Source organism: Nocardia jejuensis NBRC 103114, from assembly GCF_001613145.1.
GTDB lineage: Bacteria > Actinomycetota > Actinomycetes > Mycobacteriales > Mycobacteriaceae > Nocardia > Nocardia jejuensis.
The window spans coordinates 1-45,620 of sequence record NZ_BDBU01000058.1; the positions used below are offsets into that span (position 1 = coordinate 1).

Annotated in this window: 41 protein-coding genes; 16 read left to right on the forward strand and 25 right to left on the reverse strand. The window is 68.0% G+C overall.

From position 1 onward, the window contains the following. The coding region (locus NJ1_RS39535) for a hypothetical protein (RefSeq protein WP_157574506.1) at positions 1-363 on the reverse strand (363 nt) is incomplete at its 3' end. Between the two features lie 183 nt (positions 364-546). On the opposite strand from NJ1_RS39535, the gene NJ1_RS34385 reads away from it, so the two are divergent. Next, on the forward strand, positions 547-1,059 hold the full coding sequence (locus tag NJ1_RS34385; protein WP_067703391.1) for an Rv0361 family membrane protein: 513 nt from the start codon (positions 547-549) through the stop codon (positions 1,057-1,059). Positions 1,060-1,725: 666 nt separating this feature from the next. Further along, complete coding sequence (locus NJ1_RS34390; RefSeq protein WP_067703394.1) at positions 1,726-2,775, forward strand: fused (3R)-hydroxyacyl-ACP dehydratase subunits HadA/HadB; 1,050 nt, start codon at positions 1,726-1,728, stop codon at positions 2,773-2,775. A 106-nt stretch (positions 2,776-2,881) separates the two neighbouring features. Here NJ1_RS34390 and NJ1_RS34395 read toward each other — a convergent pair whose 3' ends face one another. From NJ1_RS34395 to fbaA, 3 genes are all read right to left on the reverse strand, one after another. Further along, positions 2,882-4,342 (reverse strand): glycoside hydrolase family 183 protein, encoded by a 1,461-nt coding sequence (locus NJ1_RS34395; protein WP_067703397.1) that lies wholly within the window; start codon positions 4,340-4,342, stop codon positions 2,882-2,884. Positions 4,343-4,536: 194 nt separating this feature from the next. Continuing rightward, positions 4,537-5,655, reverse strand: coding sequence for a BTAD domain-containing putative transcriptional regulator (locus tag NJ1_RS34400; protein WP_067703400.1), 1,119 nt, complete (start codon positions 5,653-5,655; stop codon positions 4,537-4,539). A gap of 90 nt (positions 5,656-5,745) precedes the next feature. Continuing rightward, positions 5,746-6,783 (reverse strand): class II fructose-bisphosphate aldolase, encoded by a 1,038-nt coding sequence (gene fbaA, locus NJ1_RS34405; protein ID WP_067703403.1) that lies wholly within the window; start codon positions 6,781-6,783, stop codon positions 5,746-5,748. 176 nt (positions 6,784-6,959) lie between these two features. On the opposite strand from fbaA, the gene NJ1_RS34410 reads away from it, so the two are divergent. Next, positions 6,960-7,658 (forward strand): DedA family protein, encoded by a 699-nt coding sequence (locus NJ1_RS34410; RefSeq protein ID WP_067703486.1) that lies wholly within the window; start codon positions 6,960-6,962, stop codon positions 7,656-7,658. Between the two features lie 34 nt (positions 7,659-7,692). Then, positions 7,693-8,376, forward strand: a complete 684-nt coding sequence (locus tag NJ1_RS34415; protein ID WP_067703405.1) for a DedA family protein — start codon at positions 7,693-7,695, stop codon at positions 8,374-8,376. 18 nt (positions 8,377-8,394) lie between these two features. Here the strand turns inward: NJ1_RS34415 and NJ1_RS34420 are convergent, their stop codons facing one another. From NJ1_RS34420 to NJ1_RS34430, 3 genes are read right to left on the reverse strand one after another with little or no spacing between them, the layout of a single operon-like run. Beyond that, on the reverse strand, positions 8,395-9,543 hold the full coding sequence (locus NJ1_RS34420) for a glycoside hydrolase family 76 protein (protein WP_067703408.1): 1,149 nt from the start codon (positions 9,541-9,543) through the stop codon (positions 8,395-8,397). A gap of 52 nt (positions 9,544-9,595) precedes the next feature. After that, positions 9,596-10,279: a TrmH family RNA methyltransferase gene (locus NJ1_RS34425; protein ID WP_245717708.1), complete on the reverse strand. Its 684-nt coding sequence runs from the start codon at positions 10,277-10,279 to the stop codon at positions 9,596-9,598. 51 nt (positions 10,280-10,330) lie between these two features. Then, entirely contained in the window at positions 10,331-10,657 is a 327-nt protein-coding gene (locus NJ1_RS34430) for a DUF4190 domain-containing protein (protein ID WP_067703413.1), read from the reverse strand. Positions 10,658-10,773: 116 nt separating this feature from the next. Here NJ1_RS34430 and NJ1_RS34435 point away from each other — a divergent pair, with 116 nt between their 5' ends. The 6 genes from NJ1_RS34435 to NJ1_RS34460 all read left to right on the forward strand — a co-directional run bounded on the left by NJ1_RS34435 (position 10,774) and on the right by NJ1_RS34460 (position 16,865). Continuing rightward, entirely contained in the window at positions 10,774-12,429 is a 1,656-nt protein-coding gene (locus NJ1_RS34435) for a sensor histidine kinase (protein ID WP_067703416.1), read from the forward strand. Between the two features lie 8 nt (positions 12,430-12,437). Beyond that, positions 12,438-13,100 (forward strand): response regulator transcription factor, encoded by a 663-nt coding sequence (locus tag NJ1_RS34440; protein ID WP_067703489.1) that lies wholly within the window; start codon positions 12,438-12,440, stop codon positions 13,098-13,100. A 56-nt stretch (positions 13,101-13,156) separates the two neighbouring features. Further along, a complete protein-coding gene (locus tag NJ1_RS34445; RefSeq protein WP_067703419.1) occupies positions 13,157-13,771 on the forward strand; it encodes a Uma2 family endonuclease in 615 nt (204 codons plus the stop codon). A gap of 74 nt (positions 13,772-13,845) precedes the next feature. Beyond that, on the forward strand, positions 13,846-14,292 hold the full coding sequence (locus NJ1_RS34450; protein ID WP_067703422.1) for a hypothetical protein: 447 nt from the start codon (positions 13,846-13,848) through the stop codon (positions 14,290-14,292). 105 nt (positions 14,293-14,397) lie between these two features. Then, positions 14,398-15,765: a purine-cytosine permease family protein gene (locus NJ1_RS34455; RefSeq protein ID WP_067703424.1), complete on the forward strand. Its 1,368-nt coding sequence runs from the start codon at positions 14,398-14,400 to the stop codon at positions 15,763-15,765. A 26-nt stretch (positions 15,766-15,791) separates the two neighbouring features. Beyond that, a complete protein-coding gene (locus NJ1_RS34460) occupies positions 15,792-16,865 on the forward strand; it encodes a phosphotransferase enzyme family protein (protein WP_157574510.1) in 1,074 nt (357 codons plus the stop codon). A gap of 55 nt (positions 16,866-16,920) precedes the next feature. Here NJ1_RS34460 and NJ1_RS34465 read toward each other — a convergent pair whose 3' ends face one another. The 8 genes from NJ1_RS34465 to clpB form a co-directional block, all read right to left on the reverse strand. Then, entirely contained in the window at positions 16,921-17,979 is a 1,059-nt protein-coding gene (locus NJ1_RS34465; protein WP_067703430.1) for a beta-ketoacyl-ACP synthase III, read from the reverse strand. A 312-nt stretch (positions 17,980-18,291) separates the two neighbouring features. Next, on the reverse strand, positions 18,292-18,978 hold the full coding sequence (locus tag NJ1_RS34470) for a lysoplasmalogenase family protein (protein ID WP_067703433.1): 687 nt from the start codon (positions 18,976-18,978) through the stop codon (positions 18,292-18,294). Continuing rightward, entirely contained in the window at positions 18,978-20,036 is a 1,059-nt protein-coding gene (locus tag NJ1_RS34475) for a beta-ketoacyl-ACP synthase 3 (RefSeq protein ID WP_067703436.1), read from the reverse strand. Before NJ1_RS34475 ends, NJ1_RS34470 begins: the two co-directional genes overlap by 1 nt. Before the next feature lie 108 nt (positions 20,037-20,144). Then, positions 20,145-20,690: an orotate phosphoribosyltransferase gene (pyrE, locus tag NJ1_RS34480; protein ID WP_067703439.1), complete on the reverse strand. Its 546-nt coding sequence runs from the start codon at positions 20,688-20,690 to the stop codon at positions 20,145-20,147. A gap of 8 nt (positions 20,691-20,698) precedes the next feature. Continuing rightward, positions 20,699-21,523 carry an SDR family NAD(P)-dependent oxidoreductase gene (locus NJ1_RS34485; protein WP_067703442.1) on the reverse strand — a complete coding sequence of 275 codons (825 nt, stop codon included), beginning with the start codon at positions 21,521-21,523 and terminating at the stop codon, positions 20,699-20,701. A gap of 116 nt (positions 21,524-21,639) precedes the next feature. Beyond that, positions 21,640-22,794, reverse strand: coding sequence for a TtfA family protein (locus NJ1_RS34490; protein WP_174557154.1), 1,155 nt, complete (start codon positions 22,792-22,794; stop codon positions 21,640-21,642). Positions 22,795-22,853: 59 nt separating this feature from the next. Beyond that, entirely contained in the window at positions 22,854-23,783 is a 930-nt protein-coding gene (locus tag NJ1_RS39540) for a DUF5666 domain-containing protein (RefSeq protein ID WP_067703445.1), read from the reverse strand. A 487-nt stretch (positions 23,784-24,270) separates the two neighbouring features. Next, on the reverse strand, positions 24,271-26,826 hold the full coding sequence (clpB, locus tag NJ1_RS34505; RefSeq protein ID WP_067703493.1) for an ATP-dependent chaperone ClpB: 2,556 nt from the start codon (positions 26,824-26,826) through the stop codon (positions 24,271-24,273). A gap of 291 nt (positions 26,827-27,117) precedes the next feature. Here clpB and NJ1_RS34510 point away from each other — a divergent pair, with 291 nt between their 5' ends. From NJ1_RS34510 to NJ1_RS34520, 3 genes are all read left to right on the forward strand, one after another. Further along, the gene (locus tag NJ1_RS34510) at positions 27,118-28,092 is read left to right on the forward strand and encodes an NADP-dependent oxidoreductase (RefSeq protein ID WP_067703496.1); all 975 of its coding nucleotides are present in this window, start codon (positions 27,118-27,120) and stop codon (positions 28,090-28,092) included. A 148-nt stretch (positions 28,093-28,240) separates the two neighbouring features. After that, a complete protein-coding gene (locus NJ1_RS34515; RefSeq protein WP_067703451.1) occupies positions 28,241-29,401 on the forward strand; it encodes an FAD-binding oxidoreductase in 1,161 nt (386 codons plus the stop codon). Positions 29,402-29,495: 94 nt separating this feature from the next. Beyond that, positions 29,496-30,281 carry an FAD-binding oxidoreductase gene (locus tag NJ1_RS34520; RefSeq protein ID WP_084479156.1) on the forward strand — a complete coding sequence of 262 codons (786 nt, stop codon included), beginning with the start codon at positions 29,496-29,498 and terminating at the stop codon, positions 30,279-30,281. Positions 30,282-30,326: 45 nt separating this feature from the next. On the opposite strand, the gene NJ1_RS34525 is transcribed toward NJ1_RS34520, so the two are convergent. The 7 genes from NJ1_RS34525 to NJ1_RS34555 all read right to left on the reverse strand — a co-directional run bounded on the left by NJ1_RS34525 (position 30,327) and on the right by NJ1_RS34555 (position 38,472). Further along, complete coding sequence (locus tag NJ1_RS34525; protein WP_067703454.1) at positions 30,327-31,499, reverse strand: globin domain-containing protein; 1,173 nt, start codon at positions 31,497-31,499, stop codon at positions 30,327-30,329. A 589-nt stretch (positions 31,500-32,088) separates the two neighbouring features. Then, positions 32,089-32,499 (reverse strand): heat shock protein transcriptional repressor HspR, encoded by a 411-nt coding sequence (locus NJ1_RS34530; protein WP_067703457.1) that lies wholly within the window; start codon positions 32,497-32,499, stop codon positions 32,089-32,091. Continuing rightward, positions 32,499-33,674, reverse strand: a complete 1,176-nt coding sequence (gene dnaJ / locus NJ1_RS34535) for a molecular chaperone DnaJ (protein ID WP_067703459.1) — start codon at positions 33,672-33,674, stop codon at positions 32,499-32,501. Before dnaJ ends, NJ1_RS34530 begins: the two co-directional genes overlap by 1 nt. Positions 33,675-33,737: 63 nt before the next feature. Then, positions 33,738-34,367: a nucleotide exchange factor GrpE gene (gene grpE / locus NJ1_RS34540; protein WP_067703462.1), complete on the reverse strand. Its 630-nt coding sequence runs from the start codon at positions 34,365-34,367 to the stop codon at positions 33,738-33,740. Then, positions 34,364-36,202: a molecular chaperone DnaK gene (gene dnaK, locus NJ1_RS34545; RefSeq protein WP_067703465.1), complete on the reverse strand. Its 1,839-nt coding sequence runs from the start codon at positions 36,200-36,202 to the stop codon at positions 34,364-34,366. The genes grpE and dnaK overlap by 4 nt, the downstream gene beginning before the upstream one ends. 392 nt (positions 36,203-36,594) lie before the next feature. Beyond that, entirely contained in the window at positions 36,595-37,389 is a 795-nt protein-coding gene (locus NJ1_RS34550; protein WP_067703468.1) for a DUF1707 SHOCT-like domain-containing protein, read from the reverse strand. A gap of 9 nt (positions 37,390-37,398) precedes the next feature. After that, positions 37,399-38,472: a DUF1707 SHOCT-like domain-containing protein gene (locus NJ1_RS34555; protein WP_245717709.1), complete on the reverse strand. Its 1,074-nt coding sequence runs from the start codon at positions 38,470-38,472 to the stop codon at positions 37,399-37,401. A 475-nt stretch (positions 38,473-38,947) separates the two neighbouring features. Here NJ1_RS34555 and NJ1_RS34560 point away from each other — a divergent pair, with 475 nt between their 5' ends. Further along, positions 38,948-39,841, forward strand: coding sequence for an LLM class flavin-dependent oxidoreductase (locus NJ1_RS34560; protein WP_245717710.1), 894 nt, complete (start codon positions 38,948-38,950; stop codon positions 39,839-39,841). Between the two features lie 41 nt (positions 39,842-39,882). On the opposite strand, the gene NJ1_RS34565 is transcribed toward NJ1_RS34560, so the two are convergent. From NJ1_RS34565 to NJ1_RS34575, 3 genes are all read right to left on the reverse strand, one after another. After that, positions 39,883-40,737, reverse strand: coding sequence for an RNA polymerase sigma factor (locus NJ1_RS34565; protein WP_067703505.1), 855 nt, complete (start codon positions 40,735-40,737; stop codon positions 39,883-39,885). A 290-nt stretch (positions 40,738-41,027) separates the two neighbouring features. Next, positions 41,028-41,900, reverse strand: coding sequence for a haloalkane dehalogenase (locus tag NJ1_RS34570; RefSeq protein WP_067703474.1), 873 nt, complete (start codon positions 41,898-41,900; stop codon positions 41,028-41,030). Positions 41,901-41,966: 66 nt separating this feature from the next. Further along, the gene (locus NJ1_RS34575; RefSeq protein WP_084479159.1) at positions 41,967-42,482 is read right to left on the reverse strand and encodes a MarR family winged helix-turn-helix transcriptional regulator; all 516 of its coding nucleotides are present in this window, start codon (positions 42,480-42,482) and stop codon (positions 41,967-41,969) included. A 112-nt stretch (positions 42,483-42,594) separates the two neighbouring features. Here NJ1_RS34575 and NJ1_RS34580 point away from each other — a divergent pair, with 112 nt between their 5' ends. Beyond that, positions 42,595-44,283: an MFS transporter gene (locus NJ1_RS34580; RefSeq protein WP_245717711.1), complete on the forward strand. Its 1,689-nt coding sequence runs from the start codon at positions 42,595-42,597 to the stop codon at positions 44,281-44,283. 172 nt (positions 44,284-44,455) lie between these two features. Then, positions 44,456-45,616: a zinc-binding dehydrogenase gene (locus tag NJ1_RS34585; protein ID WP_067703483.1), complete on the forward strand. Its 1,161-nt coding sequence runs from the start codon at positions 44,456-44,458 to the stop codon at positions 45,614-45,616. Positions 45,617-45,620 lie beyond the last annotated feature (4 nt).

The following is a 45,620-nucleotide window of genomic DNA, read 5'->3' on the forward strand; positions in this document are numbered from 1 at the left end:
CCGCAAGGGCCCGGGCAGGGTGGTCCGCAGGGACCCGGGAACGCCGGCCCGCAGGGACCGGGTGGCCGGGGACCTGTTGGCGCGCAAGGAGTGAACGGTCCCGGACAGGGCGCACCGCAGGGTCCGGGCGGACCTCGCCAGGGTGGTCCGCAGGGTCCCGGTGGTCCAGGCCAGCAAGGTCCGGGCGGACCAGGCCACGGCGGTCCACAGGGTTCCGGTCAGGGCGGTCCTCGAGTTCTCGGCGGTCAGGGTCAGGGCGGCCCGCAGGGCCAAGGTGGTCCCGGTCAGGGCGGCCCGCAGGGCCCTGTCGGCCTCGGCAAGAGCGGACCTCAGGGTCCGGGCGGGCCAGGTCAGGGCGGTCAAGGCCCAGGTGGTCCCGGGCAGGGTGCACCGCAGGGGTCCGGTGGGCCGCAGGCGCCCGGTCTGCTGAGCAAGGGCGGCCCGCAAGGTCCGGCCGGACCACAGGATCAGGGCGACGCCGGTCAGCGCGGGCCCGGTCAGGGCGGCGCGCAGGACGCCGGTGGTCTGGGTCTGGGTGCTCGGACCGTGGCTGCGCCGCAGCGGGTTCCGGCGTCCGGCGAGCAGGCGGCCGACGGCGCGGGCTCGACGACCGACGGCGCCCGCAAGAAGAAGCTGCTGCTGATCGCGGGCGCGGCGCTGGTGGCGCTGATCGTGGTCATCGGCGGCGTCGTCGCGCTGCTGGGCAACTCGTCGGACAGTTCGCCCGAGGCGCAGGTCAAGAAGGCGATCACGACCTACACCGATGGGTTGAGCACCGGCAATCTGGAGGCGCTGCGCGGCGTGACCTGCGGGGCGCAGCACGACTTCTACCAGAATATTTCGGCTGATCAGTTCGCCGGCGTGTACCGAACCTCCAAGGAGCAGAAGAGCATTCCGGTGGTGCAGAGCATCGACGCCATCCAGATCAAGGGCGATGCGGCGCTGGCGTCGGCGACCGTCTACACCGAGGCCGATCCGTCGAAGCAGTCCGCCCGCACCTTCGATCTGAAGAACACCGACGGCGGCTGGAAGGTGTGCGACCCGCCGGCCGCTCAATAACCCTCCGCAGCAATCGATCACGGCCCCGGCGCTCCCTCGCCGGGGCCGTGCTCGTCCGGAGACCGCCTCGGCCGCAACGTCGTTCCCGCACGACCGCGAGTGCGGCACCCGCACGGTGATTCGACCCTGCCGACGAGGTTTCACTTGCCCTCTGCGCCCGCGCGTTCCGAAAGATTTCGAATGCCGTCGCGACAGGCCCGCCACCGGCCCATTCCCGGATGCTCGGGGCGACACCTCTCCCCCGCCTCGCTTCGAGTCCCGCCCGGCGCGCTCCGAACCGGGCAGCAGGACAGGAAGTCCCGCACTCAGCGGTGCGGCCGGAACGGGTGCGGCCGGAACGGGGACTCCGAAAGCCGGGGTACTCCGTCCGGGAACTCAGCCCCGAGGGAAGCGGGGTCGACTGTTTCGGGGGTCGTTCGGGTGGCATTCCAGGGGTGGAGTGGGTGGTGCCGGGGACCGAGTTGGCCGGGTGTCGCATTCGGGCCGACATCGCGACAAACGTCACAAACACCTGGTCAATGGTCCGACTGATCGGTAATATTCGCCGGATTGTCTGGGCCAGCCTTGTCGGCGTCTCGGCGCCGCGGCTGTTCACCGCCGCCGTGCGTATGTGTACGCCGATGTGGCGGGAGCCCACCAGGTTTCGAATACAGGGAGCTGAGCACCATGCCGGAAACGGCAGAGGCGGTAGCCGCCACCGCCACCGATTTGGTCGGCCGGCACTTTCGTGTCCGTGACCACTACGACGTGGGCCGCGAGAAAGTCCGTGAATTCGCCCGCGCCGTGCGTGGCGATCATCCGGCGCACCATCACGAGGCCGACGCCCGCAAGCTGGGCTACGAGGGTCTGATCGCGTCCCCGACTTTCGCGTCGGTGATCGGCGCCGCCACCACCCGCGCCCTGATCGGCACCGTGCTCACCGAGTACGACGTCTCGCAGATCCTGCAGACCGATCAGGTCTTCGAGTACTACCGGCCGATCCTGGCCGGGGATCGGCTGTCGGTGGACGTGGCGGTGGAGAACATCCGCGCGTACGGCGACAACGACTTCCTCACCATCAAGGTGACCCTCGCCGATGCGGCGCAGCTGCCGGTCCTGGTGTCCACCACCACGATCGTGGCCCGCAAGGGCGTCGAGATCGATCCCGCCGCCGTGCAGACCATGACCGGCGTGGTGATGAACGACCACGTGTCGAGCGCCGACTCCGAGATCGCGGACCCGAGCGGGCTGATCCTGCTGGCCCCCGAGGAGGTGGCCGAGCCCACCGCTCCCGCGCCCCCGCTTCCGGTGTTCACCGTCCCCACCGCCGCCACGCTCGCGGCCGGCAGCGATCTGCCCGCCGCGAAGGTGCCCGTCACCCGTGGCGACCTGGTCAATTACGCGGGCGTCTCGGGCGACCCGAACCCGATCCACTTCAGCGACACCGCCGCGACGCTGGTCGGCCTGCCGACCGTGGTCGCGCACGGCATGCTCACCATGGGCCTGACCGCCGGTTACCTGACCTCCTGGCTGGGCGATCCGGCCGCGCTGAGCAAGTTCAGCGTGCGCTTCGCGGGCTTCGTCCCGGTCGAGCCGACCGCCCCGACCAACGTCGACTTCACCGGCAAGGTCAAGTCGGTGGATGCCGATCGAGGCGTCGCCACCGTCGTGCTGGGCGCGACGTCCGAGGGCAAGAAGCTGTTCGGCCGCGCCGTCGCCGAGGTCCGGCTGTCCTGATCGACGCATGAAAAAGGGCGGGCCGCGTAATGCCTACGCGGCCCGCCCTTTTCATGCTGAGCCCGGGCCCAGGCTCGGTTCGACGCCGGCTCCGTTCGACACCGGCTCAGTTCAACGCCACGTGCATGAGATACACGTTGTAGTCACTCCAGGTCGACATGGTGAAGTACAGATCCTCGCCCGTGGACCACGGGTGGATGAACCCGCCGTACAGCTCCGGGAATTGCGTGGCGCTCACCGTGGTGGCGCTCTCGGACCACACGCCCTGCGGTGAATCCGATTCGCGCACAACGAGTGCGGCCTTGCCCGTGTCCAGGTAGCTCATCTGCCACACCTTGCGGGCGGCGTCGTAGCGGACCGACAGCTCACCGGCCGGGGCGCTCACTATCGGTGTGGCGGCGGCGGATCCGCCGACCGGCGTCCACGCGCCGTCCCGCCAGTACTGATAGGCGGTGGTGTTGAGGATCTGCGCCTTGGGCACACGTGCCAGCGCTATGGATCCGAGCCGGGTATTGGGCGTTCCGAACATGTAGACGAACTCACCTTCGGGCACCATCGCCGACACCTGAAAATTGGAGACGCCGAAGATGTTGTCCCACTTGGCGTGCGGATCCTTGGTCCAGTGCTCGCCGTGGTCGTCGGAGTAGGCGAGCCCGCCGTAGTTGGTGTACCAGGTCCCGGGCAGGCTGTTCCAGGTGCGAATCGACATGTAGCTCATGTACTGCCGGTCCCCGATGGCGAAGCCGGAGGTCGGGATCGTGGTGATCTCGACATTGTCCATCTTCTTGCTGCTGAGCAGTTCCGCTGCGTGACAACGACTGTCGGAGACCATGTGGTCGAACTGGATCCCGTCCGCCAGCGTGGTGTCGGTGCTGAAGGCGAGCAGGTTGCTGCGCCAGTCCAGCCCCATCCCGCCCGGCGGATGGAAATCGCTGCCCACGGTGTCGCCGAACGCGAGGGCGACCTCCCCCGGCTTGCTCTCCCACATGATGCCCAGATCGGTGCCCTGGACCTGCCACCGTTTGTCGGTGCGGTTGACGGAGCTCGCGCCGGTCAGTTTGGCGACCTCTCGGACCGCGGAGACCTGGGGCACGGCACGGGCCGGAACCTGCGGGGCCGGTTCGGTATCCGGATTCACCGGCTCCGGCCCCGGCGGCACCGCGGGCGGGTTCGGGTCCGGGAAGGCGAAATTGAACGGCTGTGGACGCACGATGAGCCGCGGAAGGCCGAGCTGCTCGGCGAGACCGGGCGGCGCGGCCGGGGAATCGGTGAGATCCGGGCACGGATTCACGCACGGATCGGTCGGCAGTTCGGTCTTCACCCGTTCCCGGTTCTCCACCGGCGGACCGGGATCCACGGTCACGACCGGGTACGCGATCGGCACCTCGAGCGTCTTGGGCACCAGGGATTCGTGCTGTGGCGCGGGATCGGTCCCGCACGCCCCGACACCGGTGCTGATCGCCTCGCCGATGTCGTTCTCGGCCTCGGCGATCGCGCCGTTCGAGGACACCAGCGCGCCCGCACCGACGACGACAGCTCCCACCACCGCCAGCAGCCGCTTGGCCATGCGTTGACCCTCTCCAGATTCGGGCTGTTCCGGACACATCCGGCCAGGACCCTACCGGTGGGACGCACTCGGCCACCGGCACTCGCGCAAGATCGATCGAACGGATTTTCCGAGGACGCCCACCCGCTCGCCGACCGGCCCGGACGGCAGGCGAAACCGCGAAACGACCTGGGCGGCAGAGCGATCCGTTCGAGCTAGCGAACGGCCTGGAAGACGAGCACGGTCCCGCCGATCCGGATGGCGTCCCCGTCCGCCAGCACCGCGGCGCTGTCCACGGGTTCCTCGTTGATGTAGACCCCGTTGGCCGAATGCAGGTCCTTGATCAGCAGTCCGGCCCGGCTCGGGGTGATGTGCGCGTGGTAGCGGCTGGCCTTGGGGTCGTCGAGCACCAGATCGTTGTCGGTCATCCGGCCGATCTTCATGCCGGTCGCCGCGATCGGGATGTCCCGGCCGTCGGCCAGGCGGAGCCGTCCGGCACGCACGGCGCGGGGCAGCTCGGTGACGGTTTCGGTCATCGCCTTGGCCATCCGCTCGACCTCGGCGATCTGCCCGGTGATCAGCGGTTCCTGCCGCAGCACCCGCTGCTCCAGGGCGATCAGCGCCGCGCCCGGATCGATCCCGAGTTCGTCGTTGAGCACCGCGCGCACGCGGCGGCACGCCTCGAGCGCGTCGGCTTGGCGGCCGGACAGGTACAGCGCGGTGATCAGCTGCGCCCACAACGGTTCTCGCAGCGGATGCGCGTTGGTCATGCTCACCAGTTCGCCCACCACGGACGAGGCTCGCCCACAGGCGATTTCGGCGTCGACCCGCGCGGAGGCGACCAGCAGCCGTTCCTCGTCCATCGCGGTGGCGAAACTTTCGGCGAACGAGAGGCCGGACAGATCGTCCAGGGCTCGCCCGCTCCACTCGGCCAGCGCGTCGCCGAACAGGCGGGCGGCATTGGCGTGATCCCCGGCCGTGGCGGCCTCGGCCCCGGTCCGGCGAATGGATTCGAATCGCCCGAGATCGCAATGGTCGTCATCGATTTCGAGCCGGTACCCGGAGGCCTCCGTGCGCAGCAGCGCCGTCGGATCGGCCCCGGCCTGGCGCAGCGTCTTGCGGATGTTCGATACGAACACCTGAAGACTGGCCTGATAGGAGTCCGGCGGATCGTCGTTCCAGACGATATCGGCCAGTGCCTGTGAGGACACCGCTCGCCGCCGATTCACGGTGAGCGCCGCCAGCAGCGCACGCGGCTTGGGGCCGCCGACCGGCACAGGCCGACCGGCAACCAAAAGCTGCACGGGACCCAGCACCCGTACATCGACAGTCATGCCACCTGCCTCGATAGAGACCGCGGCGCGCCCGCCGCTCGAAACTTGCCCGGGATTCCGGAAAGTGCTGCGGAATCCCGGTGCACGAGCTTACTTGGCGCTGATCGAGCGGCCCGCGGACTTCAGGTCGTTGCAGGCCTCCACGATGCGAGCGGCCATCGAGGACTCGGCCTTCTTGAGGTAGCTGCGCGGGTCGTAGACCTTCTTGTTGCCGACCTCCCCGTCCACCTTCAGCACACCGTCGTAGTTGCCGAACATGTGCCCGGCGATCGGGCGGGTGAAGGCGTACTGGGTGTCGGTGTCGACGTTCATCTTCACCACGCCGAAACGCAGCGAGTCCTCGATCTCCGACTTCAGCGAGCCCGAACCACCGTGGAACACGAAGTCGAACGGCTGCGCGTCCGAGCCCAGGCCCAGCTTGGCGGCCGCGACGCGCTGACCCTCGGCCAGCACCTCGGGCTTGAGCTTCACGTTGCCCGGCTTGTAGACGCCGTGCACGTTGCCGAAGGTGGCGGCCAGCAGGTACTTGCCGTTCTCGCCGGCGCCCAGGGCGTCGACGGTCTTCTCGAAGTCCTCGGCGGAGGTGTACAGCTTGTCGTTGATGGCGTTCTCGACGCCGTCCTCTTCACCGCCGACCACGCCGATCTCGACCTCGAGAATGATGTTGGCCGCGTGGCACTGCTTGAGCAGTTCCTTCGCGATCTCCAGGTTCTCGTCGATCGGAATCGCGGAGCCGTCCCACATGTGCGACTGGAACAGCGGATTGCGCCCGGACTTCACGCGCTCGGCCGAGATGGCGATCAGCGGGCGGACGAAGGTGTCCAGCTTGTCCTTCGGGCAGTGATCGGTGTGCAGCGCGATGGTGATGTCGTACTGCGCGGCGACGACGTGCGCGAACTCCGCCAGTGCGGTCGCACCCACGACCATGTCCTTCACACCCTGACCGGAGCCGAATTCGGCACCGCCGGTGGAGAACTGGATGATGCCGTCCGATCCCGCCTCCGCGAAGCCCTTGATGGCCGCGTTGATGGTCTCCGACGAGGTGCAGTTGATCGCGGGGAACGCGAAGGAGTTCTCCTTGGCCCGAGCAATCATCTCGGCGTAGATCTCCGGAGTCGCAATGGGCACAGGAACCTCCGTTGTATGTGTGCTGTGTACAACAAAATTCTGACAGGCCACACCCTAGGGCAGACGCGTTTTCCTGTGGCAATGGCCTCGGTTAGCCGACAAGTTTGTGAGGTTGCTTCGACGTTCGGTGTCACTTGGCAATGACCGGTACTGTGGTGGCCGTGACCTTGCTGGCCGTGTCCGATGCCGTGACGACCAACGCTGCTTTGCCCGCGATTCTCGATCCCATGCACCTCCTCACCGAGACATGGCTATCGAATGCGGTGCTTCCGGCGATCTTGGTCATTGTTTTCATCGAGACGGGCCTACTGTTCCCGATCCTGCCCGGCGACTCGCTGCTGTTCACTGGCGGTCTGCTGTCGGCGTCGGCGACCCCGCCGCCGTGGATGTCGATGTGGCTGCTGGTGCCCGCCGTGGTGATCGTCGCGTTCATCGGCGATCAGTCCGCCTACTGGATCGGGCGCAAGATCGGTCCGGCGATGTTCAACAAGGAAGACACTCGCTTCTTCAAGAAGCGGTACGTCACCGAGACCCACGAGTTCTTCGAGAAGCACGGCCCCAAGACCATCATCCTGGCCCGGTTCGTGCCCATCGTGCGCACCTTCATGCCGGTGCTGGCCGGGGTGTCGAAGATGGACTACCGCAAGTTCGTCATGTTCGACATCATCGGCGCGATCCTGTGGGCGGGCGGCATCACCGTGCTCGGCTACTTCCTCGGCAATGTCGAGTTCATCCGGAAGAACGTCGAGGCGATCTTCCTGCTCATCGTGTTCATCTCGATCCTGCCCGCCATCATCACCGTGGTGAAGAAGCTTCGCAGTGGCGACAATGTCGAGCAGGCGCTGACGTCCGCGTCGAACGAGTCGAGTCACTGAGCCACCGGTGGCCGACACCCCGCTAAACCTCGCAATGGGCGGTTTCGGACCGCTCGAGACGGCCGGGCCGGTGCTGGTCTGGACGGTCGTGCTGACCTTCGTCTTCCTCGAATGCGCACTGATCATCGGGCTGTTCCTGCCCGGTGATTCGATGCTGATCACCGCGGGCGTCGTGCTCGCGTCGCAGGTCAGCGGCGAGGTGCACGTCTGGGCGCTGTCCGTCGGCACCATGATCGCGGCGATAGCCGGCAATCAGGTCGGCTATGTGATCGGACAACGCACGGGCCACCACCTGGTGGCCCGCAAGAACGGCAAATACATCAACACCCGGAATCTGACCCGGGTGGCCGAACTGCTGCACCGGCACGGATTCATGGCGGTGCTCGTCGCACGCTGGATCCCGTGGGTGCGCACGCTGTGCCCGGCGGTCGCCGGTGCGGCGGGCATGGATCATCGCAAGTACACGATCGCCTCGAGCATCGGCGCGATCATCTGGGCTCCGGTGCTGCTGCTGATCGGGTACTACGCGGGCAGCTTCCTGGAGAACGTGTCCTGGCTCATGCCCGCGGTGATCGGCACGCTGATCGTGGGCCTGGTGCTCGGGACCATCGTGGGAGTGCGGCAGTATCGAGCGGAAATGGCGCGCCCGGCCGAGGATTTCGACCTCGACGAGGCCGAGCAGGAGCCCGTCGCGGATTCACCGTGGCGTCGCGCCTGAGCGGTCCGTACCGGCTGTTCAGAGACCGGCGGCGGTGACCGTGTGCGCGGCCTCCATCAGTTTCCAGCCCGAAAGCTGAACCGACAGATCGCGTTCCGGATGTCTGGACGATTTCACCGAACCGCCCGGGGTGAACGACCCCGCCCCCGCCACGCCCGGTAGTCGGGCCGGTTGCCGCCAGTCGGCGCTGAAGAGCGGTTCGCCCTCCACCTCGAGCCGGTTGCCCCAGGCGGCCGTCGCGGATTTGCGCACGATGGCCGCGGCGGTGCGGCGGGCGGCGACCTGCGCGCGCTCCTCACCGGGGAGCATGAGCGCGGCCAGCGCCAGATAGCGGATCAGGATCCCGTTGAAGAGTCCGCCGTCGCCACCGCCGTCACCCGTGACCACGCCGCCGTCGGTCATGTGCTCTTCGATGGCGGCCATCAGCCGCACCGCGCGTTCGACGTGCCTGGGTTCGCCGGTGTGCACGGCGAGTTCGGTTTCGAGGCCGAGCACCACGCCCTGGCAGTAGCTGTAGACGGGCTTCTCCAGCACACCGGACGGTAGGTGGATGCCGTCGAAGACGAGGCCGGTCTCCGGATCGCGGAGGTGCTCGTCGAGCCAGTCCGAGATCTCCGCCGCACGGTGATAGCGGCCAAGCCGGGCCATGGCGATACCGACCGGACCGTTCGCGGGGGCATTGAAGAAGTCCGAATTACGCCGCCACGGGACGCCGCCGCCGACCTCGGGTTCCCAACCGGCGTAGAGATCTTTCTCCAGCACCAGCAGCGCGCCGCGCACCTCCGCGACGCCCTGGGTCCGCTCGGCGCGCTCGAGGGAGATGGTCAGCCAGGCCATGTCGTCGTAGTAGTTGTTCGTCCAGCCACTGAGATTGCGCAGCCGCACGGCCTGTGCGACCGCCCAGATCCGGCGCTTGCGGACCGGCGTCGGCGCGCGATTCGCGGCGTCCACGCAGCAGTCGATGAGATGCGCCTGCCACCAGTAGTGCCAGGACGCGAATGCTCTGTCCCGCTTGGTCGGCGGCCAGCCCACCACGCCGAGCTGCGTGCCCGGCATGCCCCACAGGGTTCTCAGATGCCTCGACACGATCGCGGACTCCGCCAGATCGGCGCGCTCCGACCAGAGCGCGGCGGTCGGCTCGATATTGCGCCCGGTCCGCGAAGTCATAGGACAAATAGTGCCAGCCGGGCGACCGAACTCGAGGCTGATTTGTTATCTGTCACCATGCCGAGGCCAGGTCGGCGTGCTGGGCGATCCAGGCGTGCATGGCGATGCCCGCGGCGACGCCCGCGTTGATGCTCCGCGTCGATCCGAACTGCGCGATCGAAACCGTCAACAGCGCAGCGTCTTTCGCGGCGGCGGTGACACCCGGGCCTTCCTGGCCGAACAGCAGCAGGCATTCGCGGGGCAGCTGCGCGGTCTCCAGCGGGACCGATCCCGGCACATTGTCGACCGCCACCACGGTGAGCCCCTCGGCGGCGGCGAATCGCAGCAGCTCATCGGTATCGGCGTGATGCACGATGTGCTGATAGCGATCGGTCACCATCGCCCCGCGCCGATTCCAGCGCTTGCGTCCCACGATGTGGACGGCCGCGGCGGCGAAGGCGTTCGCGGTCCGCACCACGGTGCCGATATTGGCGTCGTGGCCGAAATTCTCGATCGCCACGTGGAACGGATGCCGCCGCCGATCGATGTCGGCGACCACGGCCTCGCGCGTCCAATAGCGGTAGGCATCGACCACATTGCGCCGGTCCCCCTCGGCCAGCAGCACCGGATCCAGGCGCGGATCCTGCGGCGGCTCGGTCCCGAACTCCTCGCGCCACGGCCCGACCCCGTGCGGATGCTCACCCCACTCGGTCGGACCGGGGGCCGCGGGTTCATCAGCTGTCGGGACGGGTCTCACCCGGGCCATCGTATTGCCGCGCCGGCGCTCCCCGATCAGCGGGCGCGGACCTCAGCCGCCGCTGTGGGAATCCCCGAGCAGCCCGTAGACCAGAAGTCCGCCACCCCACAGCACGATCAAGACGATCATGAGGATGGTCGAGACGATTCCGCAGATGTATCCGAGCGTCACCAGATTCCCGCCACCGATCGCGCCGCCCGAGGCGTCGATCTCCTTCTTCGCGCGGTTGCCCATGATCCAGGCCACCGGCCCCAGGAAGAACGGGCACAGCGACAAGCTCAGCACGCCCAGCACCATGATGGTCACGGCCTGCGGATGGTCCGGCGGCGGTGGCGGCCGGTATATCGGCTGTGGATAACCAGGGGGCGGATGGCTCACAGGCTCATGCTATGACCGATTCCGCCGCGGGACGAGCCCATTCGTGCCAGCACCACCATCGATCCGGTGGCCTGCCCGATCGCGCCCCTCCCCGTCCACAGGCCACGATGAAACCTATGAGCGAGCGGATCGACGACACAGGACGCCTCCCGCACACCCAGGTCCCCTCCGGTGCGCGCACCGACGTCCCCTCCGGTGCGCGCACCCACGTCCCCTCCGGTGCGCGCACCCACGTCCCCTCCGGTGCGCGCGCGGGCGACACGGCCGCGCTGCCCATCGACGACCTCGGAGCGGCCGGAGCGCACGACCGGACCACGGGTTTCGAGTTCGGACCGGCCGCTGATTCCGGATTCGGGACCGATGCCGGGTTCGGAGCGAGCCGGGATCGGTTCGCCCACGAATTCGACTCGGGCGGAACCGGATTCGGCGGCAGTGCACCGGGAGCGCTGTCGCCCGCTCCGGCGGCGGTGTTCGGGGAGTTTCTGCGGACGCCGTTCCGGGCTCGGGTGTGGAAGGAGTTGTGCTATCTCGTCCTGGCCCTCGGTCTGGGGTGCGTGGCGGTCGCGTATCTGTTCCTGGGAATGGGCGCGAGCGCGTACCTGTCGATCTTCCTGATCGGAATTCCGTTGCTGGCCTGCACGATCCTGGGCGGGCGGAGTTGGGGGCGGGTCTATCGGGTGCTGATCTCGAAGCTGCTGGGGACCACGGTCCCCGAGCCGCCGCCGTTCACGTTCCGGCCGGGGTTGCGCGGGTGGTTGCGCGCGGCGTTCACCGATCGGACGTCGTGGCGGGCGCTGCTGTTCCTGCTGTTCCAGGGCGCGCTCGGGGTGGTGGCCGGATATCTGGTGCTGACCACCGTCGCGATGACCGGGTTCCTCGCGGTGTCGCCGATTCCGTGGGCGCTGTTCGATCCGCGGAACGTCGATGCCGACGGCGTCGCGCACCACTCGCTCATGCAGTTCGGGAACCACTACATCGAGACCTGGCCCCGCGTCCTGGGTCTCGCGGCATTGGGCGTGATCGGCTGCTTCCTGCTGCCGTGGCTGATCCGCGCCGTCTGCCGACTGCATCGGATGCTCGCACTCTGGTTGCTCGCCCCGACCGCGCGCGATCAGCGGGTGGCGCAATTGGAGGAGAGCCGCCGGGTCGCGGTCGCGGATTCGGCTGCGACACTGCGCCGTCTGGAGCGGGACCTGCACGACGGCACGCAGGCGCGACTGGTCAGCATCGCCATGATGCTCGGCCGGGCGCAGCAGCGCCTCGCCGACGGGACCGACGCCGGTGAGCTGATCGGCCAGGCGCGCACCGGAACCAAGGAGGCGCTGACCGAATTGCGCGAGCTGGTGCGCGGCATTCATCCGCCGGTGCTGGAACTCGGGCTCGAGGCCGCGCTGGAAACCCTCGCCGCGCGCTGCGCGATCCCGGTCGAGGTGCGGGTGCATCTACCCGTGCGGCCCGGCGCCGCGATCGAGACGATCGCCTATTTCTCGGTGGCCGAACTGCTGACCAATGTGGTCAAACACGCCGCCGCCACCCGCATCTGGGTCGCCGTCCTGCCGTACGGCCCGGATTCGCTCGCGATCACCGTGCGCGACAACGGCCAGGGCGGGGCACTGCAACCGACCGAGGCACATGGTGAAGCCGTTGTGGTGGGCGGACTTTCGGGCTTGGCGGCCCGCGCCCGATCGGTGGACGGCTCGCTCGACGTCGACAGCCCGGTCGGCGGGCCGACCGTGGTCGCCATCGTGCTCCCGATCGCGGGCCCGCGATGATGCGGGACATGCACACCCCGACAAGCGCCCTGCGCGTGGTCATCGCCGAGGACAACGCCATCCTGCGCGACGGGCTGACCGCCCTGCTCGCCGAGCGCGGACACCGGGTGGTGGCGGCGGTCGGCGAGGCGGACGGCCTGCACGAGGCGGTCGCCGCGCACAACCCGGACGTCGCGGTGGTGGATGTGCGAATGCCGCCCAGCTTCACCGACGAAGGCCTGCTCGCGGCCCTCTCGCTGCGCCGCAGTCATCCCGGAACCGGGGTGCTGGTCTTCTCGCAGTGGATCGAAACCCGGTATGCCACCGAGCTTCTCGCCTCCGGCGCGGGTGGCGTCGGATACCTGCTGAAGGATCGAGTGGCGGACGTGGGAGATTTCGTCGACGCACTGCACCGGGTCGCGACCGGTGGCACCGCACTGGACCCGGAGGTGGTGAGCCAGCTCATGGGCGCTGCCCGGCAACAGGATTCGCTGGCCCGGCTCACCCCGCGCGAGCGCGAGGTGCTCGAATCCATGGCGCAGGGCCTGTCCAATGCCGCCATCGGCCACGCGCTGAACGTCACCGAGCGGGCGGTCGAGAAGCACATCGGCAACATTTTCACCAAGCTCGAACTGCCGCCGTCGGATATGCATCATCGCCGGGTGCTGGCGGTTTTGCGACTCAAGGGCTGAGGCGACATTCAAAAGAACGTCGCTGCGCGGTTGCGGGCCGTGGAAGACTGGACCGTATGCGTCGGTCGAGTGCCGCGGAATCGCTGGCGAAAACACTGAATGCTGTTGCGTCCTGGCCTGATCACCTGCTGACGCTCACGGAGTGGTCGGCGCTGCCCGAGGACACCGAGCGCTGCCTCGAATTGGTGGACGGTGTGCTGGTGGTGGCCCCGCAGCCACCGCGGCATCAACTCGCGGTGTGGCGGCTGGCCGCGCAGCTCGAGCGCGCGCTGCCGCGCCGCGTGGCCGCGCTGGCCCGCATCGAATTGATCATCGACGACGCCATGCCGCCGACGGTGCGGGTCCCGGACGTGCTGGTGGTGGGCGGCGAGGCCGGCGCGGCGCACGCCACCCGGGTGAATCCGCCGGATGTGCTGGCAGCCATCGAGATCGTGTCGCCCGGTTCCCGGCGCACCGATCGCGTCATGAAATTCGCGGAGTACGCCGAGGCCGGAATCGGCCACTACTGGCTGCTGGACATCGAGGGTTCGGTGCGGCTCACCGAATATCGCCTGCACGAGAACCGATATCGCGCCGACGGTGAATTCTCCGGCCGGGCCACCCTCGAACTCGACGGCATTTCCCTCCCGCTCGACCTCGATGCCCTGACCGCGCTGCGCACCCCCGCCTGACCTCGCCCGATCCCACGCGGGCACGGGGTTTCCGGACTATCCTGGAGTTCCATAAGCCGTGGTTGGAGGGTGTTATGGACCACGCACGCATTGCTCGCACGGTGCTCGGGGTGACCCTCGCGTACCTCGTCGCACTGATTGTCTGGATCGGCTGGCTGGTGCCGCTGACCCCACCCGGCACGGTGCCCATTCAGGTGCTCACCCTGATCGGATTGTTCGGCAGTTTCCTGGGAATCGGCATGCTGCTCGCGCAGCGACCGTCCCGCTCGGATCGCCGGTTGCGCCGCTACGGCCTGGAAGGCTGGGCCAACATCGAGGCCGTGCACCCGCTGCGCCGCACCGATCGCTACACCGAGCTCACCGAGCTGGATCTGGAGCTGGTGGTGCCTGGTTCCGAAACCTATTACGGCAGTGTCGTATTCGATGTGGAACCGATCGTGCGACCGCGGATCGCGGTCGGCGGCACGCTCTCGATCCGGGTGGATCCCCGCAATCGCGACCGGATCATGCTCTGCATCTGATGCCCGTCCGCGCTGGTCATCGGTATTCACCCGGGCCGTGGCCGGGGTCGCGCCCGTGAACCTGGCTGCCCGATTTGCCCGGCCCGCGCCGTAGCATCACTCAGCATGACGACCGCTTCACAAGATCGACGCGAAGCGCCGCTGGTGCTCGACACCCAGCCGCCGCGCACCCTGGGCTTCACCGACCAGGCGGCGTTCTGGCTCAATCTCGGGGTCAGCCTGATCGGATTCAGCGGCGCCGCCGTCGCCCTGAACCCGACCGGGGACGCACCGCTGCCGATCGCCGGAGCGTTGCTGGCCGTCGTGCTCGGCACCGTCGTCGGCGCGGTCATGGTGGCCGGGCCGGGGGCCATCGGCGCGCGCACCGGCGCACCCGCCATGGCGATGCTGCGCGGGTTGTTCGGCACGCGTTTCTCCTACCTGCCGACCGTCGCCAATATCGTGCAGTGCATCGGCTGGGGCGTCTTCGAGCTCACCGTGATCGCGCTCGGCGTCAAGGCGCTCACCGATGACAAGGTGCCGCACGCGATCGCCATCATCGCGGCGGGCGCGCTGTCCACGGCCATGGCCATCTGGCCGTTGAAGTCGGTGCGATGGTTGCGCAAATACGTATCGGTGGCCGTGGCCATCGCGATGGTCTACTTCACGGTTCAGCTGCTGCGGCAACCGATTCCGGAGCAGACCGGCACCAGCTGGACCGGATTCTGGCCCTCGGTCGATGCCACCCTGGCCGTCTCCATCTCGTTCGTCCCGCTGGCCGCGGACTACACCCGCCATTCCCGTTCGGCGCGCACCGCCGCCGGGGCCACCGTCGTCGGCTATTCGGTGGCGCAGACCTGGTGCTACCTGCTCGGCATCATCGCGATCCTGCAGGCGGGCGGCGATGTCGACAAGATCTTCGACACCTTCCTCGGCGTCACGGCGGGCTGGCTGTTCTTCGCGGTGCTGGTGCTTCGCGAGACTGACCAGTCCTTCGCCAATATCTACTCGACCGCCATGTCGATCCAGAACCTGACGCCGCGCATCGATCGCCGCTTCCTCGCGGCCGGGATCGGCGTGCTCGTCACCGCGCTCGCCCTGCCGGTCCGCGACTTCGACAGCTACGCCAACTTCCTGTACCTGATCGGTTCGGTCTTCGTGCCGCTGAGCGCGGTCCTGATCGTCGACTACTTCTTCGGCCGGGGCCGCACGCGCTGGAACCTCGATCAAAGCTCCCCCGCACGCCCGCTCATGCTGCTCCCGTGGGTCGCCGGATTCGTGATCTACCAGCTGTTCAACCCCGGCTACATCGGCTGGTGGGCGAACTTCTGGATCAAGGTGCAGGACCGGCTCGGCGTCCATCCCGGCTGGTGGTCCTCTGCGTCGTTGTTCTCCTTCCTGCTGGCCGCGGCCATCACCGCCGTCATCGTCGTGATCGAACGACGCTCCGACACCACCGCCCGCCTCTCCACCACCCCGAGCGACGCGGCCTGAGGATGTCGCAGGACCGCGTCTTCGGCATGGGAACCGATCCACTGGTCCCGCCGGACTGGCCGGCCCTGTCCCCACCGGAGATCGTGGAACTCCTCGGCGCGGACGCGCACATCGAATGGCGCAGTCCCCGGCCCCTTTCCGCGACGGCACTGGTCCGTACGGACGCGGGCGACCCCGTGATCGTGAAGCGCCTCCCCCGCGCGCTGCGCGATGCGGCGGCGCTCGACGAAGAGCACGGCTTCATGGATCACCTGCGCGCACAGGGCATTCCGATTCCCCGCGTCCTGCTCACCCGTGAAATGGGTGAATTCACCTACGAGGTACAGGAACTCGGAGTGGGCGGTGACGAGTATCGAGGCAGCTTCTCCTGGTCCCCCTACCACCGCACGATCGAGGCCGAGGCGGCCGGGCGCATGCTGGCCCGCTTGCACACGGCCGCAATCGGATACGACGCACCCGCCCGGCCGCCGCGCCCCCTGCTGGCGAGCTTCGCCCTTTTCTCGAGTCCCGACCCGATCAGCGCGCTCGAGCAGCGCGCCGCGGCCCGCCCGGCCCTGGCGCGATTCCTGCGATCGCGCGACTGGCGCGCCGATATCGAGGTCCACCTGTGTTTCCACGCCCACCTCGCGCCCCGGCTGGACGCCCTCACGCCGCTGTGGACCCACAACGACTGGCACGGGACCAACCTGCTGTGGAAACACGAAAAGCCCTCGTCCGTCATAGATTTCGGCCTCTGCGATCGCACCACCGCGATCCACGATGTGGCGATCGCCATCGAACGCTGTGCCGTCGACTGGATCTCACTGCGTGAGGGCGGCCCCGCGAACATCGGATTCGACCAGGTCGAGGGTCTGTTGCGCGGTTACGAATCGCTGCGCCCGCTCACTCCCGCCGAGGCGCTCGCGCTGCCGGATCTACTGCCCCTGGTGCACGCCGAATACGAACTCTCCGAGATCGATTACTTCCTCGGCGTGCTCCCCTGCGGCAATCCGGTCAACGCCGATATCGCCTACCACCGGTACTTCCTCGGCCACACCCGGTGGTGGGCCGGTGACGGCACGGCGCTGCGGGACCGGTTGCGCGCCCGCGCAACCGGCTGACCACACTGCTCAGAAGCTCGCTTCGGTATACATCAGAAGCTCGCTTCGGTACATATCAGAAGCTCGCTTCGGTAGGCGCCGGCGGCAACACCGCGACCTGCCCGGCGTAGGACAATCCCGCCCCGAAAGCCAGCAGCAGCGCGAGCTGTCCGCCTTTCGCCTTTCCGGTGACCAGCATTTCCTCGATCGCCAGTGGAATCGACGCGGCGGAGGTGTTTCCGGTGTTCTCGATGTCATTGGCCATCGGGATATCGTCGGCCAGACCGAGGTTCTTCTTCATGAGCTCATTGATCCGGGCATTGGCCTGGTGCGGTACGAAAACCTCGATATCGTCCTTGGACACCCCGGCCACGTCCAGCGCCGAGGCCAATGCGCGCGGCAACGTGACCGCCGCCCAGCGGAATACCCGGGGCCCCTCCATACGCAACAGCATTCGCCCGACCGGATCCGTTTCCGGATCCTTGCCCTGATAGGACTCGGCGCGATCCATCATTTCGAGAATATTGAAATTCTGGCCGATCGCCGAGGCGTTCTCACCATCGCTGCCCCACACCGCCGGGGAGATGCCGTTCTCCTGACTCGGCCCGATGACCACCGCGCCCGCGCCGTCACCGAAGATGAACGCGGTGCCGCGATCGTGCGGATCCAGTGAGAACGACATGGTTTCCGCGCCGATGAGCAGCACGTAATCCGCGGAGCCCGAGCGCAGCAGATCCGCCGCCACGGCCAGTCCGTACCCGAACCCGCCGCACCCCGACACCAGGTCGAAGGCCGGAATGCCGTTGATGCCCAGGTCGTGGGCGACGGTCGGGCCACCGTGCGGGGTGATATCGGGCCAGGTGGAACTGGCGAGAATCAGCGCACCGATCTTCGACCGGTCGACGCCGCTGTTCTTGATGGCCCGCTCGCCCGCGGCGACGGCCATCGAACGCAGGGATTCGTCGCCACTCACCCAGCGGCGGTTACGAATTCCGCTGCGGTCGTAGATCCACTCGTCGGTGGAATCGAGTGTCTCGCACACCTCGTCATTGCTGACGATCCGGCGCGGCCGATAGGCGCCGATGCCGAGCATCGCAATATTCTGATGACCCTTGTTGATCGCAATGCTCACCACAGGTAACTCACAACCCCTAACGACACCATTGTCATACACACATCCGTTTCACAATAAGCCACGACGCCGCCGCATTCCACAGCTTCGTGCACGGCGGGCAACTTCATGGAGCCGAATGCCGTACCGCTCGCGGCGAAAGTCATCGCACTCGAACGGAATGCCGAACCGTTCGCACCGAACATCGGTCGGCCGGAGCCGAACTGGGGTCGCACCACCACGCCGGGGCAGAAGAGCGACGGCGGATTCGAGGCCGAGTCAGCGCCGAATCGAACGGTCAGCGCCGGGTCGGACGGTCAGCGCCGAATCGAACGGTCAGCGGTGCGCGCGCGGATCGGCCAGCAGGTACTGGGCCGCGGCATAGGTCCCGAGGATGACGCCCTCGCTCACGCGCCGCGACGTGGGAGTCCGCGCGAATATCCGGCGCAGCACGATCAGCCCGTCGGAGACCGTGAACAGCAGCGCCCCCAACCCGAGTCGACTGCGTGGATCCGAGTTCGGAACATTCAGGCCCGCAACGTTCCTCGCGCCGGGAGCGAGGCCGGGATCGGACGCGAGGGTGGCCGCGGCGCCCAGTGTCGCACCGTAGGCCGTCAGCGGCGCGGCGATGCCGGGCGCCTTGGCCCGCATCAGCGCGGCCGCACCCAGCCAGGCCGCCAGTCGCTGGCCCGCGATCTCGGGGCGGGGCCGGGCCCCGCGCCGCCACCAGAGCCACGAGTACCCGGACTGCATGACGGCGAAAGAGGTTGCGCCCGTGACCAATCGGCCGTCGTTGTCCGGCTCGAGCAGCAGCACGTCGCCGACCGTCGCGGCCGCCAACGCACCGAGCAGCACGGTGCGGTCCACCGGATCCAGGTCGCCGCCGTTGACCACCACGTCCGCCGCGAGCAGCGGCATCAGCAGTGGCTTGGCGACCCGCTGCAGGGCGTCGCGGCCGGTGACGGCGCCGAACACGGTCACCACCGCCGCACCCGCGAACGCCGCGCGGAACGGACGGGGCATCAGAAGCTGGGCTCGGCCGGAGCCGGGGGCAGCACCGCGACCTGACCGGCGTAGGACAGGCCGGCGCCGAAGGCCAGCAGCAGCGCGAGCTGTCCGCCCTTGGCCTTGCCGGTCACCAGCATCTCCTCCATGGCCAGCGGAATCGAGGCGGCCGAGGTGTTGCCGGTGTTCTCGATGTCATTGGCCATCGGGATCTCCTCGGCGAGGCCGAGGTTCTTCTTCATCAGTTCGTTGATGCGCGCGTTGGCCTGGTGCGGGACGAAGATCTCGATGTCCTCCTTGGCCACGCCCGACAGCTCGATGGCGCTGGACAGCGCGCGCGGCAGCGTGACAGCGGCCCAGCGGAAGACCTTGGGGCCCTCCATGTGCAGCGACATCCGGCCCACGGCCTCGACCGCGGGATCGGTGCCCTGCAGGCGCTGGGCCTTGTTCATGAATTCGAGGAAGTCGACGTCCTGGGCGATGGCTTCGGCGTTCTCGCCGTCGCTGCCCCAGACCGTGGGCGAGATGCCGTTCTCCTCGCTCGGGCCTACCACGACGGCGCCCGCGCCGTCACCGAAGATCATGGCGGTGCCGCGATCGGTCGGGTCGAGACCGACGGTCATCGTTTCCGCGCCGATGACCAGGATGTACTCGGCCGAGCCGGAGCGGATCATGTCCGTCGCGACGCCGAGGCCGTAGCCGAAGCCGCCGCAACCGGAGGTCAGGTCGAAGGCGGGAATGCCGTTGATGCCGAGGTCGGCGGCGACCGAGGGCGCGCCGTGCGGGGTCAGCTTGAGCCAGCTCGAGGTGCACAGCAGCAGCGCGCCGATCTTGGACCGGTCGATGCCGGTGTTCTTCAGCGCCCGCTCACCCGCCGCGGCGGCCATGCTGCGCAGCGTTTCGTCGCCGCTGATCCACCGGCGGTTGTTGATGCCGGTGCGATCGAAGATCCATTCGGGCGTGGAGTCCAGCTGCTCGCACACGTCGGCGTTGCTGACCACGCGCTCGGGCCGGTAAGCACCGATGCCGAGCATCGCAACATTCTGATGACCCTTGTTGACTGCAATGCTCACCACAGGTGACTCACACGACCCTTCACACGCAATTGCCCGACCCCATTGTCGGACAGAAGACCAATTCACAGGCTAACTCAGAGGCCGGTTCCAGCCCAGAGCAGATCTTGTTCAGCCGAGTGCGAGATCCTTCAACCCGAGAATCGAGCGATATTCGAGTCCCTCGGCCGCGATCACACCGTCGGCTCCGGTCTCCCGATCCACCACGGTGGCCACTCCCACCACGATCGCGCCGGCGTCCCGCAGCGTGCGCACCGCGGTCAGCGGCGAGTTGCCGGTGGTCGTGGTGTCCTCCACCACGAGCACGCGCTTGCCCACGATGTCCGGGCCCTCGATCTGCCGCTGCATGCCGTGTGCCTTGGCTGCCTTGCGGACCACGAACGCGTCGATGGGACGGCCCGGCGCGTGCATGACGGCCGCGGCGACCGGATCGGCGCCCATGGTCAGCCCGCCGACCGAATCGAAATCCCAGTCCGCGACCAGTTCACGCAGCAGCTTGCCGATCAACGGCGCTGCCTCGTGGTGCAGGGTCGCACGGCGCAGATCCACGTAGTAGTCGGCTTCGTTGCCCGAGGAGAGCGTCACCCGCCCGTGCACGACGGCGAGGCCGCGCACCAGTTCGGCAAGTCTGTCCCGGTCGGTCGTCGTTACCTGCATTGCTGTGTCTATGTCCTTCCGCGTGCGTTGAACATGCGTCGATCGATACGGGTCACCAGTGATCGCGGGACCAATCCGGCGACCGCGGCGATGGCCTTGTACTGCATTCCGGGCACGCTGATCACCCGGTCCTTCTCCAGATCCCGCAGCGAACCCGCCACGACCTTCTCCACGCTCAGCCACAGCCCTCGTGGCAGCGAGGCCGTATCGATCCCGGCTCGCTCATGGAATTCGGTGCGGACGAGCCCCGGGCACAGAGCCTGCACCCGTACGCCGGTTCCGGCGAGACCACCCGCCAGTCCTTGGGAGAAGGATACGACGTACGCCTTGGAGGCCGAATAGGTCGAGCCCCGTCCGGGGATCAGGCCCGCCATGCTCGCCACGTTCACCACGGTCCCGTTGGCGGCGTGCAGCATGGACGGCAGGGCGGCGCGGGTCAACTGCACGACGGCGGTGACGTTCACGTCCAGCTGGCGTTGCAGCGCGGCCGGATCATGGGTCCAGAATTCGCCCGAATTGCCGAATCCCGCGTTGTTGACCAGGAATTCGACGCCCGCGCCCAGCCGCTCGGCGACCCGATCCCGATCCCGCGGGCGGGCCAGATCGACCGGCAGCACCTCCGCGCGCGACCCGTATCTGACCTGAACCTCACGGGCCAGCGATACCAGGCGTTCCTCGGTGCGCGCCGCCAGCACCAGGTCGTATCCGAGTGACGCGAGTCGCATCGCGTACGCCTGGCCGATCCCCGACGTCGGCCCCGTGACCAGGGCCACCGGTCGAATCGCACCGGGCAGGCGCGCGGCGCCCGCGGCGGCGGGGGAACTCTCGGTCATCGACTACCCATCACTCGTACGTGAGAGATCGGTCGCCGATGACCGAGGCTGCGCAACCATTCTGGTCCCTCGCGCGCTCGGGCGAGGGGAATCCGCGTGCACTCATCGCGGCGGCATCACCGCGGTGTCGGCCCCTGGTACGGGCGGAAGCCCGGATGGAAGGGGCCGCCGGGCGGGGCGCTGCGGCCCTGATCCTTGCGCCATCCCTGCTCGGGCTCGGCGTCGTCGTAATCGGCGTCGGGTTCCTCGTCGGTCCACTTCGCGGTGTCCGGGTCGCGCCGCTCGTCCTCGTCGCTCTCGGCGCGCACGCGCGGCGGCCGGCCGGTCTCGTCGTCCTCCGGCTCGTCGACCCATTCGTCCTCGGCGGCGGGCGGCCAGTTGCGGCGCGGGCGATTGCGCGGATCGGGCACGACTTTGAGTGCGGGACGCCAGGATTCGGCCTCGCCGTCCTCGCCCTCGCCGCCGGCCGTGATGTCCGAAACGAGCGGCGAGCCGTAGTCCTCGTCCGAGCGGGCGGACTGCTCGCGACCGGCCGACACCGGGACCCGCTCGACGTCGTCGCCGTAGTCACCGAATTCGTCGTGGCCGTCGTAGTTCTCGTCCTCGGGGGCCGGACGGGAGCGGCCCGGTTCGGGCAACTCGTCGCGACCGCGTTCGGAGTTGATCACCGGCGGCAGCACGTGCAGCAGACCCGAGAGTCGCAGCACCGCGTCGATCGACATCTCCCAGTCCTTGGCGACCGCGCCGACCGGGAGCATGCCGAGGGTCCAGTTGCCCTCGCTCCAGAGCTGCTGCACCTCGTCGGGCAGGGATTCGATGAACGCGACCATCCGCTGATCGACGGCGTGCCGCGCGATATCGGGGTTGGTGGCGAACACGACTCGATCACCGATCGCACCGAGCAGTTCCAGATCGTGGTCCTTGGGCGGCGCCGCCGTCTTCAGGCGTAGATCGATGTCGATGTCCGAACCGATCTGCCGGCGCACCGCGACCAGGGTGGCGGCGTCCTCGAGATCGAACAGAACGAACTTCTCGCCCTTGCGGTTTCCGGACACCACGTCCACGGCCGAGAGGTAGCCGAGCTTGGCCAGCGCGCCGCGCCGCCAGGTCGAGGCCAGTGCCGGTTCCACCGAGACATAGGTGTAGCCCTGGGATTTCGCCCAGACCTGCCGGACGTGTCCGGTGCGCTGCCGTTGCAGCCGATCGAAATAGAGCAGCACGATCGCACCCACGAGCGCGATCGCCGCCAACCCGAACCAAATAGCCGTCATCGCCGCCTACCCTATCCAGCTGTGCGGGTGATCGCCCGCTACATCTGCACCGTTGTTTGTCACCGTGTTCCACCGGGCAGCGAAGTGCTGATGATGACCTCGGCCTTGATCGACCCGTCGGATGCCTTGTCGCCCTGCACCATCACCATCTCACCCACCGCCAGATCCTTGACCGTCATGGTGCCCAGCGAGATCACCTGCGTCTTGTCATCGGTGTGCACGGTCACCGTAGTGCCGGACAGGGTGGTGAGCTTGATGGTGGTCCCGTCATTGCTCGCGATGGTGCCCATGTTCGCGCCGAGATCGTCGATATCGCCCAGGCCCGGAATCTGCGGGATGCCGCTCGGAAGTGGCTGCGAGGACGCCTTTCCCGAGGTCGGAGGGAAGATGCCGATGCTGGTGGTCTTGCCGCCCGAGGAATTGTCCGCGGCGGTGTCGGACGAGTCCCGGTTGGCGATAAGGGTTCCCGCGAGCACGCCGACCACCGCGACGAGGGCGAGCGCCGCGAGCCCCAGCGCGATCCACACGCCGGTCCGGCGCGGCGGCTTGCCCGGGGGCGGCGGGGATCCCGCGGGCTGGTATCCGCCCGGCGGCATTCCCGGTCCGCCCGGTCCCCCGGGTGCGCCCTGGTACCCGGGTCCGCCCGGGCCGTAGCCCGCGCCCGCCTGGTAGGCGGCGGTCGGCTCGTAGCCCGCTCCGGCCGGATAGGTCGTGGTCGGCTCGTAGCCGGCGCCGCCGAGATACGCGGCGGTCGGCTCGTAGCCGCCCCACTGGTTGTCGTACGGCGGCATCACCCGGGTGGCCTCCGGCCCGGGTGGCTGCCCGAAGTAGTCGTTCGGGGCCGCCGGGATGTGCTCGGTGGGCCCGTACGCCGCCCCGAACTCCGAGGTGTGCCCGGCCGGTTGTCCGGTGGCGTCGACCCTCTCGGTCGGACCGTCCACCGATTCCGGTTCCGGTCGCCGCGCCCACGGATCGCTCGGATTCGTCATGGCCTCCAGGGTAGGCGGAGACCTTCGCCGCAGCCGCGAACTCGACCGAGCGGTGTGCAATACACCCGCGATACGCACGCCGAATCCACGCGCCCGAGCACCAGCCGCACCAGCGCGGACGGCGCGATTCCGCGCGCCGGGCGGTTCCGCGACACCTGCGGGCACGCGGTGCGTGTACGCGCGGCCTGCAGGTTGGCATCGACGGCAAGCGATTTCGACGCGGGTGAGTTTCCGGAGACGAAGGCACGCTCGACGGCGGCACCGGCCGCGATCCCCCGCGACACCGGACATGCGGCGCGATCCCGCGACACCGAACGTGCAGCGCAATCCCCCGCGATACCCGGCGTGTGGCGCAATCCCACCGGACGTGCGGCGCGGCACCCACCACACCCGGCGTGCGCCGCAATCCCCCGCGACAGCGCGCGGCCCCACGGACAGAGTGTCCGTGGGGCCGTGCGTTCTGCCGCGGTGTCGCCCGCGCGTCGGATTACCGCCCGACGATCAGCGTGTCGCCGTCCGGGCTGACGTTCACCTTGACGGTGTCGCCGTCCTGAATCTCGCCCGCCAGCAGTTCCTTGGCGAGGGTGTCGCCGATGGCCTGCTGGATCAGGCGACGCAGCGGACGCGCGCCGTAGGCCGGGTCGTAGCCGCGCACCGCCAGCCAGAAGCGGGCCGAGTCGGACACCTCCAGCTTCAGCCGGCGCTGGGACAGCCGCTTCTGGAGCTGGTCGAGCTGGATGTCGACGATGCTCTCGAGCTGCTCCTCGTCCAGGGCGTGGAACATGACCACGTCGTCGAGCCGGTTCAGGAACTCCGGCTTGAAGGCGCGGCGAACCGCGTTCATGACGAAGTCCTTGTCACCGCCCGCACCCAGATTGGAGGTCAGGATGAGGATGGTGTTGCGGAAGTCGACCGCCCGGCCCTGGCTGTCGGTGAGACGGCCTTCGTCGAGCACCTGCAGCAGCACGTCGAACACGTCCGGGTGCGCCTTCTCGACCTCGTCGAACAGCACCACCGTGTACGGACGCCGCCGCACGGCCTCGGTGAGCTGACCACCCTGGTCGTAGCCGACGTAGCCCGGAGGCGCGCCGACCAGGCGAGCCACCGAATGCTTCTCGCTGTACTCGCTCATGTCGATGCGGGTCATGGCGCGCTCGTCGTCGAACAGGAAGTCCGCCAGCGCCTTCGCGAGTTCGGTCTTGCCGACGCCGGTCGGTCCGACGAACATGAACGATCCGGTCGGCCGGTTCGGGTCGGCCACTCCGGCCCGCGCGCGGCGCACCGCGTCAGACACCGCCTGCACGGCCTCCTTCTGACCGATGACCCGGCCGCCCAGTTCCTCCTCCATGCGGAGCAGTTTCTGGGTCTCGCCCTCGAGCATCTTGCCCACGGGGATTCCGGTCCAGGCCGACACCACTTCGGCGATGTCGTCGGGTCGGACCTCCTCCTTGAGCATGACGTCGCCGTCCGCGGAGACCTTGGCCTTCGCCTCGGCCTCGGCGAGCTCCTTCTCCAGCTGCGGGATTCGCCCGTAGCGGAGTTCGGCGGCCTTGCCCAGGTCGCCGTCGCGCTCGGCCCGCTCGGATTCTCCGCGCAGCGCCTCGAGCTGTTCCTTGACCTCGCTGACCGAGTCGATCGCGGATTTCTCGTTCTGCCAGCGGGTCATCAGCTGGTTCAGCTTCTCGCGGTCGTCCGCGAGTTCGGAACGCAGCTTCTCGAGCCGCTGCTTGGACGCGTCGTCGGTCTCCTTGGCGAGCGCGACCTCCTCGATCTCGAGCCGGCGCACGGCCCGCTCGACCTCGTCGATTTCGACCGGGCGCGAATCGATTTCCATGCGCAGCCGGGACGCGGCCTCGTCGACCAGGTCGATGGCCTTGTCCGGCAGGAACCGCGAGGTGATGTAGCGGTCCGACATGGTGGCCGCCGCGACGAGCGCCGAATCGGTGATCCGGACGTGATGATGGCTCTCGTAGCGTTCCTTGAGCCCGCGCAGGATGCCGACGGTGTCCTCGACGGACGGTTCGCCGACCAGGACCTGCTGGAAGCGCCGCTCCAGGGCCGCGTCCTTCTCGATGTGCTGGCGGTATTCGTCGAGCGTGGTCGCACCGACCAGCCGCAGTTCACCACGCGCCAGCATGGGCTTGATCATGTTGCCCGCGTCCATGGCCGACTCGCCGGTCGCGCCCGCGCCGACGATGGTGTGCAGCTCGTCGATGAACGTGACGATCTGTCCCGCACTGGATTTGATCTCCTCCAGCACGGCCTTGAGCCGCTCCTCGAACTCGCCGCGGTACTTGGCGCCCGCGACCATCGCGCCCAGATCGAGCGAGACGAGTCGCTTGCCGCGCAAGGATTCCGGCACGTCGCCGGCGATGATGCGCTGCGCCAGCCCCTCGACGATGGCCGTCTTGCCGACGCCCGGCTCGCCGATCAGCACCGGATTGTTCTTGGTGCGCCGCGAGAGCACCTGCACCACCCGTCGAATCTCGGTGTCGCGCCCGATGACCGGGTCGAGTTTGCCGTCCCGGGCGGCCGCGGTCAGGTCGGTGGAGTACTTCTCCAGCGCCTGGTACGAGCCCTCCGGATCGGCGGTGGTGACCCGGGTGTTGCCGCGCACGGCGGTGAACGCCTCGCGCAGGCCATCGGCGGTGGCGCCGTATTTCAGCAGCAGCTGCGAGACGTCCGAGTCACCGGCGGCCAGGCCGACCATGAGGTGTTCGGTGGAGACGTATTCGTCCCCCATCTCGGTGGCCAGCCGCTGAGCGGCGGTCACCGCGGCGAGGGATTCTCGTCCCAGTTGCGGGGAGGTGGTCGCGCCGGACGCCTGCGGCAGCCGGTCGACGATCGCCTGGGCTTCGCGCCGCACCGTTGCCGGGTCGACTGCGACGGCCTTCAGGAGGGGGGCGGCGATGCCGTCGGTCTGATCCAGCAACGCCACCAGCAAGTGTGCCGGGCGAATCTCCGGATTGCCCGCGGCCGAGGCCGCTTGCAGCGCGGCGGTCAGCGCGGCCTGGGTCTTGGTGGTGGGATTGAACGAGTCCACGTTCACCTTCCTACTAGTCGTATTGCTGAGTTCAACGCGACAAGAGTTGAGTCTGTTCCGCTCAAGTCTGACTAGTTTTCGGCAGTGACACCAGAGCCGAAGGTCCCCGTTAACCGTACGCGCTGGTAACCCGGACGAATTGCCCGGACATACCGGACGAAGTGCCTGCGCAGCCCGATATTCGGGCGCGATGAAGGGACGTATCGGACCGGGAATGCCTACGATGGTCAGGTTCGTTGACGCATCACAGCAGCTCGTCGGTCCCGCAAGCCCGAACGAATGGAGCAGTCAATGCGCGCGATCGTGGCACGTGAGTTCGGAGCCCGCCCAGAACTGGCCGATATGCCGATCCCCGAGGCGGGACCCGGCACGGTGCAGATTCAGCTCGAGGCCGCCGGGGTGAACCCGGTCGATCTGCTCGTCGTCAGGGGAATGCTGAAAGACCAACTGCCGCACGACTTTCCGATGATCATCGGCACCGACGGCGCGGGCACCATCTCGGCGATCGGCCCCGGCGTCGACGATTTCGGATTCGGCGACCGGGTGGTGGGCAAGTTCATGGTCCCGCCGATCGGACACGGCACCTATGCCGAATACATCGTGGTCCCCGAGGCCACCCTGGCCAAGATCCCGGACGAGGTCACCGCGATCCAGGCGGCCGCGTTGCCCACCGCCGGCATCACCGCCCTGGATCTGATGAACGCCGCGCGCGTCACCTCCGGGCAGAGGGTGCTGGTCGTCGGCGCGTCCGGCGGCGTCGGTTCCTTCCTGGTGCAGCTGGCCGCGCTCGCGGGCGCGCACGTGATCGCCACCGCCCGCGCCGACGACACCGATCGGATGATCCGCCTCGGCGCGTCCGAGGTGGTCGACTACGGCCGGATTCAGGTCACCGACTCCCCCACTCGGCCGGAATCGTCGGAATTGTCGGTAGCTGATTCGGTGCGGACGACGACGCCGGGCGGAATCGACGCCCTCTTCGATCTGGTCAGTCCGCCGCCGGTGTTCGCCGAGAACGCGACCCTGGTGAAGGACAGCGGAGCCGCGTACTCGACGATCGGCTCGGCCGACGAGGTCGCGCTGAAATCCCGTCACGTCACCGGCGGCAACTTCCAATCCACCGGTGGCGCAGCCGAATTGCGGCAATTGCTGCGGTACGTCGGCAACGGCGATCTCGTCGTTCCGGTCGCCGCGACACCGCCGCTGGAGGCGGCGCCGGAGGTGCTCGGCGCACCGGGCGCACGGGGAAAGACGGTCCTGTTCATCTGAACCACGGGTTACACAAATCGTTCGCCCTGGGCTATATCCGTGCGACCACCGTTTTTTGAGGGATACTTGACCGGGAGAACGGCCCGGAACCAGGCCGATCGCGGTTGGAGACAACCCGGGTAGCACCAAAGGAAGGAAGCTCGACGTCGTGGATGCGCGTTCGGCAGCGCTGGTCCGCGCAAACTTTCGGACTGTCGTCGAGGCCCCGCACGGGCCCGAACGATTGATCAGCGCGTTCTACGGTCACCTCTTCGCGGAGATACCCGCCCTGCGGGAATTGTTCCCCTCCGCCATGGACATGCAGCCCAAGCGGCTCATGACCGCCATCCAGTTCGTACTGGACAATCTGGAGGACTGGGATCGCGCGCAGCGCTTCCTGGAACAGTTGGCGCGCGATCACCGTAAGTACGGCGTGGAAGCGGCCCACTACGACATGGCCGGACGGGCCCTGTTGTCGGCGTTCCGCAGTTACAACGGGTCCGGACAATGGGACCGGGCGCTGGAGGCGGGATGGGCGGACATCACCATCCTGATCTCGGCGTCCATGGCCATCGGTGCGAACTCCGACAAATCGCAACCCTATTGGGAGGCGACGGTCGTCGGGCATCGGCGCGTGGTGGACGATCTGGCCATCGTGCGCCTGCAGACCGATGCCCCGATCCCGTATCAGGCCGGGCAGTACGTGCCGATCGCGATTCCGCAGCGGCCGAAGATGTGGCGGTACCTGTCCCCCGCCATCCCGACCAATCCCTACGGCGAGATCGAGTTCCACGTCCGCAAGGTGCGCACCGGCTGGGTGAGCCCGGCCATCGTGAACGAGACCCAGGTCGGGGACCGCTGGATGATCGCGGCCCCGCTGGGCGGTCTGCACGTGGATCTGAGCAGCCGCCGCGATGTGCTCATGATCAGCTCCGGCACCGGTATCGCCCCGATGCGCGCGCAGCTGATCGAGATGGGCCGGCGCGGCATCAACCCGCGCGTACACCTGTTCATGGGCGGTCGCTACCCGTGTGATCTGTACGACGTGGAGAACATGTGGCAGCTCTCGCAGAGCAATCCGTGGCTGACCGTCGTCCCGGTGTGCGAGAACGAGACCAACCCGTGGTGGCATCCCTATCCGCCCGCCGAGACGCCGTACGGCATGCACCGGCGGCTGATCGGCAACCTCGGCGCGGTGGTGGCCAGCTTCGGGTCGTGGCAGGACCGCCAGATCCAGATCGCCGGATCGGCGCGCATGATCGCGGACACCAAGCGCGCGCTGCTCGCGGTCGGCACCCCGGAATCGGTGATCGCCTGCGATCCGGTGTGAGTCACCGCGCGGCGCCCGCGGCGAGAATCGGTGCGGTACCGAGAATCAGTGCAGTAGCAGGCTTTTCGACGTTTTCGACGTACAGGAGTTCGTTGTGACCCTCGACCCCGACGAGACCGGCCCGATCTCACTCGGTGAGGCGAAGGAGTGGACGGCGACGGTGGTGGGCGCGCACCGGTTGCGCGAGGACCTCACCGTCATCCGCCTGATCGGCGAGTTCGTGCCGTTCGCCCCGGGTCAGTCAGTGGAGATTCGCACGCCGCAGCATCCGAACATGGTGCGCCGCTTGTATCCGGCGCTGCCGCCGTCATTGGACGGCAAGCTCGAATTCCACGTGCGCACGGTGCCCGGCGGCTGGTGCAGCGGCTCGCTGGTGTCGGACACCCGCAACGGCGACGAGTGGCGGATCAGCGCCCCCGCGGGCTGGCTGGCGGTGGATCCGGACGCCACCGACGTGGTGATGATCGCCGACGGCGTCGGCCTCGCTCCCCTGCGTTCCCTGCTGCTGGACCTGGCGCGCCGCGAAAACCCGCCCGCCACACATCTTTTCGTCGGCGGACGCTACCCGCGCGACCTCTACGCCTCGGACATGCTCTACCTGCTCACCGGCGAACTCCCCTGGCTCACGGTGATTCCCGTCGTCCAGGACGAGCAGGACCCGGACATGACAGACCGCTGGTACGAGGCCTGCCGCGTCGACATCGGCTTCCACCCGGAGGAGATGGTCCCCGGCTCCCTCGCCGATGTCGTCGGCCGCTTCGCGCCCCTGGACCACCACCACATCCTGGTGGCGGGCCGGGCGGCGGTGGTCGAATCCACCGTGTCGCGCCTGATCGAGACCGGCACCCACCCCGACGCCATCCGCTACGAGGGCTTCTGACCCCCGGGCGGATTCCGCCGCCCCGTGGAACAGCCGATTCCGCCCCTAGAACAACGGGTCGTGGCGGATGTTCTTGGTGGGGGTTCCGGCGGCCATGAGGCGGAACTTGGTGGTCTGCACCATGCTCGGGGACCCGACGATCTGGACGTCGCGGTCGTCCCAGGAGCCGTACGCGGCGACGATCTTGCCGATCTGACCGATCTCGCGCGGCTGCAGGCCCGGCAGATCCCTTGCGTCGTCACCGGTTTCGCCGAAGTGCCACCACGGGTTCTCGTCGCTCTCGGTGACCGGGATGACGGTGAGCCACTTGTTGGCGATGGCGAGCTGGCTCAGCACCTCGAGGTCGTAGAGGTCGCAGGGGTAGTGACCGCCGACGAAGAGATCGACCTTGGGATTGGACCGCCGCTGGGTCATGGCCATGATCTGGGCGCGCAGCGGCGCGATACCGGTGCCGCAGCCGATCATGAGCAGCTTGCGGCGGGTATTGCGCGGGACGCCGAGGCCGCCGAGCGGTGACCCGATCAGCCACTGCTCCCCGACCTTGGTGTGCCCCACCATGGCCGGGCTGACCCAGCCGCCGGTGACGCCGCGAATGTGGAACTCGATCTCGCCGGTGGCGTTGGCCGGGATGGCCGGGGACAGATACCGCCACATGCGCGGCCGCGAGGGCACCTGCACGCTCATGTACTGCCCGGCCGCGTACTGCATGGGCTGATCCAGCTTGAGCCGCACGATGGCGAGATTGCGCAGCACCTCGCGGTGTTCGATGACGGTGCCCGTCCAGACCGGCGGGGTGCTCTCCTGGTCGGCGGCGGCCATCATGGTGCCGGCGATCAGACCCAGGCCCTCGTCCCAGGCGCGGTCGACCTCGTCGCTCCAGAGCTCGGTGCCCGCGTAGGACTGCATGGCGGTCTTCAGCGATTTGCCCACGGCCGCATAGTGATCGGCGACCACACCGTATTTGCGGTGGTCACGCCCGAGCTGGGCGAGGAAGGGCAACAGCTTGTCCGGCTCCTCGAGCCGGTCCACCACATACGCGATCGCCTTCACCAGGCGATCGCGCTGAGCGTCCAGCGCGGCCGGAAAGAAGTCCCGCACTTGCGGATACTCCGTGAAAAGCACTGCATAGAAGGATCGGGCGAGTTTCTCGGGGCCACCATCCTCCGCAGCTACCGCCTTGAACGTCGTTCTAATCAATGCGACGGTCCGCGAATCCATTTGTGTCACAACCCCATTTCGCACTCGAACACGGGCGGGGCCGGCGAGTGCAGTGCTGCGGGACACTCGACAGCAGCCGTTGCTGAGCAAGTGTAGGGCAGGTTTGCCAGCAACGGAACGGGACGTTTCAACAACGCACCTCTAATTCCTCGAAAACCAGGAATTCGCAGGTCAATTCATCAGAAAACATACCGTTCACCTGCAACACGCCGCACGACACGGGTTGCTAGGCAACGATATTGCATGCTTCGTTTTGCGGGACTCAGCAAAACAGCGACCATGCCGCAACCACGGTGGCGTTTCAAATGCGCTGCGACATACGGACAAAACTCGCTTCGGTGCGAATTCTCCAACCGGGCGGTCTGTATCTAATTGCCAACACTAATACAGCTTCCGGAACTCCGCGCCTCCGAAATCAGCGCATCACATAACCCGCAACAATCCGGCTACACGGTCGCGGCGAACCGTCGTTTCGGCCGGGCCGAATTCCCGGGTCGGCGCGCGCCGAACTCCTCCGGCCGCACACGTAGTAAAGGGGCGCTCCGGAATCGGAGCGCCCCTTCACCCACTGCGTGGAGTCGTCTGTCGGCTATTGCTGCGGACGATGCCGATTCCTCGGCTGCCACACCACCAGCGCGGTGCTGCGTTGCGGCGGGGACAGTTCCGCGCGGTAGCCCGCACGCAATCTCTCCACCTCCGAGGCCAGCTCGCCCACGCGCTGCTGCAGCTCCTCGACCTGGTTGGTGAGTTCGATGATCCGCTTGACGCCGGCCAGGTTCACGCCTTCGTCCTGGGACAGGCGCTGCACCTCGCGCAGCAGCTCCACGTCCCGGTTCGAATAGCGCCGTCCGCCGCCCGACGTGCGTTGCGGCGACACCAGTCCCAGCCGGTCATAGGTGCGCAGCGTCTGGGCGTGCATGCCCGCCAGCTGTGCCGCCACCGAGATGAGGAAGTACTGCACCTCGTGTCCCTGGTGGCCCTGGTTCGGATCGGAACTCATCACGCACCTGCCCATCCCGCACGTGGATCGAAGCCGCTGGTCTTCTCCGCCTCCGCGTAGCGCCGCAGCGCCTCGGTGGCTTCGTCGTCCAGCTTCTGCGGTATCGCGACCTTCACGGTGACCAGCAGGTCACCGGCCACGCCGTCACGCTTGGGCACTCCGCGCCCGCGCACTCTCAGGGTACGGCCGTCGGCGGTGCCCGGGGGCACCTTGACTCCGACGCGACCCTCGAGGGTGGGCACGGAAACCGTTGTGCCCAGGACCAGTTCGGCGTAGCTGACCGGCAGCACCAGGGTCAGGTCGTCGCCGTTGCGGCCGAAGACCTTGTCCTGGCTGACGTGCACGGTCACGAACAGATCGCCGGGAGGCGCACCGCGCAGGCCCGCCTCACCTTGACCGGCGAGCCGGATGCGCTGCCCGTCCCGCACACCCGGAGGGATCCGCACCGTGATGGTGCGAGTCCGGTTCTGGATGCCCGAGCCGCGGCAGTCGACGCACGGATCGTCGATGATCGATCCGGTGCCCCGGCAGTCCTCACACGGCTCGCTGAATCCGAACGCACCCTGGTTCCGGCTGATGACGCCGGATCCGTTGCAGTGCGGGCAGACTCGCGGGCTGGTGCCCGGCTTGGCACCGCTGCCGTGGCAGGTGGTGCAGGCCGCCGGACTGGTCATGCGCAGCGGAACGGTGACGCCCTGGGCCGCCTCGCGGAAGCCGAGGGTCGTCTCGGTCTCCACATCGCTGCCGCGCCGCGGCCGCGAGGAGGTCCGAGCACCGCTGCGGTTGAACAGGCCGCCCAGCAGGTCGCCGAGGCCACCGTCCGCGGCGGTCGCCTGACCGCCGCCGAAGATGTCACCCAGGTTGAAGTCGTTGGTGAACCCGCCCTGCTGACCGGCGTAGCCGCCGCCCGGCGAGAAGCCGCCGCGGCCGAAACCGCCGTTGGCGAACAACCGTCGCGCTTCGTCGTACTCCTTGCGCTTCTCCGGATCCGACAGCACGGCTTGCGCCTCGCTGACGGCCTTGAACCGCTCCTCGGCCTTGCTGTCCCCGGGGTTCTTGTCCGGGTGCAGGTCACGGGCCAGTTTGCGATAGGCCTTCTTGACCTCGTCCTGGGTGGCGCTGGAGGAAATACCCAGCTCCTTGTAGAAGTCCTTCTCGAGCCACTCCCGATTCACCGGGCATCTCCTCCTTTCGTGCTCCGCGGCGCCGTCGTCCCGCTGGGGGTCGGCGGCAGGGTATTACTCGGTACCAGCGGCATCTGGGCCGGCGTTCGTCGGATCCGGTTGTGCGGCAGCGCCGTTCCCCAGATCTGCTGCCGCGTCGGTGACGCCCACCAGTGCGTGACGCAGCACGCGCTCACCGAATCGGTAGCCCTTGCGCATCACCATGCCGATGACCGGATCGTGTCCACTGCCCTCGTGCTGCACGGCCTCGTGCAGGGTCGGGTCGAAAGGATCACCCTCCGAACCGAATTCCACGAGTCCCTGCTTCTCCAGGGCGGTGACCAGCTTGTCCGCGACGCCCTTGAGGGGTCCGGCCTCGAGGTCACCGTGCGCACGGGCGCGGTCGAGATCGTCGAGCACGGGCAGCAATTCACCGACGACCAGTGCCTTGGCGTTGTCGATGGTGGCCTTGCGGTCACGCTCCACGCGGCGGCGGTAGTTGGCGTATTCGGCAGTCAGCCGCTGCAAGTCGGCTGTGCGCTCGGCCAATTCGGCCCCGATGGTGTCGGCGAGAGCGTCCTCGCCCGCCTCCGGGGAACCGTCCGGCCGAGCGGCCGCGGCGTCGTCCGCCGCGGCCTCCCGGAATCCACCCTCGAACTCCGCCGGATCGATGACCGGTTCTTGTTCTGAGTTGTGGTTGGTCACTTCTTCTCCGGCTCCTCGACGACCTCGGCGTCGACGACGGTGTCATCGGCGTCGGTCGCGCTCGCACCGTTGGCGGAGCCGGCCGACTCGGCCGCCGACGCGTCGTAGATGGCCTGACCCAGCGCCTGCGACTCGGTGGCGAGCTTCTCCACCGCGGTCTTGATGACCGCGATATCGGTGCCCTCGAGAGCCTCGTTGGCCTCGGTGATGGCCGCTTCGACCTTCTCCTTGATGTCGGCCGGGACCTTGTCCTCGTTGTCCTTGATGAACTTCTCGGTCTGGTGCACCAGCGACTCGGCCTGGTTGCGGGTCTCGGCCTCCTCGCGACGGGCCTTGTCCTCCGAAGCGTGCGCCTCGGCGTCCTTGACCATGCGATCGATCTCCTCCTTGGACAGGCCGGAGCCGTCCTGGATCTTGATCGTGTTCTCCTTGCCGGTGCCCTTGTCCTTCGCGGTCACGTGCACGATGCCGTTGGCATCGATGTCGAAGGTGACCTCGATCTGCGGCACGCCGCGCGGGGCCGGCGGGATGCCGGTCAGCTCGAAGGATCCGAGCAGCTTGTTGTGCGAGGCGATTTCGCGCTCGCCCTGGAAGACCTGGATCTGCACGGACGGCTGGTTGTCATCCGCGGTGGTGAAGGTCTCCGAGCGCTTGGTCGGAATGGTGGTGTTGCGCTCGATGAGCTTGGTCATCACGCCGCCCTTGGTCTCGATACCCAGCGACAGCGGGGTGACATCGAGCAGCAGGACGTCCTTGACCTCGCCCTTGAGCACACCGGCCTGCAGGGCGGCGCCGACGGCGACGACCTCGTCCGGGTTCACGCCCTTGTTGGGCTCACGGCCACCGGTCAGTTCCTTGACCAGGTCCGAGACGGCGGGCATACGGGTCGAACCACCAACGAGGACAACATGATCGATGTCGCCGACGGCGATGCCCGCGTCCTTGATGACGGACTGGAAGGGCTTGCGGGTGCGATCCAGCAGATCGGAGGTGATCTTCTGGAACTCCGAGCGGGTCAGCTGCTCGTCCAGGAAGAGCGGGTTCTTGTCCGCGTCGACCGTGATGTACGGCAGGTTGATCGAGGTGCTCTGCGAGGAGGACAGTTCGATCTTGGCCTTCTCGGCGGCCTCGCGCAGACGCTGCAGGGCCATCTTGTCCTTGGTCAGGTCGATGCCCGCGGACGCCTTGAACTTGTCGACCAGCCAGGACACGATGCGCTCGTCCCAGTCGTCGCCACCGAGGTGGTTGTCACCGGAGGTCGCGCGGACCTCGACGACGCCCTCGCCGATCTCCAGCAGGGACACGTCGAAGGTGCCGCCACCGAGGTCGAAGACCAGGATGGTCTGTTCCTTGTCGCCCTTGTCCAGGCCGTAGGCCAGCGCGGCCGCGGTGGGCTCGTTGACGATGCGGAGCACATTGAGGCCCGCGATCTGTCCGGCTTCCTTGGTGGCCTGGCGCTGCGCGTCCTCGAAGTAGGCGGGGACGGTGATCACCGCGTCGGTGATCTCTTCGCCCAGGTAGGCCTCGGCGTCGCGCTTCAGCTTCATCAGCGTGCGCGCGGAGATCTCCTGCGGGGTGTAGTTCTTGCCGTCGATCTCGACGGACCAGTCCTCACCCATGTGGCGCTTGACCGACCGGATGGTGCGGTCGACGTTGGTGACGGCCTGGTTCTTGGCGGGCTGGCCGACCAGCACCTCACCGTTCTTCGCGAATGCGACGACAGAGGGCGTAGTGCGCGATCCCTCCGAGTTGGCCACGACTACCGGCTCGCCGCCTTCGAGAACGGCGATGACCGAGTTCGTGGTCCCGAGGTCGATACCGACCGCACGAGCCATGGTGGTTCCTCCTAGTTGACGTTCGTGTGTGTTCAATACCCGGCTCCGCAGGGGGTTCCGGCGGCGTAGGCCGCGGACTCTCCGAGAGACGGTTCCCAGCAACACTGAGCGTGGTCGGCTCAATCCTGCACCGATTGGTCATCGTGTGCAACTCAGACTTGAGTCATCCACACTCAATGTTTGCTTTGATCAGCACCAACAGGGCACTCGACGCATCTATTCCCGGGCGCGAAAAGAGTCCCGGAGGCCATCCGAGGGCCATTGTGTGCACACCGGTCGGTTCGAAACCAGGGTTCGGGGCCGAATCGTGACAGTGGTCGACGCAACTTCGAGCGAGGGTTGCGCTCCCTCGCCCGGCGGGTTCGCGACCCGTGCGGCGGGGATCGCGCGGATCAGCGGTCGAGCGGGAAGACCTGCAGCGGCTCGCCCGCGGGGGTCACGTCCAGGAAGCCGGTCTTACCGGCGTCCTGGACGTAGATGCTCGCGACCGCGCCCAGATCCGCGAAGTGCGAGCCGGTGCCGACATCGACGATGACGTGTGAGACCCGGGCCTGGGGCGCGTGCAGCGACTGGGGCGCACCGGCCAGCAGCGCCGCGAACTTCGGCAGATCGAACTCCTCCAGTCGGAACTGCTTCTTGTCCGATCCGCTCCTCGGCGTGGTCGAGACGGTGAATTTGCCGTTCCGGTAGTCGATTTCCTCGGTCAGCGCCGGGTCCGCCGTGGGGCGTTCCACCGACACCCGCTCGGGATAGAGGGTGAGCTCGTCGATCGGGGCATCGCCGTACGCCGCGCGATAGGCGGCCAGGAACCCGCCGAGCCCCGGTCCCGCGGTCGGATCCGCGATGGGGACCTCCCTCGCCGACAGCGGACCGCTCGAACTCACACAGCCGGTGAACATTCCGAGCAGCGCACCGACGCCGACGATCGCTCCGGCGATCGCCCACCGTCGCGAACGATTGCGGCGCTCGGGGCGCAGCAGCGGGGCGTCGACCAGATTGGCGGGAATCTGCAGATCCCCGATCAGCGAGTCCAGATCGCCGAAGGTCCGGGCGTTCATGGCGGCGGCGGTGCGCCGAGCATGCTCGGCGTCGGGCAATTCGCCTGTCTCACGGGCATTGTCGAGCAGGGCACACGCGTCCACGCGATCGGAGTCGCGCACGCGCAGGCCGCTGTGCCGGGTAGCCATGGAGTTCCCCTATCGCCTGAACGGGTAGGCGCGGATGACCGCACCGGCCGGTGTCGCGGTCAGATGGCCGCTCTCTTTGAACTCGTTGCTCACGAAGATGCTCACCACCGGAACCCCGTCACCGAACTGGTACTCGATGAGACTGATCGCGCCCTGGTCCACCTGCAGCAACTTGGGCGCGTCGGCGGCCAGCCTCATGATCGCGGGTATATCGAGCATCGCGAGATCGACTGTGCCGGAACCCGATCGGCGCGATTCGACGGCGCCGCTCTGCTGGAATCCGCCACGGTAGTCGAACCGGACCGACCGATTCGGTTGCGGGACACGGGTTATCGAAGCCCAGGTCGGGTAGAGGTTGAGGTCGTCGACCAGGGTGTCCCCGAATTTCGCGCGGTACTGCTCCCGGAACAGCGTGAGCCCCTCGGTGGTGAAAAGCTGCGGCAGCGGAACCACTTTCGGCGTGATCACGCCCAGATCGGCCACCGCCGCGGCGGCCACCTTCGCCGCCTCGGCATCACGGTGCGTCAGCGTGAATCCGCCGACCACCGCGGCCACCGTCACCACGACCAGGGCCACCGCGAAGAGCTGACCGCGATACGAGCGCGGCGGGCGCGGATCCGCCGGAGCGCCGGCCGACCGTTGCAGATCGTCGGTGAGCTCGGCCAGCTCCACCAGAGTTCTTGCCTCACCGGCCAATTCGGTGAGCGCCCGATGATCGGCGGCGGTCAGCTGACCGTCCGCGAGGCCCGCGTCGAGCAGCGCACAGGCGGCCGCCCGATCGGCGGTTCCCGCCCGGGTTCCCACCGGATAGCGCTTGCCGGTGGCCCGCCGGGCGACGGCCGCCTCCGAAACCAGCGGAACCGCGTTCGTCTCCTGCAGATCCCCCACCAGCCGCTGCAATTCGCCCAGCGTCTTCGCCGCGGCCGCGCGGTCGGACCGATCGTGGTATTCGTCGGCCCCGAGCTGGCCTTCCTCATAGGCGGCGTCCAGCCGCGTCCGCACGGCGACACGATCGAGATCGCGGGCCCGCAGCCGCCCGGCAGCACTCGAATATCCCGACGAATCGGACGATCTGGAACTCACACCCGGATCGTAGTTCCCTCCCGTGACCAGTGCAGGGATACCCGGCCCCACTCGGCATCCCCTGGCCGCCGCATCCAGCATGTGGATCGGGCGGTGAGGCCGCGCGCGCTCGAGCAGTGAGAGTTTCGGCAACGCCCGGTAACTCCGGCGGTGAGATCGGGCCCGACCGGTCATCCCGCGAGATCGGCCGCACCGAATATGCCGCCACAGTGGTGCGCACACACGTATGCCCCCGGCGCGAGCGGCCCCCGCACCGTGGGCACGGCGAACGACCCGCCGGTCACCGAACCCACAGTTCGAGATCGGCCGGAACGAGGGCGATCACCGCCGCCCGCCGCCCGGCTCGAGCGACTCGGGAGGTGGGGCCGGGCCGGGCGGACACGCTGCGGACACGTGCGCGAAGCCTGAAATGCCGGGTATTGCCGTAGTGGCAGGAAAGGATCGAATCCTTCGTCTTCGCAGCGCAGGAGGCATGGTGGCAGCTCGGTTCGGCATTTCGATTCCGCCGGTCGCATCGGCGCTTCCGGTCGTGCTGGACATGGCCATGGCCGCGGACGACGAGGGCCTCGACTTCGTCGGGATCCAGGATCACCCGTACAACGCCGAGTTCGGCGACGCCTTCGCGGTGATCGGTGCGTGCCTGGCGGTGACCGACCGGGTCCGGCTCTATCCGGGCGTCGCGAATCTCCCGCTGCGCACCCCGGCGATGATCGCCAAGCAGGCGGCCACCTTCGATCTGCTCAGTCGCGGCCGATTCGAACTGGGGTTGGGTTCGGGCGCGTTCGAGAGCGGCGTGATCGCGATGGGCGGCCCGTACCGCCGGGGTCAGGCCGCACTGCAGGCGCTCGCCGAGGGCATGGCGATCATTCGCGCCGAATGGCGGCCGGGGCAGCTCGTTTCGGTGGCCGGTCGCGAGTACTCGGTGCAGGGCATCGAGGGCGGTCCCGCGCCCGCGCACGATATGGGAATCTGGATCGGCGCGATGGGACCGCACGCCCTGGACCTGATCGGGGCCACGGCCGACGGCTGGGTCGCACCGCTGCCGAACTGGCTGCCGTGGGAGCAGTGGGCCTCCTGCAACGCGCGCATCGACGCCGCGGCCCGCTCCGCCGGCCGCGACCCGCGCTCGATCACCCGGATCGCGGCCCTGCCCGGCGTGGTCAGCGACCGCACCCTCCACCCCGACCCGCACGGCTCGGACCCGATCCAGGGTTCCGCGGACGAATGGGCCGAGATCATCTTCCGCCTGGCCCGCAACTCCGGCTTCGACACCTTCGTCTACTGGCCACCAGGTTTCGACGTCGACCAGGTCCAGCGCTTCGCTCGCCAGGTAGTCCCCGCGGCCCGCGAACTGCTCGGCGAGGGGTAGCGACCACAGGCCCGCGAGTTCGACGGCAACCGGGTTCGACCTCAGCCCAGCATCGGGAAGCGGCCGGAGGCCAGGATTCCTGCGATCGCCTCCATCTTGGCCTGCGGGGCAGCGTAATCGGGATGCGCGCCGAGTACCGTGGCCGCATCGCGCAGCCGGATCATCTGGCGTTCGGCCTCGGCGGCGCTCCGCCCGCCGGGCGTGATCGGATGGGTGGCGAAGGCCGGTCGGCGCACATCCACCCGACCGAGCTCGACGGCCTTGCCGACTCGGCGTGCGCAGCGGCAGAACGCCTTCGGATTCGCCAGGCCGCAGGTCGAGGTCAGGAAGTTCCCGAGCCGCCGCTTGGCCCGTTCCAGCCGCTTGCGGTAGGCGGCGGGGGTGACCCCCGCAACCCAGGCCGCCTCCGCGGATCCCAGGTCGAAGATCTCCGACAGCACGAACGCCACCCGCTCCTCACGCGCGAGACACTGCAGCATGGCCTGACTGCAATTGAGCCGCACCTCGTGCGTGAGCAACTCCGATTCCGGTCCGCGAAAATCCGCGTCCGCCAAACCGTCCCGCAGCCCCTCGCCGAACTCGTCGAGGGACAGCTGCTGCGCCTCCTGCGGCGTCCGTCGCCGCAGGTTCAGCAGATAGTTGACCCCGAGCCGGTACGCCCAGGTGAGCAGTTTCGCCTCCCCTCGCCAGGTGCCCAGATGCGCGACCACGCGCAGCAGGATCTCCTGCGAGGCGTCCTCGGCGTCGGCGGGCCGCCACACCATGCGCAGCGCGAGCCGGTATATCGGATCCTGCAGCAGCCGAACCACATCGGAGACCGCTGCTCGATCCCCGGCCACCGCCCGCGCCACCAACTCGACCTCGCCCGCATCCGGCCCCAGCCGTTCGGACGTCACACCCGTCTCGAGCGCGCCGCTCCGCTCGACGGAATCCCCATCACGCCGAGGCACTTCGCCGGTTGTCTCTCGCCCTACCCGACCTGCCGCGCCGTGCGGCCGCGGGTCCTCGTCCACCGGGTTCGTGAGGCCGGCGGGGCCGATGAACGATTCACTGTCCATGCCGTCAGCTTGGACGGGGAACCCGTGCCGTGCAACCACACCGGCCGGGGATCACCGGGGCGGTGAACCCGTCGGCAGGGATCGCGGGGGAAGTTGTCCGCCCCGCGATCGGCCCTGCCACGGCGGATTCAGGATACCGCCGCAGCGGTGGTGAGAGCGTGACGCCGGATCCATTCGGCCACAGCGGATCCGATGGCGTCAGGCTGGTCCTCCGGGCAGTGGTGCCCGGCCGGGCCGATGTTCACGACCTCGGTGGCGGCGAATGCGGTTGCCGCCCAGTCGATCATCGCGGGCGAGCCGAGCCCGACGCCCTGATCGACGGCCATCAGCAGCTTGGGCACCCGCGGGGTGTCGGCCATCCAGCGGTCGTAATTCTCGATCAGCGCGACCACGTCGGCCGGTTCCCCGTCGAGCGGGAATTCGCGCGGCCACACCAGCATCGGCTTGCGGGATTCGCGGGTTGGGTACGGCGCGCGGTAGGCCTCCAGCGCCTCGAGCGACAGGCTGCGGGTGGAGGCGGGCAGGTTGAACTCGATGAACATATTGCGGTCCAGCACCATCTCCTCGCCTTCCGGGGAACGGAAGCGGCGGAACAGCTCCGCTCCCTGCGGCGGCATCTCGTCCCAGCGCATCGGCCGCAGGAACGTCTCCACGACGGCGATGCCCTTGACGCGGCCGGGGTGCCTTGCGGCCCAGTCCATTCCGAGCGCGCCGCCCCAGTCGTGACCGACGATCACGACCTCGTCCAGGCCCAGCGCGTCGAACCAGGCGTCGAGATAACGCGCGTGATCGACGAACCGGTAGTCGCTGTCCGGCTTGCCGCTCGCGCCCATACCGATGAGATCCGGTGCCAGCACGCGATTCTCACCTTTCACGTGCGGAATCACATTGCGCCAGATGTAGGACGAGGTGGGGTTGCCGTGCAGGAACACCACCGGGACGTCGCCGCCGCCGGTGTCGGAGTAGTTGATGAACGAATCGAGTACGTCGATGGTGGCCATCGTGGGTGTCCTTCCGGGTGAATTGCCTACACCTGGTTGGACACGCGCCGTCGGCGGCTGTGACCGCTAGGAAGAGTGATCCGCGTCACATGTGGACCGCCCGGGCGACGCCGTCAGTCCCGGATGCACCCCCGGAGCCAGGCCATTGGCGGTGGCGGCGCGTTGCAGCAGTTCCAGCAGTTTCGCGCGATCCTCCGGCGGGAACGGCGCGAGCAGTTCCGCGTTCAATCCCGCCACGACGATCTCGGCGCGGGCGAGCAGGGCGTCGGCGGCGGGGAGCAGGTGGACCGCGTGGGCGCGGCGGTCGGTGGGGTGTTTGCGGCGTTCGACCAGGCCGCGTTTTTCCAGGTCGTCCACCAGACCGACCATCACGTTGCGGTGGATGCCGAGCGCGTCGCACAACTGCTGCTGAGTGAGACCGCCATTGGCCTCGAGATTGCGCAGGGTGCCGAACTGCTGCGGCCTGATGCCCAGCGGCGCGAGCAGTTCCGTGAAGCGGTATGCGACGTGAGAACCCAACTGCCCCAACAGGAATGCGACATGGTTCGACAGCGGAACGTACTCCGGAGCGGCATCGGTCACCCGTCGATCATACATCAATGCACCAATCATGAATGCACTCTTGATTGATAATCACTTCATGTGCATAGTTTGAAGGGTCGCCACACCATCACCGAATCGAAGAGAGATCGCCGTGGAACCCGACACCGCCCCCGTCACCCTCGACCCACGCCGCTGGATAGCCTTCGCCGTCGTCCTCGCGGCCGGGTTCATGGACCTGCTCGACGTCACCATCGTCAATGTGGCCGTCCCCAGCATTCAGAAGGACCTCGACGCCGAGTACTCCCAGATCGAATGGATCATCGCCGCCTACGTGCTGTCCTTCGCCGCGGTGCTGATCACCGGCGGCCGGCTCGGCGACATCTACGGTCGCAAACGCGTGTTCCTGCTCGGCATGGCCGGATTCACGCTCGCGTCGGCGGCCTGCGGCATCGCGACCGATCCGACGGTGCTGATCGGCTCCCGATTCGCGCAGGGCGCCATGGCCGGACTCATGGTGCCGCAGATTCTCGCCATCATCCGGGTCACCTTCCCGAAACAGGAGCGCGCCAAGGCGATTGCGGTCTACAGCGGCGTCGGCGGGTCGGCCTCGGCGGTCGGGCTCGCACTCGGCGGCCTGCTGGTGCAGTGGGACCTGTTCGGCTGGGGCTGGCGGCCGATCTTCCTGGTCAATATCCCGGTCGGCATCGCGGCGCTGATCGCGGCGGCGGTGGTCATGCGTGATTCGAAGTCGCCCGGAGCGACCCGGCTGGATCCGGTGGGCATGGTGCTGGCCGTGTCCGCGGTGCTGCTGCTGGTCTACCCGCTCAACGAGGGTCGCCGACTCGGCTGGCCCGCATGGACTTTCGTCATGGTGGCGGCCGCCGCGGCCGTGTTCGCGGCCTTCGTCCTGTATGAACGGCACCGCGCCCGCACCGTCGGATCGCCGCTGGTGGATCTGGCGCTCTTCCGGTCACGGCCGTTCACCCTCGGACTCTCCAGCTGGCTGCTGTTCTGGATCGGTTTCGGCGGGTTCTTCCTGACCTGGACGCTGTTCATGCAGGCCGGACTCGGCTGGTCACCCATGCGCGCCGGGCTCACTGCGGTGTTCTTCGCGGTCGGCGCGGGCATCGGCGCGGGTGTCTCGGTGAGTGTGCTCGCTCCGCGATTCGGACGCTGGGTGCTGACGGCGGGCGGGCTGATCACGGCCGCCGGATTCGCGCTGTACGGCTGGATGGGCGTGCACTACGGCCCCGATTTCGCGTCCTGGCAGATGGTGTTGCCACTGATCGTCACCGGCACCGGCTTCGGCATCGTGGTCGCGCCGACCATCGACATGCTGCTCGGACAGATCCCGGATCGGGAAGCGGGCGCGGCGTCGGGCCTGCTCAACACCGGTCAGCAACTGGGGCTGGCGCTCGGGGTGGCGCTGGTCGGCATCCTGTTCTTCGGTCAGCTGGACCATGATTCGGCGCGCGGGGTCGACGCGGTGACCGCGCAGACCCGCGCGGATCTGGCCGCCGCCGGTCTGCCCGCATCCGCGCAGGAGGAGATCCTCGCGAATTTCCGGGCCTGCGTGCGGGATCGGTCCGCCGAGGTGGATCCGTCGGCGGTCCCGGCCAGCTGCCGCGCCACCGGCGCCGATCCCGCTGTCGCGACGGTGCTCGCGGAGGCGGGGGCCGATGCCAACGCGGTGAACTTCGCCGCCACCTTCCGATACACCCTGATCTGGGGCATCGGCTTGATGACGCTGGTCTGCCTCGGATTCCTGTTGCTGCCCAAGGACACTCGACTCGAACAGCACGACATCGAGCTCCTCGACGACCGGTTGACCCACGTGTGAATCGCGGCCCCGGCGCGGGCACGCGCCGAACGGGTACCCCGCGCGAACGGCTCGTGGATTCGGCGCACCACCGAATTCGCGGGCCGTTCCGCTGTTCCGGACCACCCCGGGCGGGAAGAATTCGGGCCGAGAACAGTTCCCGACTGTCACCGTCTCTCGACAGGAGTACCTCATGCGCGCAGCCGTGTGTACCAAGGGTGAGTTCAGCGTGCAGGAGTTGCCCGCGCTCATACCGGGCCCGGGTCAGCTGCTGGTGAACGTGCTGCGATGCGGAATCTGCGGATCCGATCTGCACGCGCGGGTGCACTGCGACGAGCTCGCGGACCTCGCCGCCGCCACCGGCTACCAGGACTTCATGCGCTCGCATCAGAGCGTGGTGATGGGGCACGAATTCTCCGGCGAGGTCCTCGAGTACGGACCGAAGACGCGTCGCCGCTGGAAATCCGGCGCGCACGTGGTGGCGTTGCCGATCCTGCGCCAGGGCCGCGAACCACAGCTGACCGGGTTGTCGGTCGCCGCGCCGGGGGGTTATGCCGAGCAGGTGCTGGTGCAGGAGGCGATGACCTTCGAGGTTCCCAACGGCCTGTCTCCCGAGCACGCCGCGCTCACCGAACCGATGGCGGTGGCCTGGCACGCGGTCCGCAAGGGCCGGGTCGGGAAGAAGCAGACGGCCTTCGTGATCGGTTGCGGGCCCATCGGTCTCGCGGTGATCGCGATGTTGAAGGCGTCGGGTGTGCGGACCGTGGTCGCCAGCGACTTCTCGCCTCGACGCCGGGAGCTGGCGGCTCGGTGCGGTGCGGACGTCGTGGTGGATCCGGGTGTGGATTCGCCGTGGACCGCGAATCCGAGGCAGTCGCGCATCACCGGCGTCACCGACATACTCAATCTCGGCTTCGATGCGATGGAGCGACTGCGCCGAATCCCGAACATCCCCTGGTGGTACGTGTTCCGTGCGGCGCACACCTTCGATCAGGGGCCGGCCGGGCCGGTGATCTTCGAATGCGTCGGCGTGCCCGGGATCATCGACCAGATCGTCACCGCCGCGCCGCCGCTGTCCCGGGTGGTCGTGGTGGGCGTCTGCATGGAATCCGATTCCTTCCACCCCGCCACCGCCATCAACAAGGAGATCGAACTCCGCTTCGCCTTCGGCTACGACCCCGGCGAATTCCGCGACACCCTGCACATGATCGCCGACGGCAAGGTCGACCCCGCGCCGCTGATCACCGGCACCGTCGGCCTGGACGGCATCGACACCGCCTACACCGCCCTCGCCTCCCCCGAACAGCACGCCAAGATCCTCATCGACCCGCGCAGCACGGCGACCACGGTGTAGGGGG

Coding starts and splice junctions, on each gene's coding strand:
- NJ1_RS34435 (WP_067703416.1), top strand. CDS start 10,774: ATGAGCGAGCGGATCGACGACACAGGACGCCTCCCGCACACCCAGGTC.
- NJ1_RS34550 (WP_067703468.1), bottom strand. CDS start 37,389: ATGGCTACCCGGCACAGCGGCCTGCGCGTGCGCGACTCCGATCGCGTG.
- NJ1_RS34450 (WP_067703422.1), top strand. CDS start 13,846: ATGGACCACGCACGCATTGCTCGCACGGTGCTCGGGGTGACCCTCGCG.
- NJ1_RS34390 (WP_067703394.1), top strand. CDS start 1,726: ATGCCGGAAACGGCAGAGGCGGTAGCCGCCACCGCCACCGATTTGGTC.
- dnaK (WP_067703465.1), bottom strand. CDS start 36,202: ATGGCTCGTGCGGTCGGTATCGACCTCGGGACCACGAACTCGGTCATC.
- NJ1_RS34485 (WP_067703442.1), bottom strand. CDS start 21,523: ATGACCGAGAGTTCCCCCGCCGCCGCGGGCGCCGCGCGCCTGCCCGGT.
- NJ1_RS34440 (WP_067703489.1), top strand. CDS start 12,438: ATGCACACCCCGACAAGCGCCCTGCGCGTGGTCATCGCCGAGGACAAC.
- NJ1_RS34460 (WP_157574510.1), top strand. CDS start 15,792: ATGGGAACCGATCCACTGGTCCCGCCGGACTGGCCGGCCCTGTCCCCA.
- NJ1_RS34510 (WP_067703496.1), top strand. CDS start 27,118: ATGCGCGCGATCGTGGCACGTGAGTTCGGAGCCCGCCCAGAACTGGCC.
- NJ1_RS34525 (WP_067703454.1), bottom strand. CDS start 31,499: ATGGATTCGCGGACCGTCGCATTGATTAGAACGACGTTCAAGGCGGTA.
- NJ1_RS34585 (WP_067703483.1), top strand. CDS start 44,456: ATGCGCGCAGCCGTGTGTACCAAGGGTGAGTTCAGCGTGCAGGAGTTG.
- NJ1_RS34570 (WP_067703474.1), bottom strand. CDS start 41,900: ATGGCCACCATCGACGTACTCGATTCGTTCATCAACTACTCCGACACC.
- NJ1_RS39540 (WP_067703445.1), bottom strand. CDS start 23,783: ATGACGAATCCGAGCGATCCGTGGGCGCGGCGACCGGAACCGGAATCG.
- NJ1_RS34455 (WP_067703424.1), top strand. CDS start 14,398: ATGACGACCGCTTCACAAGATCGACGCGAAGCGCCGCTGGTGCTCGAC.
- NJ1_RS34490 (WP_174557154.1), bottom strand. CDS start 22,794: ATGACGGCTATTTGGTTCGGGTTGGCGGCGATCGCGCTCGTGGGTGCG.
- NJ1_RS34530 (WP_067703457.1), bottom strand. CDS start 32,499: ATGAGTTCCGATCCGAACCAGGGCCACCAGGGACACGAGGTGCAGTAC.
- NJ1_RS34445 (WP_067703419.1), top strand. CDS start 13,157: ATGCGTCGGTCGAGTGCCGCGGAATCGCTGGCGAAAACACTGAATGCT.
- NJ1_RS34400 (WP_067703400.1), bottom strand. CDS start 5,655: ATGACTGTCGATGTACGGGTGCTGGGTCCCGTGCAGCTTTTGGTTGCC.
- pyrE (WP_067703439.1), bottom strand. CDS start 20,690: ATGCAGGTAACGACGACCGACCGGGACAGACTTGCCGAACTGGTGCGC.
- NJ1_RS34415 (WP_067703405.1), top strand. CDS start 7,693: ATGGGCGGTTTCGGACCGCTCGAGACGGCCGGGCCGGTGCTGGTCTGG.
- NJ1_RS34395 (WP_067703397.1), bottom strand. CDS start 4,342: ATGGCCAAGCGGCTGCTGGCGGTGGTGGGAGCTGTCGTCGTCGGTGCG.
- NJ1_RS34420 (WP_067703408.1), bottom strand. CDS start 9,543: ATGACTTCGCGGACCGGGCGCAATATCGAGCCGACCGCCGCGCTCTGG.
- NJ1_RS34470 (WP_067703433.1), bottom strand. CDS start 18,978: ATGCCCCGTCCGTTCCGCGCGGCGTTCGCGGGTGCGGCGGTGGTGACC.